Here is a 56,856-nt window from a genome sequence, read left to right as displayed (position 1 = left end):
CCCTCGCCACGAATTTTGTGTTTGGCAAAGCTCAGGATGTATCCCTTTCTTTCATGCGTGGAGTGCCCATGTCCTTCTCCGCCCCACCGATATTCGCCGCTTGGCGCCAAACCTGGCGCGCCGGTTACACCCTTGAGCGCCTGCGTGGCGATCTGGTGGCCGGGCTGACCGTCGGCATCATTGCCATCCCCTTGGCCATGGCCCTGGCAATCGCCGTGGGCGTGCCGCCGCAGCATGGCTTGTACACGGTGCTGGTAGCCGCCCCCCTGATCGCCCTCACCGGCGGCTCGCGCTTCAACGTGAGCGGGCCGACAGCGGCGTTCGTGGTGATCCTGCTGCCCATTACCCAGCAATACGGCCTGGGCGGCCTGCTGCTGTGCACGATGCTGGCGGGCATGATCCTGATAGCGCTGGGCCTGATGCGGGCCGGGCGGCTGATCCAGTACATTCCTTATCCGGTCGTTCTCGGTTTTACCGCCGGGATCGGCGTGGTCATTGCCACCCTGCAACTCAAAGACCTGTTGGGCCTGACCACTGTCGGCAACGCCGAGCATTACATCGAGCAATTGGGCGCCTTGATCACGGCGCTGCCCAGCGCCCGGCTCGGCGACGGCCTTATCGGCCTCATCTGCCTGGCGGTATTGATTGTCTGGCCGCGCTGGGTGCCGCGTGTTCCGGGACATCTGGTCGCCCTGTTGGTGGGTGCGCTGTTGGGGCTGGCGCTGGAAAGCGGCGGCTGGCAAATCGCGACATTGGGCGAACGTTTCAGCTACGTGGTCGACGGCATCAGTTACCCCGGCATCCCGCCATTTTTGCCAAGTTTCGACTGGCCTTGGAATCTCCCGGACAGTCAGGGCCGCTCCTTGGGACTGTCCTACGATCTGATCCGCCAATTGCTCGGGCCTGCCTTTGCCATCGCCATGCTCGGTGCCATTGAGTCGCTGTTGTGCGCGGTGGTGGCCGACGGCATGACCGGCAGTAAACACGACCCCAACGCCGAACTGATCGGCCAGGGCCTGGGCAATCTGGTGGCGCCACTGTTCGGCGGCATCACTGCCACGGCGGCGATTGCCCGCAGCGCCACCAATGTGCGCAGCGGCGCGTTTTCGCCATTGGCCGCGATCATTCACAGCCTCGTGGTATTGGGGGCGATTGTGCTGCTGGCGCCGTTGTTCAGCTATCTGCCCATGGCAGCGCTGGCGGCATTGCTGGTGATGGTGGCCTGGAACATGAGCGAAGCCGGACACGTGCTGCACACCTTGCGTATCGCCCCACGCAGTGACGTGCTGGTGCTACTGACCTGCCTGAGCCTGACCGTACTGTTCGACATGGTCCTGGCCGTCGCCGTCGGCCTGCTGCTGGCCGCCGGGCTGTTCATCAAACGCATGAGTGAGCTGACGGACACCGCCGAACTGCCGCGCCATTTCCATCAGGCCCTGCTGGAGATGCCCGAGCACGTCCGCTGCTACGCCATTCGCGGACCGCTGTTTTTCGGCGCGGCAGAAAAGGCCCTGGATGTGCTGCGCAAATTTGATCCGGGGATTCGGGTGATGGTGGTGGAAATGAGCGCCGTGCCGATGTTGGACATGACTGCGCTGGCGGCTTTTGAAAGTATCCTCAAGGACTACCGCAAGCAGGGCATCGGCCTGATTCTGGTGGCAACCGCGCCACGGGTACGCCTGAAGTTGCGCCGCGCCGGCATCCATCGCGAGCAGCGCCAACTGGCGTATGTGCAGACCCTGGAGCAGGCACGGGCCAAAAGCGAAAAATGGCTCGCCGGTAGCGCTGCACACTCGAGCCCGGCCTGATTGATCTGTTGCCACGCAGCTGTTTGTGGCGAGGGAGCTTGCTCCCGCTTGGGTGCGTAGCATCCACCTGCAATTGGGGCTGCTGCGCAGCCCAGCGGGAGCAAGCTCCCTCGCCACAGAAGCACCGCTCAGTCGAACTGAGCGCGCATCCAGGCCTGGTACTGCGCCACCCCCGCCTCGCCTTCGCGGGGCGCCCAGGGGGCCAGTTCGCCATCGCCCACCGGGCGGTAAGGCCCGGCCTTGCACTCGAACATCAGGCTGTCGGCTTCCAGCACCACTAAACCGTGGTACACGCCCGCCGGCAGGTCGACACCGAGGCAATCGCCACCGGCCTGCAGGATACGCTTGTCCACCACCGTCCCGGTTTCATCAAAGATCAACACACCGAGCCGGCCCTTGAGCACCAGCAAGGTTTCAGCCTTGTCGGCGCTCAGGTGGCGATGCGGCGGGATGTAAGTGGACGGCTGCAAGCCAACCGCCATGCGATGGCAAGGCTCGTCCATCTGATGAAAATTGTGGTGTTGGCGCCCGCGAGGACTGGCCGTGGCTTTCTCGGCCAGTTCGTTGAACAGCGCTTGATCCAGAAAGCCCGGCCGGTTCATCGATTACATTCCTTTGACGGCGAAAATACCGTTGGCATTGCGCCAGTAACCTTTGTAGTCCATGCCGTAGCCGAAGATGTAGCGGTCAATGCACGGCAGGCCGACGAAATCGGCTTTCAGGTCCGGACGGGCCTTGCGGTCGTGGTCCTTGTCGATCAGCACGGCAGTGTGCACAGCGCGGGCACCGGCGTGTTTGCAGAAGTCGATGATGGCGCCCAGGGTGTGACCTTCGTCGAGGATGTCGTCGATGATCAGCACGTCACGGTCGATGAACGAAACTTCCGGCTTGGCTTTCCAGAACAGGTCGCCACCGCTGGTTTCGTTGCGGTAACGGGTGGCGTGCAGATAGGACGCTTCCAGCGGGAAGTTCAGGTAGGTCAGCAGTTTGCCGGAGAAAATCAGCCCACCGTTCATGACGCAGAACACCACCGGGTTGGAATCGGCCAACTGGTCGTTGATTTGCGCGCCGACACGGGCGATGGCCGCTTCGACTTCGGCTTCGGTGTACAGGCAGTCAGCCTCTCGCATGATTTGACGGATATGCTCGAGATCAGCGGACATGGCGCTCTCCAGGGGAGGTTGGGGGAGGGACGGGTTCGGAAAAGCGGGCAAAGGTACGCATCCCGCCCGGCCAGATCAAGCGTTTGTGGACTAACGTTCTGTATTGTCTATAGGACAACACCCTCGGATAGATTAATCTAGGCCGGTTTTTTTGCCCGCCGCCGGAGCTTTCCCCATGCCCATCCTCGAGATCCGCCACCCGCTGATCAGACATAAACTCGGCCTGATGCGCCGCGCCGACATTAGCACGAAGAACTTCCGCGAACTTGCCCAGGAAGTCGGTGCACTGCTCACCTACGAAGCCACCAAGGACCTGCCGCTGGAGTCCTATGAAATCGACGGTTGGGCCGGCACGGTCCAGGTGGAAAAAATCGCCGGCAAGAAAATCACCGTGGTGCCGATCCTGCGTGCCGGCATCGGCATGCTCGAAGGCGTGCTGAGCCTGATCCCGGGCGCCAAAGTCAGCGCCGTGGGCGTGGCCCGCAACGAGCAGACCCTGCAGGCGCACACCTACCTGGAAAAACTGGTGCCGGAAATCGACGAGCGCCTGGCAATGATCATCGATCCGATGCTCGCCACCGGCAGCTCCATGGTCGCCACCATCGACCTGCTGAAAAAAGCCGGTTGCCGTGACATCCGCGCCATGGTGCTGGTGGCGGCCCCCGAAGGCATCAAGGCCGTGGAAGACGCTCACCCCGACGTCACCATCTACACCGCTTCCATCGACCAGAAACTCAACGAACATGGCTACATCATCCCGGGCCTGGGCGATGCCGGCGACAAGATCTTCGGTACCAAGCAGAAGGACGCTTGAGCATGCAGGATGAGTTCAACGATCCGCTCTGGCGCCAGGTATTGTCTGGCGCGCAGATGCTGTTCGTCGCCTTCGGCGCGCTGGTACTGATGCCGCTGATCACCGGGCTGGACCCCAACGTAGCGCTGTTCACCGCAGGCCTGGGAACAATCCTGTTCCAGATCGTCACCGGGCGCCAGGTGCCGGTGTTTCTGGCATCGAGCTTTGCCTTCATCACCCCGATCATTCTCGCCAAGGGCCAGTTCGGCCTGGCCGCGACCATGGGCGGGGTGATGGCGGCCGGTTTCGTCTACACCTTCCTGGGCCTGGCGGTGAAGGTCAAGGGCACCGGTTTTATCGACCGCTTGCTGCCGCCGGTGGTGATTGGGCCGGTGATCATTTCCATCGGCCTGGCCATGGCACCGATTGCCGCCAACATGGCCATGGGCAAGGCCGGCGACGGCACCGAGCTGATTGCCTACCAGACGGCGATGCTGATCTCGATGCCGGCGCTGCTCACCACCCTGATCGTCGCGGTGTTCGGCAAAGGTATTTTCCGCCTGGTGCCGATCATTTCCGGCGTGCTGGTGGGCTTTGCCATGGCGTTTTATTTTGGTGTAGTGGACACCGCCAAAATCGCCGCCGCGCCATGGTTCGCCCTGCCGAACTTCACCGCGCCGGAGTTCAACTGGCAAGCGATCCTGTTCATCGTACCGGTGGCTTTGGCGCCAGCCATCGAGCACATCGGTGGGGTCATCGCCGTGGGCAGCGTGACCGGTCGCGACTACCTGAAAAAACCCGGCCTGCACCGCACCCTGCTCGGCGATGGCATCGCCACCACGGCAGCCGGCCTGTTCGGCGGCCCGCCCAACACCACCTACGCCGAAGTCACTGGCGCGGTGATGCTGACCAAAAACTACAATCCGAAAATCATGACCTGGGCGGCGATCTTCGCCATCAGCCTGGCGTTCATCGGCAAGTTCGGCGCGCTGCTGCAAAGCATCCCAGTGCCGGTAATGGGCGGGATCCTGTGCCTGTTGTTCGGTTCGATCGCGGCGGTGGGCATGAACACGCTGATCCGCCACAAGATCGACCTGAGCGAAGCGCGCAACCTGGTGATCGTTTCGGTGACGCTGGTGTTTGGTATCGGCGGTGTGCTGGTAGGCACCGGCACCGGCCCGGACGACTTCGGCCTCAAAGGCATCGCGCTGTGCGCGGTGGTGGCGATCGCCCTGAACCTGATCCTGCCGGGCAATGACGGCTGGAAGCAGAAGAAGGCGGATGAGCCGCTGATCTGACTCAAGCTTGAAGTTTTGTGCTGCCAGTCAAATAGCTATCGCGAGCAGGCTCGCTCCCACATCAGCGGATCTTTGAACACTCGAGATCCATTGTGGGAGCGAGCCTGCTCACGATTGGGCCCTTGAATTTTACAAAGCGATCGGTGCCCGCTCGCACAGGGTGCTCAACGCCTGCGCCCATTGCACATCATCATTGAGACACGGCACCAGCACCAACTCCTCCCCGCCCGCCTCACGAAATTGCTCGCGCCCGCGATCACCGATTTCTTCCAGGGTTTCGATGCAGTCGGCCACGAACGCCGGGCACATCACCAGCACTTTCTTCACGCCACTTTTAGCCAGTTCATCCAGGCGCGCTTCGGTGTAGGGTTCGATCCACTTGGCGCGCCCCAGCCGCGACTGGAACGACACCGACCATTGGCCATCCTTGAGCCCCATGCGCTGGGCGAACAGGTCGGCGGTGCGAATGCATTGCGCGCGGTAACACGTAGCCATGACCTCAGGCGGCGCATTTTTGCAGCAGTCGGCGTCCTTGAAGCAATGAAAACCCGTGGGGTCGAGCTTGGTCAGGTGCCGCTCGGGCAAACCATGGAAGCTCAACAGCAGGTGGTCGTAATCCTGCATCAGATACGGCTTGGCGCTGGCAACCAGGGCGTCGAGGTATTCCGGCTGATCGTAGAACGGCTGGAGAATCGAGAACTGCACATTGAGCTTCTTTTCGCGCACTACCCGCTTGGCTTCTTCGATCACCGTGGTGACTGTGCTGTCGGCAAATTGCGGATACAACGGCGCCAGCGTGATCTTCTTGTGGCCCTGACTTGCCAGGCGCACCAGGGTCGACTCAATGGACGGCTCGCCATAACGCATCGCCAACTCAACCGGCCCCTGGGTCCATTGCGCAGTCATGGCTTGTTGCAAGCGACGGCTGAGCACCACCAGCGGCGAGCCCTCGTCCCACCAGATCGACGCATAGGCATGGGCCGATTGCTCGGGGCGCCTGATCAGGATCAGCGACACCAGCAAGCGCCGCACCGGCCACGGCAGGTCGATGACGTAGGGGTCCATCAGAAACTGATTGAGGTAGCGGCGCACATCGGCCACCGAAGTAGAAGCAGGCGAACCCAGATTCACCAGAAGCAACGCGTGATCGGTCATGCAACGTCCTATTTCAAAGGCGGTTCGACAAATCGTCGAGAGCCGCATGCAAATCAGTGAACCGGAAAGTGAAACCCGCCGCCTGCAATCGGGCCGGCGTTGCGCGCTGGCCGCCCAGCAGCAGCAATGACAATTCTCCCAATGCGACCTTCAGCGCCAGCTCCGGCATCGGCACCACGGCCGGCCGATGCAACACGCCCCCCAGGGCCTTGGCAAAATCGCGGTTACGCACCGGGTTCGGCGCGCAGGCATTATAAGGACCGCTGGCCTCATCGCGGTGCAGAAGAAAATCAATCAGAGCGATTTGATCGGCAATGTGAATCCACGGCATCCACTGCCGGCCATTGCCAATACGCCCGCCCAACCCCAGTTTGAACGGCAGCAGCAGCCGCGACAAAAAGCCGCCCTCGGCCGACAGGACCAGACCGGTGCGAACCAGTACCACCCGTATGCCCATGGCCTCGGCGCGCTGCGCGGTTTCCTCCCAGGCGATGCACAACTGGCTGGCGAAGTCCTCGCTCACCGGTCCCGAGTCCTCGGTCAGCTCACGCTCGCCGCCGTCGCCGTACCACCCCACCGCGGAACCGGAAATCAATACCCCGGGTTTGTGTTCGCTACGCTCCAGCCAAGCCAACAACGCTTCTGTCAGGGTGATGCGACTGCTCCACAACAACTTCTTGCGTTTATGGCTCCAGGGGCGATCCGCAATCGGTGCACCCGCGAGGTTGACCACCGCATCCACCGGCTCGGCAATCTCCTCGAGCCTGGCGACACCCCGCACTTGCGCGCCGCAGATCTTCGCCACGTCTTCGGGGCGACGACTCCACACCGTCAAGCGATGGCCCTGCGCCAACCAGTGGCGGCAGAGCTGACGTCCGATCAAACCAGTACCGCCGGTCAGCAATATGTGCATGAAGTGTTCCTCGCATCGCGTTTTACCCAGCCCATTAGTCTATTTTTATAAGCAGGGATTTTTCGTATCAGGCAGGGTCTGTGTTTAACAATAGGTCACCCTGTCAAAACGCGAACGGTAAAACTTATACCAAAAACCCTAATTGCACAGGTTTAAACGACGGCGTAGTCTGTACAGAAAGGTAAACGAGGCCCTCATGACTGTACCTATCGCAATCATCGGCACCGGCATCGCCGGACTTTCAGCCGCCCAGGCCCTGACGGAGGCCGGGCATGTCGTTCAACTCTTCGATAAAAGCCATGGCAGTGGCGGACGCATGTCCAGCAAGCGCAGTGATGCCGGCGCACTGGACATGGGCGCACAGTATTTCACCGCCCGCGATCGCCGCTTCGTGATGGAAGTCCAGCGTTGGCAAGCCCAGGGTTGGGCGGCGGAATGGACACCTCAGCTTTATCATTTCAAGGATGGGCAACTGAGCCCGTCGCCGGATGAGCAGACCCGCTGGGTCGGCACCCCGCGCATGAGCGCCATCACCCGCGCCTTGCTTGGCGAGTTGCAGGTGCAGTTCTCCTGTCGCATTACCGAGGTGTACCGCGGTCAGGAGCATTGGCACTTGCAGGACGCGGAAGGCTTCACCCACGGCCCCTTCGGCCAGGTGGTGATCGCCACGCCCGCGCCCCAGGCCACGGCATTGCTGGCGGCCGTGCCAAAGCTGGCCGCAGTGGCGGCGGGCGTGAAGATGGACCCCACCTGGGCCGTGGCCCTGGCCTTCGAAACACCGCTGGATACCTCAATGGAAGGCTGCTTCGTCCAGGACAGCCCCCTCGACTGGCTGGCTCGCAACCGCAGCAAACCGGGGCGCGACAGCACGCTCGACACCTGGGTGCTGCACGCCACCAGCGACTGGAGTCGCCAACATATCGACATGGCCAAGGAGGCGGTGATCGAACACCTGCACGGCGCGTTCGCCGAGCTGCTGCACAGTGCTATGCCTGCGCCCAGCTTCAGCGTGGCCCATCGCTGGCTTTACGCGCGCCCCGCCGGCAACCATGAATGGGGCGCCTTGGCCGATGCCGACCTGGGTATGTATGTTTGTGGCGACTGGTGCCTGTCCGGTCGTGTCGAAGGTGCTTGGCTAAGCGGTCAGGAAGCCGCACGCCGTCTGCACGCCAGCCTGCAATAGAACGCGCCAGCCTACGTCACCCGCTGCTGTCGAAACAGGCAGCAGCCTGTCTGCGCAAAAACCACATCGCCCCACACGCAAAAGCGGTTGACTTGTGCGCGTTCGGATCTATGATGAAAATATTGTACACAAATGTTATTTTGTACAAGATTTGAAATCAGAGGTCGCCCATGCCCCATGATGCCGTCGTCAAACCGAAAATCGCTATCAGCGCCTGCCTGATGGGCGCTGAAGTTCGCTTCAACGGCGGACACAAGCAATCGCAGCTATGCAGCCGTACCTTGGTCGACTACTTCGACTTCGTCCCGGTCTGCCCTGAAGTCGCCATTGGCCTGGGCATTCCCCGCGAGCCGATCCGGCTGGTGGGCAATCCCGAACGACCCGACGCGGTCGGCACGGTCAGGCACGACCTCAATGTAACCCGGCCATTGGCCGCTTACGGAGAGCAGATGGCCGAGGAACTGGATGACATCTGCGGCTACATCTTCATGCAGAAGTCGCCGTCCTGCGGACTGGAGCGGGTCAAGGTCTACGATCACAACAGCGTGCCACAGGACGGCGGCGGACGCGGCATCTATGCCCAGGCGTTTTGCGAGCGCCACCCCGACTTGCCGGTGGAGGAAGACGGTCGCCTGAACGACCCGGTGCTGCGGGAAAATTTCCTGACCCGGGTATTTGCCTACGCGGCCTGGCAACCGCTGCGCCGCAAAAGCCTGACACGCCGCGACCTGATCCACTTTCACTCGCGCTACAAATATCTGTTGATGGCCCATAACCCTGTGCAATACAAGGCCTTGGGCAATCTGTTGGGCAACATGGGCAAGGCCGATCCTGACGAGCTGGGCGCACGCTACTTCAGCGCCTTGATGGCTGCTTTGAAGAAATGCGCCACCCGCCGCACTCACACCAATGTGCTGCAACACCTGAGCGGTTACCTCAAACGCGCCATCAACGCCGAAGACAAGCAGGAAGTACAACACCTCATCGGGCAATACCGCCTCGGCATCGTACCCTTGGTGGTTCCGCTGACCTTGCTCAAGCATCACTTGCGCCTGCATCCCGATCCCTATCTGGCGCAGCAGGTCTACCTGCAACCGCACCCGGAAAACCTCAGTCTGCGAAATGCCATTTGATGAAAAGCGAACCTGATTCCAGCGCCAGCGAAGACCTGGGGGCCGACTTCGCCAAAGCCCTGGCGCAGGGCTGGCTGCCCATACGCGAAGTCGCCCGCCAAACCGGGGTCAATGCCGTCACCCTGAGAGCCTGGGAGCGCCGTTATGGCCTGATCGTGCCGCACCGCACCCCCAAGGGTCACCGACTGTTCAATGCCGATCATGTGCAACGTATCTTGAGCATCCTCACCTGGATCGATCGGGGGGTGGCGGTGAGCAAGATAAAACCGCTGCTCGACACACCGCAGCCGCCCAGTGAACCGTTGGAAAACGACTGGCAGCGTCAGCGCCACGCCCTGATGCTGGCGGTCACGCAACTGGCCGAGCGTCAGGTCGATGATCTGGTCAACCAGGCTATGGCGCTTTATCCGCCCTGGACGGTGTGCGAGCAGTTGTTGCTGCCTTTGCTGGCCGAACTGCAATTGCGCTGGCAAGGCCAGTTCGGTGCGCAGTTGGAGCGGGTGTTTCTGTACTCCTGGCTGCGCAGCAAATTCGGCAGTCGGATCTACCACAACAATCGTCAGTTGCGCGGTGCGCCAATGCTGCTGGTCAACCATTCGGACCTGCCCCTGGAGCCCCAATTGTGGCTTAGCGCCTGGCTGGCCAGCAGCGCCGATTGCCCCGTGGAAGTGTTCGATGGGCCGATACCCGCAGGCGAACTGGCCTTGGCCGTCGAACGCCTCAAAGCCCGTGGAGTGCTGCTGTACTCCAGCAACGCGCTGAACCTGTCCCAACTGCCCAAGCTGATCAGTGGGGTGGATTGCCCGATCATCATCGCCGGCCCGGCCGCATCGATCCATCACGCCCGGTTATCCACAGGCATTTCGACCGACAACCTTACGTGGGCCGAAGATCCGTTATCGGCTTACCGCGAACTGAGTCGCAGAGCACTTATTTGAATGAAAAACCCCACGCAACTGATCTGGCTGCGCAGCGACCTGCGCCTGCACGACAACACCGCCCTCGCCACCGCAGCAGCCCGGGGACCTTGTGTGGCGGTGTACCTGCCGAGCCCGGAACAATGGCGCGCGCATGACGATGCACCGTGCAAGATCGACTTTTGGCTGCGTAACCTCGCCTCGTTGAGCACTGCCCTGGAGGCGTTGAACATCCCGCTGCTGATCCGCCACGCTGCACGCTGGGATCAGGCACCGCAGATTCTGCTCTCGCTGTGCCACGAACTGGCAATCGACGCCGTCCATGTCAATGAAGAATACGGCTTGAACGAAACCCATCGAGATGCCGAAGTTGCCCGAACGTTGCAGGGCCAGGGCATCGAATTTCACAGCCACCTCGACCAACTGCTGTTCAAGCCCGGCAGTGTGCTGACCAAAACCGGCACCTATTTCCAGGTGTTCAGCCAGTTCCGCAAGGTCTGTTACAGCCGCCTGCACTTTTCGCTGCCAGGCCTGGTCGCCAAACCGGCCCGGCAGGCACCCACCGGCATTGTCAGCGACCCGGTGCCCACGCAAGTCGAAGGCTTCTCGCCTGCGAGTGAAACGCTGCGCGCCCTCTGGCCAGCGGGTGAAAACGAAGCCCAGCGGCGTTTGGACACCTTCGCTGAGCAACACCTCGATTATTACCAGAGCGAACGGGACTTCCCCGCCAGACCAGGCACCAGCCAGCTCTCGGCGTACCTGGTGGCGGGTGTGATCTCGCCGCGCCAATGCCTGCATGCGGCGCTGCAGGCCAACCAGGGTGAATTCGAGAGCGGAAATGTCGGTGTTGTGACATGGATCAATGAATTGCTCTGGCGTGAGTTCTATAAACACATTCTAGTGGGCTATCCACGTGTGTCTCGCCATCGCGCGTTCCGTACGGAAACCGAAACGCTGGCCTGGCGCAACGCCCCCGAAGAGCTGGAGGCCTGGAAACAGGCACGCACTGGCTTGCCGATCATCGACGCGGCCATGCGCCAGTTGCTGGAAACCGGGTGGATGCACAACCGTTTGCGGATGGTGGTGGCGATGTTTCTGACCAAGAACCTGCTGATCGACTGGCGCGAGGGTGAGCGCTTTTTCATGCAACACCTGATCGACGGCGACTTGGCCGCCAACAACGGCGGCTGGCAGTGGAGCGCCTCAACCGGGACGGATGCGGCGCCCTGGTTCCGGATCTTCAACCCCTTGAGTCAATCGGAGAAATTCGACCGTGAAGGATTGTTCATCAAACGCTGGTTACCTGAACTGAACGATCTCGATAAGCAACAGGTCCATAATCCAAACATGCAGGGCCGATTGTTTGGCGTGACGGATTATCCTCCGGCGATTGTCGACCTGGGTCAGTCCCGGGCTCGTGCATTGCAGGCGTTCAGAAACCTGCCAACTCGATAAGTGTAAAACCAAGAAATCGGGCGATCAGCGAACAGAAAAACACGGACCGTAAGATGCAATTTCAACCCTGCGGCCATACAGTCTTATACCAAACTCGTGCACTCTGCTCGGCGAAGGAAGTATGGAATGGGTCTAGAAACTCGTAAGCGATATTGGCTGACCGGTGCGGGCAACGGAATCGGCGTTTCGTTGGCCGAAGCGATACTCAAAACCGGCGCACACCTGGCCGTTAGCTCGCGCTCGTCGCGCTCGAGTGAAGACCTTTCGGCACGTTATCCGGGACAAGTACTGGCGGTGCCCGGCAACTTGACCGACAGCCAGACCGTACGCGAGATCGGCGAACAGATTGCCCGGCAGTGGGGCTCGCTGGACACCGTGATTCTCAATGCAGGAACCGCCGAATACATCGATGGCCAACCCGCCGACCCTTTGATCATCGAACACATTGTGCGCAGCAATCTGATAGCGGCCAGCTTCTGCATTCACACTGCCCTGCCATTGCTGCGTGCAGGCAACCGGTCCCATCTGGTGGGCATCGCCAGCCCGGCGACTTACCTGCCACCGTCATATAGCGAGGCCGACGGCAAAGGCATGCGTTTTCTGTTTGAGTCGGCTCGCGTCGACCTGATGGCCGAGGGCATCGACGTGACGCTGGTTCACCCAGGCTTCGATAGCCCTTCGCTCAGCCTCGACGACTGTTTTCCGGCCCCAGTCCAGTGGACGGCCGAAACGGCGGCACATCACGTGCTGACACAACTGGCCGAGCGCCCCCATGAAGTGGCGCTCCCCGTTTCGTCCATGACCGTACTCTGGCCGCTACCTTCATCGACCGAATCGATGCTCACTGACGTCGACTCAGATAAAGCGGGGAATGGGTGCCCGATCAAGGGCCAACCCTGAGGGGCGCGGTTGCCTTACACTGCGCGCCATGAAAACCATCCCTGTCCATCAGATCCCCCAGCCTGCCGTCACTTGTTCGACGTGCGCGGCGTGCTGTTGCCAACTGGAAGTGATGCTGATCACTGACACTGGCGTGCCCGAACGCTTTATCGACACGGACGAATGGGGTGGAGAAGTGATGTTGCGGCTCGATGACGGTTGGTGCGCGGCGCTGGATCGCGACAGCATGATGTGCACGATCTACGAAAAACGCCCGCTGATCTGCCGCGAGTTCGAGATGGGCGCGCCGGAATGTATTGAAGAACGCAAAGGGATTGCGACTGCATATCGGTAGCCCGTGGGAGCGAGCCTGCTCGCGATAGCGGTAGACCAGTCAATATGAGGTTGTCTGATACTTCGCTATCGCGAGCAGGCTCGCTCCCACGGGTTTGGGTTACAGCGGCATCGTGTAATGCAGCGCGTAACTTTCGACACCGTCGTTGGTCGACTTGATGCCGGCGTTGGAGTAATGAGTGGCGCGAATACCCACTTCATGTCCACCGTTGAAGCGCAGGCCGAAACCAATGCGGTCCTCGAACTGAAAAGCCGTACCGAGCTGGTTGTTTTCCACTTGGGTATTTTCAAACAACGCAACACCGATACCCGCCTCGATGTAGGGTTTTACGTTTTGACCGGCAAACTCATACACAAAGACAGGCGAGAACGACAGGCTATGGTTGCTGGAGGCCTCATCCCCCTCCCAATACGTGTATGCGCCGCTCCAATAGCCGGTCAGGCGACCGACATCACTCTGCAACCAGCTCTTGTCCCAATCGAACTGCATACCCAAGCGGTAAGTCATGGTCGACTCGCCGGTCTGGCCCACCCCAAACTCCACACCTGCCGCTTGTGCGGAGTAAGTGTGCCCCAACAATGCAGCCGCAAGTGCAGCCAAGCAGAATAAACGCTTCATTAGAAACATCCTTTTCCGAACAGACTTAGTTAGTTTTGTTACAAACAGACAAAGCTATAGAAATCCGCGTTAAAACAGAAGTTCAGCCTGATTTAGGTATTTTTCAGGTTTTTTTTACAGACTGAAGCTTCGCACAACGCCGGACGAATTCCATAGCGTTGGTAGGATTTTTCTTAAATGTATCGGATCCGCGCTACTCCAGAATCGCGTTTCGCTGGCGGGACCGGCGGCCAGGAGGCCGCGTTCAGCGAGCAGGCGTTGAAGTTGCCGGGCAACGGCGGCCCCCGTGTCGATCAGGCTGATGTGCGCGGGGACCATGTGCTTGAGCAATGGCTTGAGGAAGGGATAGTGCGTGCAACCCAGGATCAACGTGTCGCAGCCGGCGGCCAGCAAAGGTTCGACATAGCCCTGCAGCAATTGACGCAAAGCCGGGCTCTGGAGATCGCCTGCTTCAATCAGCTCTACCAGCCCGGGGCATGGCTGGGTGATCACCTGCACATCGGTGGCGAACCGATCAAGTAACGCGGCGAATTTGGCGCTTTGTAATGTGCCAGTGGTTGCCAGCACACCGACAATGCCACTTCGAGTGGCAGCCGCCGCCGGTTTGACCGCCGGCTCCATGCCGACAATGGGCCAGTGGGGATAATCACGACGCAAATCGGCGACCCCGGCGACCGTCGCGGTATTGCAAGCCACCACCAGCGCCTTGGCGCCCTGCTGATGGAGAAAGTTGGCGATGATTGCGCAGCGCTGCCGGATGAAATCCGGGGTTTTCTCGCCGTAGGGAATATGCCCACAGTCTGCAACGTAGAGCAGTGACTCATTGGGCAACAGCCGACGGATCTCCCCCAGCACCGACAGCCCGCCGACACCCGAGTCGAACACACCGACCGGCGCTTCACTCATGCTGGCTGCCACCGCAGACGCTGCACCCCGGATCACGCTTGACCCTCAGCTCACGAAAACGGCTGCCCAAGGCGTCGATCAACAGCAGGCGCCCCACCAGTGGCTCGCCGAAGCCGGCCAACAGTTTCAAGGCTTCAAGGGCTTGCAGACTGCCCACCAACCCCACCAGCGGCCCGAGCACACCGGCTTCGCTGCAGGTCAATTCGGCTTCACTGCCGTGGCCATAGAGGCAGTGATAGCAGGGGCTTTCCGGGCGGCGCGGATCAAACACGGATAACTGCCCTTCCAGGCGAATCGCCGCACCGCTGACCAGCGGTTTGCCTGCAGCGACACACGCCGCATTCACCGCTTCGCGGGTGGAGAAATTGTCGGAACAGTCCAGCACCACATCCACTGCCGCAACGCCAGCAGACAGACTGTCTTCGTCCATGGCCTGTGGGTGAGGCACCAGGCTGATGTCGGGGTTGAGCGCCGTCAGGCGACGCATCGCCGAATCGACCTTGCTCAGGCCCACACTGTCGGTGTCGTGGATGATCTGGCGTTGCAGGTTGGTCAGGTCGACCGTGTCAAAATCCGCCAGGTGCAACTCACCGACGCCAGCAGCGGCCAGGTACAACGCCACCGGAGCGCCAAGTCCGCCGAGGCCGACAATCAATACGCGGCTGTGCTTGAGTCGCAGTTGCCCGTCGATGTCGACGTGCTGCAACAGAATCTGCCGGCTATAGCGCAACAGCTCCTGATCGTTCAGCACGGAAGGCGCCCCAGGCTGATGCGCTCATGCCCACCCAGGTCCTGGCGGCTGTGGACTTCAGTAAACCCTTGGGTTTGCAGCAGATCACGCACCGCGTCGGCCTGATCGTAACCGTGCTCGAGCATCAACCAGCCACCCATTTCAAGATGATCGGGGGCCTGGGCGATGATTGTGCGCAAATCATCAAGTCCGTCGTGCCCTGCCACCAGGGCACTGGCCGGCTCGAACCGCACGTCGCCCTCCGCCAGATGAGGATCGGTGGCGGCTATATAGGGTGGGTTGCTGATGATCAGCTCAAAACGCTCACCGTCCAAAGCGCTGAACCAGTGGCTGCTCAGCACCGTGACGTTGCGCAGGTCCAGGCGCTGGCGATTGCGTTCGGCCAGGGCCACCGCCTCCAGCACACGGTCGACCGCGGTGATTGTCCAGGCCGGGCGCTCGCTGGCCAATGCCAGAGCAATCGCGCCGCTGCCGGTGCCCAGATCCAGAACCCTCGCCGGTGCGGCCGGCAGCAAGGCCAGCGCGGTTTCCACCAGCAGTTCGGTGTCGGGACGCGGAATCAAGGTGTGGGGCGCCACTTCCAGGTCCAGGTTCCAGAAGCCTTGCTGCCCGAGGATATAAGCCACTGGCTCGCCAGAACGACGGCGGCGCAGGTATTCAGAGAACAACAGCGCCGCTTCGCTTGGCACGATTCGCTCGGGCCAGGTGTGCAGGAAGCTGCGGGACTTGCCCAGTGCCGCGGCCAGCAGCAATTCGGCATCCAGTCGGGACGTGGGCGAATCCGGCAGCTCGGCGGCGCGTAACAAACTGGCGATGATGGTCATATGTTCACCTGTGCTTACTCGCCAATCGCGGCCAACTGGTCGGCCTGGTATTCGGCCAGCAACGGTTCGATTACTGCGTCGACGCCGCCGGCGAGAATTTCGTCGAGCGAATACAGCGTCAGGTTGACTCGATGGTCGGTGACCCGGCCCTGGGCAAAGTTGTAGGTACGAATCCGCTCCGAGCGATCTCCCGAGCCCACCAACAGCTTGCGTTCGCTGGCGATGGCGTTGGCCGCAGCGCTGGTCTGTTGATCGTTGAGCTTGGCCGACAACCACGACATGGCGCGCGCACGGTTCTTGTGCTGGGAACGTTCTTCCTGACACTCGACCACAATGCCCGAAGGCAGGTGAGTGATACGGATCGCCGAATCGGTCTTGTTGACGTGCTGACCGCCCGCACCCGAGGAGCGGTAGGTGTCGACCCGCAGGTCCGCCGGGTTGATCTCGATGGCTTCCTGCTCGTCCGGCTCGGGCAAAACCGCCACGGTACAGGCCGAAGTGTGGATACGCCCCTGGGATTCGGTGGCCGGGACACGCTGCACGCGGTGGGCGCCGGATTCGAATTTCAGCTTGCCGTAGACGTTGTCACCTTCGACCCGGGCGATGACTTCTTTATAGCCGCCGTGTTCGCCTTCGTTCTCCGAGAGGATCTCCACCCGCCAGCCGCGACGCTCGGCGTAACGCGAATACATGCGGAACAGGTCCCCGGAGAATATCGCCGCTTCGTCGCCGCCGGTGCCGGCACGGATCTCGAGAAACACATTGCGACCGTCATTCGGATCCTTGGGCAACAACATGCGTTGCAGGTTGCTTTCAAGCTCGAGCAACTGCTCCTTGGCTTCACGGACTTCCTCGACCGCCATTTCGCGCATGTCCGGATCGCTGTCCTTGAGCAACGCCTGGGCGCCTTCAAGGTCGCCCTGCACTTTGAGCAACTGTTTATAGGTGGCGACGATCGGCTCGACTTCGGCGTATTCCTTGGAATACGTGCGGAACTTGTTCTGGTCGGAAATGACTTCACCATCGCCCAGCAGGGCGGTCAGTTCCTCGAAACGGTCCTGGAGAATGTCCAGCTTATTGAGCAGTGACGCTTTCATTGCGATTTTTTATCCGAAAAACTATCCGGTGAACCCTCACCGAGGGCAAAGAGTTCCTGGGCCATGGCCAACGCATCGAGGCGGCCTTCGGCGGTCAGCTTCTTGAGCTGGACACTGGGCGCGTGAAGCAATTTATTGGTCAGGCCGCGAGCCAGTTGCACCAGCACCTCTTCGGCGCTGCCACCGTTGGCCAGCAGGCGCTGGGCCTTTTGCAGCTCTTCGTCGCGCAGGCGTTCGCTCTGCTGACGATAAGCCTTGAGCACATCCACCGCCGCCAGCTCGCGCAGGCGGACCATGAAATCCTCCGCGCCGATGGTGATCATTTCTTCGGCCGCCTGGGCCGCCCCTTGCCGGCTCTTGAGGTTCTCGGCGACCACTTCGTGCAGGTCGTCGACGCTGTACAGATAAACGTCGTCGAGCTCGCCCACTTCCGGCTCGATGTCCCGGGGAACGGCAATGTCCACCATGAAAATCGGCTTGTGCTTGCGCAGTTTCAGGGCGCTTTCCACCGCGCCTTTGCCCAGGATCGGCAACTGGCTGGCGGTGGAGCTGATGACGATGTCACTGTGCACCAGCTCGGCCGGGATGTCCGAGAGCAGCACAGCATGGGCGCCGAACTGCTCGGCCAGGGTACTGGCGCGCTCCAGGGTACGGTTGGCAACCACGATACGCTTGACCCCCAGGTCGTGCAGATGGCGCGCGACCAGGGTGATGGTCTCCCCCGCGCCGATCAGCAGCGCCTGGCTGCGTTGCAGATCGCTGAAAATCTGTTTCGCCAGGCTGACCGCGGCAAATGCCACGGACACCGGGTTTTCGCCGATGGCCGTGTCGGTGCGCACCTGTTTGGCGGCATTGAACGTAGCCTGGAACAAGCGCCCCAGCAGAGGCCCGACCGTGCCGGCCTCACGGGCCACGGCATAAGCCGACTTCATCTGGCCGAGAATCTGCGGTTCGCCCAGCACCAGCGAATCGAGCCCGGAGGCAACGCGCATCATGTGACGAACGGCCGCATCGTCTTCATGCACATAGGCACTGGCGCGCAGCTCTTCAAGACTCAGATCGTGATATTCGGCCAGCCAGCGCAGCACGGTATCGGCCGAAATGTGATCCTGCTCTATATAAAGCTCGCTGCGATTGCAGGTGGAGAGGATGGCAGCCTCGCGGCTCTCGGTGAGTCGGCAAAGCTGCTGCAGGGCCTCAACCAGTTGCTCAGGCGTAAAGGCCACGCGCTCGCGGACGTCTACGGAAGCAGTCTTGTGGTTAATACCAAGTGCAAGGAAGGCCATTCAAGGTCGCTGATAGTGACGTGAAGCCGGCAATTGTCCTACTTCGCCAGATTCAGAACAACCACTCGATATCTATCGCCCTGCCCCGTGCCGTAAATCGACGGGCCGGTTATGTTTGACCGAAGGCTGTGTCATGATGATCCGACCGCAGGTTAGTCGTCCTTTTCCTATATGAATAGATCTTCCGCGTTGCTCCTCGCTTTTGCCTTGCTCGGCGGCTGTCAGTCCATGGCCCCCGTGTCGACAGACGGTACGCCGCCGGTCGAAGACAGCACCCAGGCCCCTGAAAAGCCCAAGGTCTATAGCTCATTCAGCGAAGAAACCATTTTCAGCCTGTTGAGCGCCGAACTGGCAGGCCAGCGCAATCGCTTCGACATTGCGCTGGACAACTACGTCACCCAGGCCATCAACACACAGGACCCGGGCATCTCCGAGCGGGCGTTTCGCATTGCCGAATACCTGGGTGCCGACCAGCCCGCCCTGGATACCGCACTGATCTGGGCCAAAAACGCCCCGCAAGACCTCGAAGCGCAACGCGCCGCCGCCGTGCAACTGGCCCGGGCCGGACGCTACGACGACTCCATGGTGTATATGGAGAAAGTCCTGCTGGGCAAGGGCGACACCCATTTCGACTTCCTTGCGCTATCAGCGGCCGATACCGACCAGGAAACCCGCGACGGCCTGACTAAGAGTTTCGACCGACTGCTGCAGCGCCATCCCGATAACGGTCAGCTGATTTTCGGCAAGGCCCTGCTGCTGCAACAGGATGGTGACATCCAGGGCGCCCTTTCCCTGCTGGAAGACAACCCGCCGCAAGCGGGCGAAGTGGCGCCGATTCTGCTGCGCGCTCGCTTGCTGCAAGGCGCGAACCGCGGCGACGAAGCCCTGCCGCTGCTGAAAAAAAGCATCAAGCAATACCCGGACGACAAGCGCCTGCGTCTCACCTACGCGCGCATGCTGGTGGAAAACGACCGCATGGACGACGCCAAGGTGGAGTTTTCCAGCCTGGTCCAGCAGTACCCTGAAGACGATGAATTGCGCTATTCCCTGGCGTTGGTCTGCCTGGAAGCCAAAGCGTGGGAAGAAGCCAAGGGTCACCTGGAAGACCTGATTGCGCGGGGAACGCATGTCGACTCCGCCCACTTGAACCTGGGCCGCATCGCGGAAGAGCGCAACGATCCCGAGAGTGCACTGCTCGAGTACGCCCAGGTCGGCCCAGGCAACGATTATCTGCCGGCCCAGTTGCGCCAGGCCGATATCCTGATGAGCAACGGCAAAACGGCCGAGGCCCAGAGTCGCCTCGCCGTGCAGCGGGACACCCAGCCGGACTACGGCATCCAGTTGTATCTGATCGAGGCTGAAACCCTGTCGGCCAATAATCAGGGCGACAAAGCCTGGACTGTGCTCGATCGGGCGTTGAAGCAGTACCCGGACGACCTGAACCTGTTGTATACCCGCGCCATGCTGGCGGAGAAACGCAATGACCTGGCGCAGATGGAGAAAGACCTGCGCCTGATCATCCAGCGCGACCCCGACAATGCAATGGCCCTCAATGCCCTGGGCTACACCTTGTCCGATCGCACCACCCGATACGCCGAAGCCAAGGTGCTGATCGAACAGGCCCACCAGCTCAACCCGGAAGACCCGGCGGTGCTCGACAGTCTTGGCTGGGTGCATTTCCGCCTGGGTAACCTCGACGAGGCCGAACGCCTGCTGCGCCAGGCCCTGGAGCGCTTTCCTGACCAGGAAGTCGCCGCGCACCTGGGCGAAGTCCTGTGGGCCAACGGCAAACAGCGCGAAGCCCGGCAGATCTGGAGCAAGTTCCTCAAGGAACAGCCCGACAGCCCCATCCTGCGCAGCACCATCAAACGCCTGACCGGATCAGAGACCCTTTAAAATTATGCTTTTGCGCCACTTCATCGTTTTCAGCTTTATCGCCCTGCTCGCCGGTTGCGCCGGCTTCGGCGCCCGAGAATCCGTCCAGGGCCACGGCAACACGGCTCAATGGCGAGAGCACAAGGAACAACTGAGCGGTCTCGACGGCTGGCAGATCGACGGCAAGATCGGCATACGCGCACCGAAAGACTCGGGCAGCGGCACACTGTTCTGGCTGCAACGCCAGGACTACTACGACATTCGCCTGTCCGGCCCGCTGGGTCGTGGCGCGGCGCGCCTGACCGGCCGACCAGGCCAGGTTTCGCTGGAAGTGGCCAATCAGGGTCGCTACGAATCTCCCTCGCCGGAAGCCTTGCTGGAAGAACAACTGGGCTGGAAGCTGCCCGTATCCCACCTGACCTGGTGGGTTCGCGGCCTGCCGGCACCGGACAGCAAAAGCCGCCTGACCCTCGATGCCGACAGTCGCCTGTCCAACCTGGAGCAGGACGACTGGCAGATCGAATACTTAAGCTACGCCGAGCAAAACGGTTACTGGTTGCCCGAGCGCATCAAACTGCACGGCAGCAACCTGGACGTCACGCTGGTGATCAAGCAATGGCAGCCGCGCAAGCTGGGGCAATGACATGACCGCTGCGCGCCTGACCCTGCCCTCCCCGGCCAAGCTCAACCTGATGTTGCACATCCTGGGCCGTCGCCCGGACGGCTATCACGAGTTGCAGACGATTTTTCAGTTTCTCGACTACGGCGATGAAATCACCTTTGCCGTGCGGGACGACGGCGTGATTCACCTGCACACCGAATTCGAAGGCGTTCCTCACGACAGCAACCTGATCGTCAAAGCCGCGAAAAAACTTCAGGAGCAATCCGGGTGTTCGCTGGGCATTGATATCTGGATCGAAAAAATCCTGCCCATGGGCGGCGGCATCGGCGGCGGCAGCTCAAACGCGGCAACGACTTTGCTGGGGCTCAACCACCTGTGGCAGCTGGGTTGGGACGCTGATCGCCTGGCTGCATTGGGCCTTACGCTGGGCGCCGATGTGCCGGTTTTCGTACGGGGCCACGCGGCTTTTGCCGAGGGCGTCGGGGAAAAACTCACACCGGTAGAGCCCGAGGAACCCTGGTACTTGGTGCTGGTGCCGCAAGTATCTGTAAGTACAGCAGAAATTTTTTCAGATCCACTGTTGACACGTAACTCTCCTCCCATTAAAGTGCGCCCCGTTCCCAAGGGAAACAGTCGAAATGACTGCTTACCGGTGGTAGCAAGGCGTTATCCAGATGTTCGTAACGCTTTGAATTTGTTAGGTAAATTTACCGAAGCAAAACTCACCGGAACTGGAAGTTGTGTGTTTGGGGGCTTCCCAAGCAAAGCTGAAGCTGATAAAGTCTCGGCCCTTCTGACAGAGACCCTTACAGGGTTTGTAGCAAAAGGAAGCAACGTTTCGATGTTGCATCGCAAGCTGCAAAGTCTGCTCTAACGGAATCGAGTGCTGGGCACTCGAAGCAACAGATACAGGGGCGTCGCCAAGCGGTAAGGCAGCAGGTTTTGATCCTGCCATGCGTTGGTTCGAATCCAGCCGCCCCTGCCATTTTCCTATACTCATCCAGGTATACCCTCAGCCTTCAGGTACTGCGCGTGTCCAAGATGATGGTCTTTACGGGGAACGCTAACCCCGATCTGGCTCGGCGTGTTGTACGTCAGCTGCATATCCCTCTCGGTGACATTTCTGTCGGTAAGTTCTCCGACGGCGAGATCACTGCCGAGATCAATGAAAACGTTCGCGGTAAAGACGTCTTCATTATTCAGCCGACTTGCGCTCCGACCAACGATAACCTGATGGAACTCGTCGTGATGGCTGATGCCTTCCGCCGCTCCTCGGCTACTCGTATTACTGCTGTTATTCCTTACTTTGGTTATGCCCGTCAGGATCGCCGTCCGCGTTCCGCACGTGTGGCAATCAGCGCGAAAGTCGTGGCTGACATGCTTACCGTAGTCGGCATCGATCGTGTGCTCACGGTCGATCTGCATGCTGACCAGATTCAGGGCTTCTTCGATATTCCCGTGGATAACATCTACGGCTCCCCGGTTCTGGTGGATGACATTGAAGATCAGCGCTTCGAAAACCTGATGATCGTGTCCCCGGACATTGGCGGCGTCGTGCGTGCACGGGCCGTTGCCAAATCCCTGGGCGTTGATCTGGGTATCATCGACAAACGCCGTGAGAAAGCCAATCACTCCGAAGTGATGCATATTATCGGCGACGTCGAAGGGCGTACCTGTATTCTGGTCGACGACATGGTCGATACCGCCGGCACCCTGTGCCACGCGGCCAAGGCCCTGAAAGAGCATGGCGCTGCCAAGGTCTTTGCCTACTGCACACACCCTGTGCTGTCGGGCCGAGCGATCGAAAACATTGAAAATTCCGTGCTGGACGAGCTGGTGGTCACTAACACCATCCCGCTGTCCGCTGCAGCACAAGCCTGTGCGCGTATCCGCCAACTGGATATCGCACCGGTTGTTGCCGAGGCGGTTCGCCGCATCAGCAATGAAGAATCGATCAGTGCGATGTTCCGTTAAGGGCCCTGCCCTTTCCATTACATCTCGTTGACGAAAAGCGCCCCGCCCCGACATTACCTGCCGGGGCGGGGCTTTTTTGCCCATATCGCCTTTAGCGCTGGTCGCAAGCGCTGGGGTGAATGTGGTTACTTTGGAGATACAACATGAACGAATTTACCCTGAATGCTGAAGTGCGTTCCGACCTGGGGAAAGGTGCGAGCCGCCGCCTGCGTCGTCTCGCAAGCCTGGTTCCAGCTGTAGTCTACGGTGGCGACAAAGCCCCTGAGTCCATCAGCATGCTGGCCAAAGAAGTTGCCAAACTGCTCGAAAACGAAGCGGCCTACAGCCACATCATCGAGCTGAACGTTGGCGGCACCAAGCAAAACGTCGTGATCAAAGCCCTGCAGCGTCACCCGGCCAAAGGCCACGTGATGCACGCTGACTTCGTACGCGTTGTTGCCGGTCAGAAGCTGACTGCTGTTGTTCCAGTGCACTTCATCAACGAAGCTGCTCCGGTCAAGAAAGGCGGCGAAATCTCGCACGTAACTTCCGAGCTGGAAGTTTCCTGCCTGCCGAAAGACCTGCCTGAATTCATCGAAGTCGACCTGGCTGACGCCGAAATCGGCACGATCATTCACCTGTCCGACCTCAAGGCTCCTAAAGGCGTTGAGTTTGTTGCCCTGGCGCACGGCGATGACAAGGCTGTTGCCAACGTCCACGCTCCACGTGTTGCTCCAGAAGCGACTGAAGAAGAAGCTGCAGAGTAATTTCACTCTGTCGCCGGAGTGACCGGAAACATCGCGGACTGGAACGTAGCGAGACAGCGGGCGAGAACGCGAAGTTTACTTAACGGTAGATCCGCCATTTTCGTCTCACTGTCGCAACACCGTTTGAGCGCGACGTTGTTATCCACACTCCAGGAAGGGCCCCTATCGTGACTGCCATTAAACTGATCGTTGGCCTGGGAAATCCAGGCGCTGAATACGAACAGACCCGGCATAACGCAGGGGCCCTTTTTGTTGAGCGCATCGCGCACGCACAAGGCGTCAGCCTGGCGGCCGATCGCAAATATTTCGGCCTGACCGGGCGTTTCTCACACCAGGGTCAGGATGTTCGTCTGTTGATTCCCACCACCTACATGAACCGCAGCGGCCAGGCCGTGGCGGCATTGGCCGGTTTCTTTCGCATCAAACCTGAAGAAATCCTGGTGGCCCACGACGAACTCGACCTGCCTCCGGGCGTCGCCAAGCTCAAGCAGGGCGGCGGCCATGGCGGTCACAACGGGTTGCGCGACATCATCGCGCAACTGGGTAATCAGAATACCTTTCACCGCCTGCGGCTCGGCATCGGCCACCCGGGCGTTGCCAGCATGGTTTCAAATTTTGTCCTGGGTCGTGCGCCTCGCGCCGAACAGGAAAAACTCGATGCCAGCATCGACTTTGCCCTCGGCGTGCTGCCGGATATCCTCGCCGGTGAATGGAACCGCGCGATGAAAAACCTGCACAGCCAGAAGGCCTGACTCTACTCCGAGGGGAAACACCATGGGATTCAATTGCGGCATCGTCGGCCTGCCTAACGTCGGCAAGTCCACCCTGTTCAACGCCCTGACCAAGTCCGGTATCGCGGCCGAAAACTTCCCCTTCTGCACCATCGAGCCTAACAGCGGCATCGTGCCGATGCCCGATCCACGCCTGGAAGCGCTGGCGGCCATCGTCAATCCCAAACGCATCCTGCCGACCACCATGGAATTCGTCGACATCGCCGGTCTCGTCGCCGGCGCCTCGAAAGGTGAAGGCCTGGGTAACAAGTTCCTGGCCAACATCCGTGAAACCGATGCAATCGCCCACGTGGTGCGCTGCTTTGAAGATGAGAACGTCATTCACGTCTCCAACAGCGTCGACCCCAAGCGTGACATCGAGATCATTGACCTTGAGCTGATCTTCGCCGACCTCGACAGCTGCGAGAAGCAACTGCAGAAAGTCGCTCGCAACGCCAAGGGTGGCGACAAGGACGCAGTGGTCCAGAAGGGCCTGCTGGAGCAGTTGATCGCCCACTTCACCGAAGGCAAGCCCGCGCGCAGCCTGATGAAGAACATGAGCACCGATGAGAAGCTGGTGATCAAGGGCTTCCACCTGCTGACGACCAAGCCGGTCATGTACATCGCCAACGTCGCTGAAGACGGTTTCGAGAACAACCCGCACCTGGACGTGGTCCGGGCCATTGCCGAAGAAGAAGGCGCCATGGTCGTTCCGGTCTGCAACAAGATCGAAGCGGAAATCGCCGAGCTGGACGATGGTGAAGAGAAAGACATGTTCCTCGAAGCCCTGGGCCTGGAAGAGCCCGGCCTGAACCGCGTGATCCGCGCCGGTTACGAAATGCTCCACCTGCAGACTTACTTCACTGCCGGTGTCGAAGAGGTCCGCGCCTGGACCGTACGCGTCGGCGCCACTGCCCCGCAAGCCGCTGGCGTGATCCACACCGACTTCGAAAAAGGCTTCATCCGCGCCGAAGTCATCGCCTACGCAGACTTCATCCAGTACAAGGGTGAAGCTGGCGCCAAGGAAGCCGGTAAATGGCGCCTGGAAGGCAAGGAATACATCGTCAAGGATGGCGACGTGATGCACTTCCGCTTCAACGTTTAAGAGAGCCCGTGGAATCACACGGACTTCCCTGGACGAAAAAATCCCCGTAATCATGACTGATACGGGGATTTTTTTCGTCTCGGGATTTTCACCGGTGACAGAGACTCGCCATACGCTTCAAACAAACGAGGCCGCGGATGCGGCCCCAATTATTCCACGTTAGCTTTTACGCAACAGCACCCTCGTCACCCGACGCTCTTCAACCTCGACAACGGTCATGCTCCACTCTTGCCAATCGAGTTTGTCTCCGATGATCGGCAAGCGGTCCAGCAAGCTCATGACCAACCCGGCGAGCGTCTGATAGTCATCCGTCGCTTTTGCCTGGAAGCCGATGTGTTCGCGCACCTGGCTGAGATTCAGCGCGCCGCTGACCAGAAATCCGTCATCCTGGGCCACGATGTTCGGACCTTCTATTTCACTGGCATCGGGCAGTTCACCCGCGATGGATTCGAGAATATCGGTCATGGTGAGAAGACCAATGAAATCACCGAACTCGTTCACCACGAAGGCGATGTGGGTCGACTCTTTGCGCATCTGTTCCAGCGCGTTGAGAATCGTGAAGTTGTCTAGCAGGTTGATGGCCTTGCGAGCCATGGCTTCCAGATTCGGCTCGTTGCCCGCCAACAGTTCCTTGAGCAACTCCTTCTTGTGGATGAACCCCAGAGGCTCATCCACACGGCCGTCGCGGATCAACGGCAACCTGGAATACGACGAGTGCATCAGCCTGGTGCGGATCTCGTCTGGGGAATCGGCCAGGTCGAGGTGGTCGATTTCCGCCCGATGCGTCATGACACTGCGTATAGGGCGCTCCGCCAACTGCAGCACACCACTGATCATGACCCGCTCACGTCGGTGGAAGACCTGTTCGGCTTCGTCGCCTGACAGCATGTCAGCGATCTCTTCACCGACTTCATCAGCACCCAACTTGTGCCCACCCAGCAAACGCATGACCGCATGGGCAGTGCGTTCGCGCATAGGGCGATGCCCTTGCATGCTCTTCTTGCGACGAGAGCGAGCCAACTGGTTGAACAATTCGATCAGGATCGAAAAACCGATCGCGGCATAGAGGTAGCCTTTCGGAATGTGGAAGCCCAGGCCCTCAGCCGTGAGGCTGAAGCCGATCATCATCAGAAAGCCCAGACAGAGCATGATGACGGTTGGGTGGCTGTTGACGAACTGGGTCAGGGGCTTACTTGCGATGATCATCAGGCCGATGGAGAAAATCACCGCGATCATCATGACCGACAGGTGTTCCACCATGCCCACGGCCGTGATCACGGCGTCCAGGGAGAAGACCGCGTCCAGCACCACAATCTGCGCAACGATAGGCCAGAACATCGCATAGGCGGCGTTACCTGTACGCTCGGTGACATGCCCCTCAAGTCGTTCATGCAACTCCATGGTGGCCTTGAACAACAGGAATACACCACCGAACAGCATGATCAGGTCCCGGCCCGAGAACATCTTGTCGAAGACCTCGAACAACGGCTCGGTCAGGGTCACCATCCAGGAGATGCTGGCCAGCAGGCCAAGGCGCATCAACAATGCCAGCGACAGGCCAATGATACGGGCACGATCGCGCTGCTCCGGCGGCAGCTTGTCAGCCAGGATGGCAATAAACACAAGGTTATCAATGCCGAGCACCAGCTCCAGCACGATCAGGGTCAGCAGGCCAAGCCATGCCGTCGGATCAGCAATCCATTCCATAAGGGTTATTCAACCTCTCGTAGAGTCGGGGCGAAAGGTGCCAGGGAAAGAAGCTTTATCGAGCGGATAGAGCAAGGCATGACTTGGGAGGCGACACCGTTGGTCTCACTGGGAGAAATCGATGAGAAGCCTATGGATGGGATTTGGATGTCCAGCGATCCAGAAAAACCGGATATACGTTCGGTAACGCAGAGCGGACTTGTAGAGGGCGCGGATTGAAAAAAACGACTGGGAGGCTCCAGAAGGGTGTTCATATAGACCTGAAAATAATTGGGGAAGTGATCCTATAATGTTTCCGAACGCGTCATACGCATCGAATTATTACAGAATCTGACATCCCCGCACGCGGCGGCAGATGGGACGACTGCGCAGCTTCATGGATTTGCCAACGGCAACCTCACCACGAACTCGCTCCCCTTGCCATCCCCCTCACTCTTGCCGACCACTGTGCCACCGTGGCTTTCGACCAACTCGCGCACCACCGTCAAACCAATGCCCAGGCCAACGCCGTTGAAGCCGATGGCGTGAACATCCTGCACAAAGGGTTCAAAAATAAACGGCAGCGCCTTGGCCGAAATACCTATGCCGGTATCACGGATGCTGACCTGCAAGACACTCCCTTCGACGGTAACCGACAATTCGACGGTGCCGCCCACAGGGGTGTATTTGACCGCATTACCCAGCAGGTTTCCGAGAATCTGAGCAAGCCGTACCGGATCGCCGTACACCAGCTGGGCACACTCGGGCAGTGTGGCGCTGAACATCAACTTGCCGCTGACCATGGCCGGTTTACAGATATCGATGGCCTCGCGAACGATCTGCACCATATCGACAATCTGACAATCGAGGCGAAACTTGCCGGTGCTGACGCGGGAGACATCGAGCAAGTCCTCCACTAATCGAGACATGTGCCGGACCTGACCTTCGATCAGCTTCTGCATGCGCGGCAACTCCTCACTGGGCACCCGCACCAGTCGGCCGGCAATCATGCTGATGGGCGTCAGCGGATGACGCAGTTCGTGGGCAACCAAAGCGAGAACGCTACGCTGGCGCTCCAGCGCCCGTTCGGCCGCGTCTTGCAGATGCTGCGCGCTAAGGGCGGCAATGACCAATTGCTCATTGGCCTCGCGCATCTGCCGATACAGTTGTTGTTCTGCCTGCGTGGAAGGTGGCTTTTCAGCCTCGGACTGGGCCGACAGGATCGCCAGGACCAGTTGCTGATTGGCCTCGATCAGTTGCTCGACATGTTGCTTGTCGGCAAGTTGGGTGTTGGCGTCGTTCAGCTCCTTGCGCAGCGCGGCCAGCACCGCACGCGCCTCGACAGTTTTCTGGCCGAGCAGGAACAGCTCGCGAGCGGCCATCGCCTTCGCCTGCTCATTCCCGCCATTGGCCTCATTCATGATGATGCCTCATCCAGTACCTTTGCCAGACAGCTGCCGGGTAGGCCGGCCTCCGAGCAAACCTTCCTGATCCGGCAACATGTCACCGATCTGCAAACCGCTATCGTCAATGCTGTAAAGGCGTAACTCATCGGAGTGAGCGCTGGCCCGCACCTTGACCACGGCCATGATGCGCAATAAACGGCTTTGCACTTCAATGTAGCGCTGAACGATGATTGCATCGGTGAGAAAAGCCGTGCCGTAAGGACTGAAACGCAGATCCGTGTAGCGATCCTCCAACTCCGAGGTCAGCAATACACTGACACCGGCGCTGGTCAACGCGGTGACCATGCGCGACAGCGACTCGCGAAAGTCTTCGCGAAAGGTCGGCGCCAGGGCCAGTTCGAACCCCGACAGCGAGTCAATCACCACCCGTGTGGCGTTCAGGCGAGCAATCTCGCTCAACAGCAACTGCACGATCTCGTCGATGGACAGATCTGGAGCACGGCTATCCACCAGCCCGACTTTGCCGCTTTTAATCAAGTTTGAGAGGGTGGCGTTCTGGGAGTGATTCGGGCGCTGCTCGAACACGGCGATCACGCCGTTTTCACCGTTTCGCGCGCCTTCAGCGAGAAACGATGCCGCGAGAATGCTTTTTCCAGAACCCGACGGGCCAGCAACCAACAGGGAGTAACCGCGCGGCAGGCCACCGCCGAGCATTTCGTCGAGCTGTGGCACACCCATTCCCAAGCGTTTGATGGGGAACTCCAGCGGGGCTTCGACCGGATTGTAGGGCGCAGGGGCAAATACCTTGATTCCCGATGGGGCGATACGGAAAGTGTGCAGACCCGGCAGCGTTGGCTGGCCACGCATCTTCATGATTTCCATCTTGCGCACCATGGAATTGCGCTGAACGCTCTGGCGCAGCCAGATCAGTCCGTCGGCCACGGTGAAAATCGGGTTGGTATCGGTTTCGGTAAAGTACTCACCAATCAGGAAAGTCGTGGCCTGCCAAGTGGTCATCAACATGCCCAGTTGCTGGACGAACTGCGGCAAGTTGTTATTCGGGTTGTCCTGGGTCTGGCTGGCCAGCACCACCGAGCGGAACGAGTCAACGAACACCAGCGCCGGGGAGTGCGCCTCCACCTCGCTGACAATGCGCCGCAGCACTTCGTCCAGATCCCCAGCCAGGGTGTCGTCAGCCAGGTTGACGTAGCGGATCGAATGATTGATCGCGTCGCTGTCGAAGAAATCGAACTGCTGCTGATAGCGCAGCATCTTCAGTGGCGGCTCACCCAGCACGGTAAAAAACAGCGCCGGACGTGAGGGGGTCGCCAGGGCAAACATCATCTGGTGCGCGAGGGTGGTCTTGCCGCAACCGGGTGGGCCGGCGATCAGATTGAACGAAAACTCCGGCAATCCTCCGCCCAAGACCTCGTCCAGTCCTGGCACGCCGGTGGCCAAGCGGTTGATAGTCACTTTGCTGCTCATGGCGAATTTTCCTGCGAAGGGGTGTCGCTCAAAGAAGAATCCCACACGTCACGAAGCAAACGTGCGGTAAGCGAGGGTCCGATCAGCGTGGTCAGCAACTCATAGAAAGTGGTCAGCAACATTTCACCGAAAAACCGCGCATCGGCTTCGCTTTGCTCAACAAGCACTGAATTCAGGGCGGTCAGAACCATGCCGGACGGCACCTTGTTGCAGGTGCTGGTCAGGCGCGGATGAGCGGAGCCACACAGATGCAGGCTACGGCGATACAACGCGACAACCCCTTGCTGACCAATGACGGGCGTCAGGGTCGCCTCTATATCCTGCAAGATGGAAACGATCGCGTGGGCGGTCTTTGCAATGTCAGCGTTGGGGCCAACGCGGTGCGCCAGAGAAGCTACGATCTGACGGCTCTCTTCGCTTAGCGTGGACATGGCTAACTGGTATCCGATGGGCGAGTATCGATAGTACACCCTCAAGGGCGTTACCGAGACCCTATTGGATAACGCAATGCAATTGCGCTCATTCAAGAACTGGATTGAACTGTGGCGAGGGAGTTTGGTCCCTCGCACAATAAATCTTGAGTCACGCGTGGCCAGAAAACCCACTACCCCCTTTTGACTTTGAAGCGCCCCAGCACGCGCTGCATCAAAGATGCTCGCTCCGAAAGATCCTTGGCCGCCACCGCGCACTCTTGTGAGTTGGACTGGTTTTTCTGCGTCACTTCATCGATCTGCTCCAACCCGATGCTGGCCTGTTGCAGGCCTGAGGCTTGCTCGCTGGAAGCTTGATAGATCAATGAAACCAGGTTGGAAACAGCACTGGTTCCGCTGACGATGTTTTTCAGCGATTCGGCGGTCCGGCCTGCGATGATCATGCCGCGTTGCGTTTTGCTCGAGGAGTCAGCAATCAATGCAGCCGTCTGCTGGGCGGCCTCGGCGCTGCGGGCGGCCAGGCTACGCACCTCATCCGCCACCACAGCAAAACCACGCCCCAACTCACCTGCCCTGGCGGCTTCGATAGCCGCGTTCAACGCCAACAGGTTGGTTTGCGCGGCGATGTTGTCGATGGTGGTGATGATCGCGGTAATGTCTTTGCCCGAATTGTCGATTTCGGCCATGGCGGCAATCAGCTCACTCATCAATTTGTCGCTTTCCCCGGCATCGGCCCGTGATGCCTGGGACTGCTCATCGGCCTTTTTGGCATTGGCGGCGTTGTCCCGGGTCTGTGCGGCCATTTGTGTCATCACCGCGCTGATTTCAGTGATGGACGACGCGGAATTGGACGCCCCATCGGACAATGACTGGCTCAGGTCGGTAACCTGCGCCGAGCTGCCGGTGATCTGGGTGGCGCTGGCCTGAACTTCGCCAATCAGTTGGTTCAGATTACCCACCATCTTCTCCAGTGACCTGCCAAGGGTATCGTGGGGCGAAGACAACCGGACCTCCAGGTCCAGATCACCTTCGCTAATGCGCTCGGCCACCCTGACCTGCCGTTGCAGGCTTTCAGACATATCGTTGAGCGCGACAGACAACTGGCCCACTTCGTCCTCGGTTTTTTGCACCAGGCGACGCGAGAAATCCCCCAGGCTGATGTTGGCTGCCAAGGCGGCGGCTTCGCGAATCGGCCCAACGATTTTTGCGGCGGCAAACCACAGGGCGACCAGCGCCAACAGCGAAACGCCCAGGCCAACCGACACCTGCCAGATGCTGTTGCTGATACTGCGCGCCTGTAGCTCCTGCTCCAGGGCAATGGCCTGAGTCATGACCACTGCCTTTGGCAGGCGAATCAGCACCGCCCAGGGTTTACCTGTGCGCCCCAGCTCAATGGGCATCAGCACTTCGATATGCTGGGTGTGCGGATTGAGCAGACCGTCACCACGACCACTCTGGATATCGCGCAGCACTTTCTCCCAAGAGTCAGGCAACAAGGCCTTGATGGGCTGGCCAATCAGGTCGGTACGCTGACTGTCCGCGACTACCAGCCCCTGGTTACTCAGAATCGACACCGTGCCCTTGCCACCGTAGAGATCGGCCGACATCTGCTCGCTGAGTTTCTGGATAAAGTCGATATCGAAGTCAGCGCCGACCACGCCGTAGAACTTGCCATCGGATACGATCGGCACCGACAAAGTGGTCAGCCATACGTTTTTGCCCTGAACCACATAAGGAATGGGGTCCAGCACGCTTTCCTTCAGAGTGTCGCGTGGGCCGCTGTACCAACCCCCTTTGGGTACACCGTTCGGGTGGCGATCCGGGGAGTCATACTCGACCAATGGCTGTACTGCCACATGTCCGCCAGCGCTGCGCGTCCAGTAAGGCGTGAAGCGCCCGGTCAACGGATTACTGCCGTCCTGTGCGTTGCGCAACACAAGATCCTGACCATCCAACGCGTCCGGTTCCCAGCAGGAGTAAGTGCCATTGAAGTCCGGGTTATCTTTTAGAACACTGAGCAATACCGTGTTGATCTGCTCACGTCCCAACGCCAAAGGGCTCTGCGAAGCCTTGCTGGAGGCAAAGGTATTGGCCATGGTGCGGGCCGCATCCAGAGCATTTTGCAACTTGGCCTGAATGGCATTGGCACGGGACTCGGCCAGGTTCTGAATTTCCCGGATCGTTGATTTTTCAACCAGCGCCGAGACTTCGGTCGCCACGTATTGTTCATTAGCCCTGGCGGTAAAGAGCCCGTAAATAACCAGGCTAATTGATGAAACAAACAGACATACGCCTGCCGTGACACAAATGCGTGCCTGCAACGACTTGAACTTCATATCATCCCCTGCCTGATTATTTTTATTGCCAACGTTTAAGACGACAGCCTCAAACTTGTGCACAACACGGCAAATAACAATCGCTCACGGCTGTTTACGCTGTCCACGAGGCAATCGCCTTGAACGGACGCGGCGATACAGCTGCTTTATAAGTATTTGTGGCAGGTAGGGGCGTGAGTCACCTCACCCGAGAGGTGAAGGTATTCAGATCAAGAGCCGAAGGCCTTATGTCCGAAGACAATAAGAGCGGCGGGTGGAAAGAATGTGGAAAGCTGCTTTCCGGTCACCCCAGCGGACTCCCTTGAAGATTGCCGCTGCGTCCATTCAATCCATCAACCACAGCAGCAAATTAACATGGCCGACCTTTATACAAAATCAAACTTAAGACTTATACAAAACGGTACTTTAGTAGCGACTCCAAGCAACTAATCAAATCGCTCTGGTTGGCGGGTATTTTTTCAACGCTTTGCAATTCAGTTGTTTGCAAGGCCCGGCGGGGCCCACTCGCCTCCGCCGGTTGAGTACACGTCAGTTTTTTCTGCTTCTGGGCAGAAAAATCGCCAGGGCTCCAAACAACGGCAAAAACGAGCACAACCAATACACATACTCGATGCCGCGGATGTCGGCCAGATGCCCCAGCAGCGCGGCGCCAATCCCGCCGAAGCCAAACATCAAGCCAAAGAACACGCCGGCAATCATGCCGACGTTACCCGGCACCAGTTCCTGGGCATACACCACGATGGCCGAGAATGCCGAAGCCAGGATGAAGCCGATGACCACGCTGAGAATGCTGGTCCACAGCAGATCAACGTAAGGCAGGATCAGCGTGAACGGTGCCACGCCAAGGATCGAGAACCAGATCACCGCCTTACGTCCGATCCTGTCGCCTATCGGACCGCCAAAGAAGGTCCCCGCCGCCACAGCGCCGAGGAACAGGAACAGATACAACTGCGACGACGCCACCGACAGGTCGAACTTCTCGATCAGGTAGAAGGTGAAGTAGCTGGTGAAACTGGCCATGTAGAAATACTTGGAGAACACCAGCAAACCCAGCACCGCCAATGCACTCAAGACCCGGCCCCTGGACAGACCGTGAGTAGCCGCCTGGCCTTGCTTGAGCTTGAACAGGTTCAGGTGATTGGCGTACCAGCGGCTGATGCGGTACAGCACGAACAGCGCAAACAGTGCGAACAGGCCGAACCAGGCCACATTACCTTGCCCGTAAGGAACGATGATCGCCGCCGCCAGCAACGGGCCGAAAGCAGAGCCGGCGTTACCGCCGACCTGGAACGTCGACTGCGCCAACCCATAACGCCCGCCCGACGCCAGGCGTGCGACTCGCGATGCTTCAGGGTGAAAGGTCGAGGAGCCAATACCGATCAGACCGGCGGCCAGCAGGATCATGGCAAAACTGCCAACCATGGACATCATCACGATCCCGATCAGCGTGCAGACCGTACCGGCCGGCAGCAGCCAGGGCTTGGGGTGCCGGTCCGTGTGATAACCCACCCAGGGCTGCAGCAGCGATGCCGTCAACTGGAAGGTCAGCGTAATCAAGCCAACCTGGGTGAAGGTCAGCCCATAACTGGCCTTGAGCATCGGGTAAATAGACGGTAGTACCGCCTGGATCAGGTCGTTGATCAAATGCGCCAACGCCACGGCACCGATGATGCGCATGACCAAAGGGCTGCTTTGAGGTGTGGCAGGGATAGACGCGGTATCGACCTGGGTATCGCTGATAGCCATGGGAGTTTCCATACGGGGTTTGCACAGGAAGCGGATTCATCAATGTGCCATTTTTCGGTGCAGCAAGGCTATCCCCTTAGCTTGCTATCGACTTGAAATATTGTCAGCGAGCTCGGTAATAGCGCAAAGCCATGGTCTGAATCTTGCCTTGTTAACGGTCTACAACGCGGCCCCTTACAAAGGGGACCGAGAATGGGAAGTTTCGCTACAGAGCCAGCCTACAGAGCGGGCCTGGACAAACTTTCGAGGCCTTTTAAAAGGGCACCTGTTTCGGCACTGTGTCGAAACGCACAAAAATAGTGCAAAGGTGTTCAGGGGAGTATGGGCATGCAGGCTTTTCTATCACCGGGAATCAGGTTGCTGGGGCGTTTCGGCTTTGCCCGCAAATTTCAGTTGCTGTTCCTGCTTTTCATCCTGCCACTCATGGGCAGCCTGTGGATCATCGGCCAGGACTATCGCGACAAACTCAGCCTGATTTCCGAAGAACGCGCCGGGGTTCGCCAGTTGCTGGCCCTGGATAACCTGGACAACCTGCTCGCCGCCCAGCGCAACCGCGCGGCCCGTTGGCGAGCCACGGAAACCAATCGCCAGGCAACACCCGCAACGCTTGCCGCGATGGCGGCTTTCGATGCCGTGCAGCCGGCCCTCAACCAGGCCGCCAATGATCTGGGCAGCACCTTGCAAACCGAAGGTGCCGAAGCCGACACCCTGGCTCGCTTCCAAACGTTGCAAACCAGTCTCAATGGTCTTGATTCGAAAAGCCTGGGCACCGTCGGTTGGTGGCCGGACGGTTATGACCGCTTCACTGCGGCCTTGAGTGCCCTGCAAGCCTTGCGCGAGCAGATCGTCATGGACAATCGCCTGACCCTCGCCTCCTGGCTGGAAACCTACCTGCTGATCCAGATCTCGACCCAGCAGACACCGGACCTGATCGAGCGGGTCGGTCGCCTGGCCAGCGTTGGCCAGGCCTCCGTTGTGTCGGGTCAGTTCACCCTGCAAAGCCGCCTGCAATTGCGCGACCTGCGCAGCCGGATCGGCGATGCCCGGGATCAACTGGTCAAAACCGGTGGAGTACTGCAAGCGCGCCTGCCGAACGAACTGCAAGCCTGGGCCGGACAATTCCAAGACAGCCTCAAGCATCTGGATTCCGGCCTGAAAGTCCTGGATGAAGGGGTCTTCGCCGGCTCCATCAGCCTCAAGCCGGAAGAATTCGAGAAACACATGGATGCGCTCCTGGCGGACTTGGCGACCTTGCGCCAGCAGTCTCTGATGGCTCTGGATGCGCGACTGGACCACTACCACTCCTCGGCCATCCGCCAATTCACCCTGGTGGCCACGGTGCTGGGTTGTCTGCTGTTGGCCGCGCTTTACCTCTTCATCTGCCTGCAAGCGTCCATCCGCCGCAGCGCCAGTGGCATCACATTACTGGCCGAAGCCCTGCGTGACGGCAACCTCAGTCTGCAAGTGCCGGTACAAGGACGCGACGAACTGGCGGCCATCAGTACCGCTCTCAACGTTGCAGTGGTGCAGTTGCGCAACAGCCTGTTGGGCGTGGACCACGAAACATTGCAGTTGAGTAATGCCGTTCGCACCCTCAACACGCACTCCAGCGGCGCCCTGGGCGAAGTCGAAGCCCAACAGATGCAGATCAGCCAGATCGCCGCGGCCGCCACGCAACTGGCCGCCACCTCTCAAGGGGTCGCCAGAAGCTGTGAGCAGGCCTCCGACAGCGCCCAGCAGACCCGGCGTATCGCCGCCGACAGCAGCCGCGACAGTCAACGCACTACGGCGAGCATCCAGCAACTCAACCAGCGCCTCAACGAAACCGCCGCCGCATTGGGCCGGGTCAGCGAACAGGGGCAACAGATCCAGATGGTGGTCGACACCATCCGCGGCGTGGCCGAGCAGACCAACCTGCTGGCCCTCAATGCCGCCATCGAAGCCGCTCGCGCTGGGGAACAGGGCCGTGGTTTCGCGGTGGTGGCCGATGAGGTACGCAGCCTGTCGCAACGCACCCAGTCCTCCACCCAACAGATTGCTGGCACCGTCGACAGCCTGCGCGCTACGGTCAACGAAGCGGTCAGCCTGATGGAAGCCGCATGCGGCCAGGCCCAGACCGACGCGCAAGCCGTTACCGGCCTTGGCGAGCGGCTGGGAGAAATTGCCAGCGCCGTGCAGAGCGTCACCGATACCCTGGCGCAAATCGCCACCGCGGTGGACGAACAAGCCAGCACCGCCGACGAGGTCAGCGGCAATATCCAGCAGGTCGACCAGGCGGCCATGCGATTGCTTGAAGGGGCACGCGCCGTGAACCTCGCGGCGGATACTTTGAGCCAGGGCAGCCAGGCCCTGAGCGCCAACACAGGGAGATTTCAACTCGGTTGACGGGTATTTGCGGCGAGGATTGATAAGCGGTTGAAAGCGCTGAGAAATATTTCAGATTTACGCTTGACACATCTTCGTTACCGGCGAATAATGCGCGCCACTTGGCTACATAGCTCAGTTGGTTAGAGCATAGCATTCATAATGCTGGGGTCCGGGGTTCAAGTCCCTGTGTAGCCACCAAGTACTAAAAACGGCTTATCGAAAGATAAGCCGTTTTTTTATGCCTCGATAAAAGCCGTCCCCCAAGTCCGCGCTGATTTGCGCCCGACGCCTCGCATCGCTACAGTCGATCCCTATCCCCTGGCCCACGGATGGAGCGACACATGCTTGCAGATCTGAAACCGAATCTTCATCGCCTGTCAGCCGTTTCGCTGCTGGCTGTAGCCCTGGCACTCGTTGCCTGTAAGGCCCCGTCCTCCTCCACAACCCCAGCATTGCCCGTCGCACCGGAGATCGCCTCCGGCTATCGCACCGACCTGCAGACCCGCCACGCCGACAAGCACATGGCCGCGGCGGCCAACCCGCTGGCGGCCGAAGCCGGGCGGCAGATGTTGCGGCGCGGCGGCTCGGCCATCGACGCGGCGATTGCCATGCAGGCGGTGCTGACCCTCGTGGAGCCGCAGTCCTCCGGGATCGGTGGCGGTGCATTCATCGTGTTGTGGGACGGCAAGGCAGTACGTACTTACGACGGTCGCGAAACGGCACCGGCCGGCGCCACCGAGAGACTTTTCCTGCAAGCAGATGGCAAACCCATGCCGTTTACCGCCGCACAGATAGGCGGCCGTTCCGTGGGCACACCGGGCGTGTTGCGGGCACTGGAACTGGCCCATCGCAAACATGGCCGACTTGAATGGGCCACGCTGTTCGAGCCGGCCATCGCATTGGCCGAACAGGGTTTTGCGATCTCGCCCAGGTTGCACTCGATGATTGCGGCCGATGCGTCCCTGCCGGGGTCGCCGGACATGGCCGCCTATTTCCTGAACGCCGACGGCAGCCCGAAGGCGGTCGGCACCCTGCTGAAAAACCCCGCTTTGGCCGACGTGCTCAAGCGCATTGCCCGCGAAGGTCCCGACGCCTTGTACAAAGGGCCGATTGCCGAAGAAATCGTCGCCAAGGTGCAGAAGCATGCCAACCCCGGCAGCCTGTCATTGAATGACCTCCAGGGCTACGCCGCCCGGGAACGTGCGCCGCTTTGCACTGACTACAAGCGCTGGCAAGTCTGTGGCATGGCGCCCCCGTCTTCGGGCGGGATCGCCGTGGCACAGATTCTCGGAACCTTGCAGGCATTGGAACAGCGCGACCGCCGCACGGCCCTGGCCCCCATGAAACCCGTCAAGACCGATAAACCCGCCGGCATTGAGCCGACGCCCGAAGCAGTGCACCTGATCGCCGAAGCCGAACGCCTGACCTACGCCGACCGCGCCCTGTATGTCGCTGACTCGGACTTCGTCCCCGTGCCGGTCAAAGGCCTGGTCGATCCCGGTTATCTGGCCAGCCGCGCGAGCCTGATCGGTCCACGCAGCATGGGCATCGCCAAACCCGGCACACCACCGGGCGTCCAGGTGGCCTACGCCCCGGACCGTTCGCCCCTGCGCATCTCCACCTCGCAAGTGGTGGCAGTGGATGATCAGGGTGGCGCCGTGTCGATGACCACCACGGTGGAGTCGGCGTTCGGCTCACACCTGATGGTCCGGGGTTTCATGCTCAACAACCAGATGACCGACTTCTCGTTCATACCCGAAGAAAATGGGCAAAAGGTCGCCAACCGCGTCGAACCCGGCAAACGCCCCCGCTCGTCCATGGCGCCGACCCTGATCTTCGATCGCCAGAGCGGTGAACTGCTGGCCGCTGTTGGCTCACCGGGAGGCTCCCAAATCATCGAATACGTCGCCAAGTCAGTGATCGGCCTGCTGGACTGGGACCTCGACGCGCAAGCCGCCATCAATCTTCCCAACTTCGGCAGCCGCAACGGCCCCACCGAACTGGAACAAGGTCAGTTCAGCCCGACGCTGATCCAGGCGTTGAAAAACAAAGGCCATGCCGTGAGTGAAATCGACATGACCAGCGGGACCCAGGCAATCGTCCGAGTCCGTGATGCCCAAGGCAAAACCTCACTGGCCGGTGGAGCGGACCCGCGGCGTGAGGGGCAGGCGCTGGGGGATTGAGCGTCGCGGCCATCCGACCGGTCTGCGAAGTCGCGTCGCCGCCCATCGCAGGCAGGCTCGCTCCCCCAAGGGGTCAAGCCTTGGGGGGATCGCTCTGCGGTTGGTAAATCAGCAGATCGGCGGGCTGACATTGCAGATGGCTGCAAATGGCTTCGAGGGTAGCCAGGCGAATACCCTTGACCTTTCCTTGCTTCAACAAGGAAAGGTTGGCTTCCGTAATGCCTATCGCGGCGGCAAGGTCCTTGGATTTAACCTTGCGCGTCGCCAGCATCACATCAAGTTGAATAACGATAGGCATAGGGCTCTCAAACAAAAGTCCGGTTTTCTGAATCGACTTCACTGGCCCGGGACAATATCCGGGCAATGATTGCAATGCAGGCTGCAAGAAACAACGCGACAAACGACGGGGCGGTAACGCTGAGGGTAAGCAGACGCTGACCGACCGGTGCATTGATCGTCACCAGCAGGCTGAGAAACGGCTCACACAGGAAATCCAGCAGCACCCACAGCGCCACAGCGCGACCTACCTTCCCCAGGCAAACGGCTGCTTCGCTGGAAAAATACTCGCCTTGGGCATATCGCTGGAACAACTGCCGTAAATGGCCCAGCCCGAACGCCAGGGCCAGCAGCGGTATGCTCGACAACAGCATTGCGCCAAGGCATTGCCAACCAGTCAAGCGCATAGCCTCTGCTGACAAGCTCGACAGCTGTCGCTCGGTCAGGGCAAAGCCCAGACCGTATTCTGAAGCAACGTCAGGAAACAGCCAGACCCCGGCGTTGAGGACCATCATCGTGATAATGAAGACAAGTGTGATGACAGCCATGCGCTGGCTGTACAGGGCGAGACGATTCGAGGACATGGAAGGCTCCACAGAACAAAGGAAGCGCAAACCATAGCGGCGAAATTATCGCATAACAATAATTAATATGTAAAAAACGATAACATCAAACTCAAGTCGACAACTGATTGGCAAACTGGCTCACGGCATCGACCACCTTCTTCGCGCCATCCTGAATCTCGACGATCACCGTCCCCGCCTCCGCTGCCAGGGCCAGGCCCTGTTCGGCCTGGTGCTGGCCGTCGGTCATCAGTGCCACGGCGTTGCGGGCCATGTCCTGGTTCTGGCGAACCACGCCGACGATCTCATCAGTGGCCTGACTGGTACGCGACGCCAGTTGCCGCACTTCATCGGCCACCACCGCAAAGCCCCGGCCCTGCTCACCCGCCCGGGCGGCTTCGATGGCCGCGTTGAGCGCCAGCAGGTTGGTCTGTTCGGCAATGCCGCTGATGGTCTTGACGATGGTGCCGATCACCAGGGATTGCTCATTCAGGGCCTCGATGCCTTCGCCGGCGGTTTGCATGTGCCGGGCCAGGTCACGCATCACGCCCACGGCCTGGGTCACCACGGTGGTGCCGCGCTGGGCGCTGTTGTCGGTTTGCAACGAGGTGCTGTAGGCAATGCCGGCCGCCTCGGAGACGGCTTTTTCCTGGTTGACCTGATCAGTGATGTTCGTGGCGAACTTGACCACTTTGTACAGTCGCTCGTTGGCATCAAGCACCGGGTTGTAAGAGGCTTCCAGCCAGACTTCACGGCCGTTGCTGTCCAAGCGTTTGAAGCGACCGGCGACGAACTCGCCGCTGTTGAGACGCTGCCAGAACTGCTGGTAGGTGGCGCTGTTGTACTCCTCCGGTTCGCAAAACATGCGGTGATGCTTGCCCTTGATCTGCGCCAGGCTGTAACCCATGGCATTGAGGAAGCGATCATTGGCTGTCAGTACGTGACCGCCCAGGTCGAATTCGATCACCGCCGTTGAGCGCACCAGCGCACCAATGAGGTTTTCATGCTCGCGCGACGCCTCGATGGTACGGGTCAGGTCGCTGGAGTACATCGAGAAATAGCGGATTCGGCCATCAGTCGCCCGAACCGGTTGGAGAATCGAACGCAACCAGGCTTCCTTACCGTTGCCCCGGAGCAGCCGTACGGCGCCGGAGAAATGCTCGCCTCTAGTCAGCGCCGTCTTGAAACGCAACTGGAACTCATTGGATTTCAGGTAAGCCGGCACCAGCTCTTCGACAGACCGGCCGATGAGGTCCTGGGTCTTGTAGTGCATTTCGTCGAGAAAATTCTGATTGACCGTCTGCACCCGCCCTTCGGCATCCAGAGTGAGGGCCAGCATCTCGCGGTCCAAACTCTCCTTCACCTGCACAAGGCTGGACAGTTCCTGGCGAAGAGCCGAAAGCTCCTGCTTCAAGCGTTTATTGAACATGGCATGCTCCGAGAGCAGGAGAGTTAGGTGGCCTGTTCTCTTGCCATCGGCTCGCCGATTTTTTTCTAAAGAGCGCCCCGGGCCGCTTCTGAAAATAATCCTGCGCGCTCGCGAACCCCGATTAGCCTCCCATGGTCACTGGAATGTTCCAGTGTTGGCGCCTGACGCCAAGACCCTGCCGCACCCAATACCCATAACCATAAAAATCGAGGTAATTGCCGTGACCACCGACATACAAGACAGCCGTTCCGCCCGCTTCGCCTTGCGCTGTTCCAGTTTTGCCGAGCGCTGGTTCCCTGACTCCTGGGTATTTGCCGCCCTGGCAGTATTGGTAGTCGCGGTGGCGACACTGTTCATCGGCGCCAAGCCCACGGCCGCCGCCATGGCGTTCGGCGATGGCTTCTGGAGCCTGATACCGTTCACCATGCAGATGGCCTTCGTGGTGATCGGCGGTTACGTGGTCGCCAGCTCGCCACCCGCCGTCAAACTGATCGATCGCCTGGCACGCATCCCGAAAAACGGTCGCTCCGCGGTGGCCTGGGTCGCATTGATCTCCATGGTCGCGTCGCTGCTCAACTGGGGGCTTTCCCTGGTATTTGGCGGTTTATTGGTACGTGCCCTGGCCCGTCGCACCGATCTGAAAATGGACTACCGCGCCGCGGGCGCCGCCGCTTACCTGGGCCTGGGCGCGGTTTGGGCACTGGGTTTGTCTTCCTCGGCGGCGCAATTGCAGGCCAACCCGGCCAGCCTGCCACCGTCGATCCTGTCGATCACCGGGGTCATTCCGTTCACCCAGACCATTTTTCTCTGGCAATCGGGAGTGATGTTGCTGGCGTTGATCGTGATCTCGCTGATCGTGGCCTATGCCACCGCTCCCGGCCCGAACAGTGCCCGTGACGCCGCCGCCTGCGGGATTGATCCCAGCTTCAGCATGCCGGCATTGCAGCCTCGCACCCGCCCGGGAGAATGGCTGGAACATAGCCCGCTGCTGACCATTGCCCTGGCGCTGCTGGCCGCCGGCTGGCTGTTCCACGAGTTCTCGACCAAACCTGCGATAAGCGCCATCTCCGGGCTCAACACCTATAACTTCCTGTTCCTGATGCTTGGCGCGTTGCTGCACTGGCGGCCGCGCAGCTTTCTCGATGCCGTGGCGCGCGCGGTGCCGACCACCACCGGCGTGCTGATCCAGTTTCCGCTGTACGGCTCGATTGCCGCGCTGCTGACCACGGTCAAGGGTAGCGACGCCCAGACGCTCGCCCATCACATATCCACCTTTTTCGTACAGATCGCATCCCACGATACCTACGCCGTGTTGATGGGCGCCTACTCGGCGGTGCTGGGCTTTTTCATTCCTTCGGGAGGCGGCAAATGGATCATCGAAGCCCCCTATGTCATGCAGGTGGCCAATGATCTGAACTATCACCTGGGGTGGGCGGTGCAGATCTATAACGCCGCCGAAGCGCTGCCAAACCTGATCAATCCGTTCTACATGCTGCCGCTGCTGGGAGTGTTGGGGCTCAAGGCCCGGGACCTGATCGGTTTCTCCTTCGTGCAATTACTGGTTCACACGCCATTGGTGCTGGTGCTGCTGTGGGCGCTGGGGACGACATTGTCTTATCTGCCGCCCGTGATGCCATAAAGCCATAAAAAAGGGCCGATATTTTCGTCGGCCCACTTTTTCTTCGCTCCGGTCTGTTTCAGTATGGCTACACCCTGTTCGAGGGGTCCACACGCTGAAAAGGATCTGAGCATGTCCAAACTCGCCGTACTTTCTCTTGCCACCCTGGCCTTCAGTGCCGCCGCCCATGCCGACATCGATGTTCAGTTGGGCAGTACCGAACGCGTCACCCGTCTCTTCGCCTATCCCAACAACTGCAATGTCATTTGTTTTCGCAACTGGACGCTGGAGCAGACCGTTGAGCATTACCTGACCCAAAGCGTGCAGCGTGACGGCTACAGCGCGGCCAAGGTCAGCGTCAAAAGCGACAACGATAAGGTCTACGCCAGTATTAGCGGCGTGCCGCAAGACTACGGCAAACCGTTGACTGCGCTGCTGGATGCCGGTGACCTGGCATACAAGGGCGCCACCAAACTCAACAGCGATAACAAATGGGCCTACGACTGGTACCTGTTCCTGCCGCTGGGCATGGCCCTGGAGAACCGCAAGAGCATTGAGTTGCTGCACTTCCCGCCGGATTACTCCCTGACCCAGGCGCAGGACTACCTGGAATCGGCCACCACCGATCGCTGGGCCACGCTGCTGACCGCCAACGGCATCGCCGCCGAACAGACCCCGGCCTTCCAGACCATTGTCGACATCGCACCGATTGCGGCGCCATCCAATGCCGGCCAGGCGCTGGGCGGGGTCTACGACTATTTCAATGACTACCAGACCACCATGGTCAAGCAAGTCAGCCAGAACGCCAGCGGCGACGCCCTGCCGATGGTGGCCTTCGGTGCTCCCGTGCGGAACTGGATCAAGACACAGTACGGCCAGACCGTGGACGTGCTGGGTCTGGCGACCATTACGCCGACTGCGGGTGTCAAGGTTCCGGTCCTGGGCTCCAACCACCCGAGCTACATCTGGTATGCCGCCGACCCTGACAGCTACAACGGTGATCAGGCCAAGGCGGATGCGGCAGGTTTGAAAGTCATGGGGCAGGACCTCAGCGCTGCATGCTGGCAAGCCGGCATGGGCAGCAAACCGGGCACCGATCCGAGTGCGCAATTGAATCAATGCACACAGACCTGGCAGGTCACGCAAAAGGAAGAAACCTGTGAGCTGTTCTATACCTCGATCCGCAAGCTGTCTGCGGACGAAGCGGCGAAAAAATGCGCGGAGCCGGCAATCAAATCACAACTTCCACAATTGAAAGTCCCCATGCCAGCGCTGCCTGACGCGGTGTAAACCCCAAGGACTTTCCTGCGTAAGCCTGGGCTCACGCGGGAAAGCGCCTTTGGCTCCTGTCAGAGTCGACAGTAGATGTCGTTTCAAGGTTGCGCGAAGCTAGGCAGGTTTCAATGATCGCTGGCAGGATCGCCAGCGCCAGAAGGCCGAGCGTCCTACGCGACAGGGACCGTCATGACCACCTTCCTTGCAGACAGCGCATCCTCACCGAACGGGGACGGCATCTACCCCGAGAAACAACTCAGCACGCGCATGGGTTATCCATCCAGGCGCGATTTCGAAGTGCGCCAGACGACTAACGGCCGCGGCAATGGCATCGTCGCCCGCAAGCGGTTTGCGCCGTTGGAAAGGATGTGCAGGGTATCGGGACTGATCGTCAGCCGACGACGCCTGCATACACTGCAGATCCTGCCGGACATCCACATGTATGACCCGCGCTTCGCCGGATTGCTGCAGCACTCCTGCAGCCCGAACGTTTTCCTGGACATGAGCGAACTGTGGTTATGGGCGTTGACCATCATCGAGGAAGGTGACTGCTTGACGATGGATTACGCCAGTACCGAACAGAAATTGTATCGACAGTTCGCCTGCCGGTGCGGTTCGTCCAACTGTCATGGCTGGATCACAGGCTATGACGAACCGCCCAACGAGCGAGGGATGAAATTTCTACGGCACTGGCGTCGCCGCTGTCATCGCGACTGAATGAGCCGAATCAGGGCGCGCCGACCGGACGTAGCCGATACTGCGGCGGCAACTGCTCGAAACCGCTGATCGTCGTGTCCAGGCTTTTCCAGCGGCCGTCCTTGATCCCGTAGATACAGCCGTGAATCGACAGTTTCTGCCCGCGATGCCAAGCGTTCTGCACAATGCTGGTGTGGCCGACATTGGCCACCTGCTGGATCACATTGAGCTCGCACAAGCGATCCACGCGCTCTTCTTCGGTCGGCAATTGGGCCAACGTTTCGCGATGCTCGTAGTACAGGTCGCGAATCGAACGCAGCCAGCCGTCGATCAGACCCAGTTGACGATCCTGCATCGAGGCACGCACGCCGCCACAGCCGTAATGCCCGGTGACCAGGATATGTTTGACCTTGAGCACGTCCACCGCGTACTGGATCACCGACAGGCAGTTGAGGTCGGTGTGCAGCACCACGTTGGCCACGTTACGGTGCACAAACAGATCGCCGGGCAGCATGCCGACGATCTCGTTGGCCGGCACCCGCGCATCGGAACAGCCGATCCACAGATACTCAGGGGTTTGCTGACGGGCCAGCTTGGAAAAGAAATCAGGATCTTCCTGCTTGATCGCATCGGCCCAGCGCGCGTTGTTATCAATCAGATCTTGTAATTCGTTCATGCTATCTAGCCCTCGAGAATAGTGCGCAACTTTGACAGACGACCGCCCGTCGAGGTCACGTCCAGAATGCCGTTGGAATTCTCGCCACGGCTGTGGGTCCACCCCCAGTAAGCCCCACAGTATGAGGAATTGCCATGAATGATTCACGACGTCCTTTCGACGCGGTCCAGCCGGAACCCATCGACGATAACGAAGACCGCATGGGCTCGATGCATGAACTGGAATTCGACGAACAAGAGCCCAGTGCGAAAATCGGCGACGAACTGCCGGAAAATGAACGCGAACAGTTGATGCCGCGTGAACGCGTGCGTGAAGCCGGGCTGACAGGGGCTTCAACGGATGATCACGACCCCACCGACGACGACATGAGCCCGGAAACACTGATCCGCGAAGACGGTGCCCGGGACGCCCATGAAGCCGGTGACGACAAACGGGCGGACTGGGACCTGAGCGTGGTGGATGAAAATGACATAGGCGGGGGTGACGGGCTCGACGAAGCGGAAATGGCCGATATCGATCCGTTGGATGGCAAGCGGTAAGTGTCGATAGAGCTGACGCCATCGCGAGCAGGCTCGCTCCCACAGGTTCTGCGTCATAACCCAATGTCTTGAGCGATGCAGATCCAATGTGGGAGCGAGCCTGCTCGCGATAGCGGTGGATCAGTTTGCACTGGGGTTGAATGTGCCGCCGTCATCGCGAGCACGCTCGCTCCCACATTGGATCTGCATCGCTCGAGACATTGGGTTATGACGCAGAACCTGTGGGAGCCAGCCTGCTCGCGATAGCGGAGGATCAGGTTGCACTGGGGTTGAATGTGCCGCCGTCATCGCGAGCAAGCTCGCTCCCACAGGGTTTTGTGTTCGAGCGCAAATTTGATGCACATCGCCAAGCTCTCTGTGGGAGCGAGCTTGCTCGCGATGACGGCGTTGCGGTTAACCTCGATGTGGCAAGTTCAGTCCACCAAGGTACACGCCATGACCACCGCATCTTCGCGTCCGCCCACCGCAGGGTAGTAATCGCGGCGACGGCCGACTTCATTGAAGCCATAGCGCTCATACAGCCGGAACGCTGTGCGGTTGCTGTCACGCACTTCCAGGAAGCACTCCCGAGCCTCGGCCTTGTAGGCAATGGACATAAGATGCTCCAGCAGCCGCAAACCCAAGCCGCGCCCCTGGTTTTCCGGTTTGACGGTGATGTTGAGCAAGTGCGCTTCATCCAGGATGATCTGCACCACGCCGTGGCCCACTTGCTGCTGGCCTTCGAACATCAGCCAGATCTGGTACTTGCCCAGCCCGTCGAGAAAGATCCCTCGGGTCCAGGGGTGGCTGTAGGCCGCATATTCGATTTTCAGCACAGCGTCGAGGTCCGCCTCGGTCATCGGGCGGAACGATACAGCGTCACTCATTCGATTCTTTCCAACGCGCCATCAGCCGGCGCATGGCTTGCCAGACATCAGCCTTGCGCTGTGGCGTCTCCATTAACAATTCCAGGCCGGGCAACGCCCAGGCCGAGCCCAGGCCTTCGACCTGCAGTTCGCGATTGAACGCTTGAGCATCCACCTCACCAGCAAATTTCACCGCCGGCAGGCCGATCAGCCAAAGGCACACGCAGGGCTCATCCTCAAGCCGCGCCGAGACAAAACCCTGGACAAAATCCCGCGCCGCTTCTGGTCCCTGGTCCATGGTCCCGCGTGACAGCAACGGCCAGCGCACTGGCTCGCCAACGATCTGTGGGCTGTCCGGCAGACCGGCGGCGCGCAGCATGTCCTTGAGCAACAGATACGCCGGATCGCGGCTTTGAAACGGTTCGCCCGTGGGCAGTTCCACCAGTAGCAGGCAACGTCCTGCCCGTAGCAGTTGCAGCGCGAAACGCGGCGGTGCGACGTAAGGGGCCTTGACCGGGGGCGGGGTCTCATCGGCGGCCTCTACCGGTTTGGCGTTGGTGCGGGTCGAAGCCAGGCTCGGGCGCGGAACCTCGATCTTCGGCCGTTCGACCACGGGCGCCACCGGCTCGGCAACCGTCTTGGCCACGGGCGCGCTCACGACCGGCTCGATATCCAGCGGCTCGGGCGTTTCCAGCAGCTCGGGCCGCGACGGGGCGGCAAACGGCAATTCGGTACGCGGCAGCCAGTTGACCACCTGCATGGCGGTCAGATAGGCGCGGCGGCGGGACTCGATAAGCAAGGGTCGGCCACTTGTGGATAACTGAAAGTGGAAGGGATTCTACCGCCCTTCGAGACAGATCGCTTCCCTGTTGAATCAATAGTTGAGCGATTCAACCGACAGTCCGTCTCAGGGGTGAATCGCAACCGGCCTGATGCAGTACAATCGCCCCTTTTAATTGCCAACCCGACGGCCATTGCGATGATCGAACCCAAGCGCGTCTTGCGCGCCCTCGCTGAACACTGGGCATTGCTGGAACCTTTGTGCGAGCACTTCGACCAGGGCACCCTGAGCCTCAACGAATTGCGTTCACAATTGGCCGCCCAACAACTGGACAGCACGCCCCAGGACATCACCAACCTGCTGGACGTGTGGATCCGCCTGGACATCCTCGTACCGGTGGCGAAAAGCCCGAACCGTTTCGAGCTCAACGCCCAGATCCATGACTTCCTCGCCTACCTGCGCCGCGAACACCGCCTCGGCCTGTGCCTGGAAATCGAAGCCTACCTGCGCCACCTCGAGCGCCTGGCCGGTTATATCCAGGACGCGTTCGACATTCGCGACGGCAACGATCTGGCCCGCCAGTTGCGTCTGCTGGACATGCGCGTGCGCGACGTACTCAAGAAACTCGCCAACGACGAACAGGCCCTGGTAGCGGTGGCCGAACGGGCCAAGACCAGCGACCGGCAGATTCCGTTGCGCCAGCGCTACGCCGAAGTACTGGCGACCTGGGATGAATACGTCGAACCGATGATCCAGTTGGTGAACGCCGACGGCGCGTTCGAGCAAGGCGTGCGCAAGGTCGAGAATGTGCTGTTGCGCATGCTCACCGAACAGCAGCGCCTCGGCCACCTGGTGGACGATGACATGCTGCTGCGCACCCACGCGCGCATCCTCGAGATGCAGACCAGCGCCCAGTTAACCCTGCGCCATGCCCGCGAATTGCTCCTGCCGCTACGCGAAGAGGCCCGCCGTCACAACGCGGTGACCCGTGGCGCCGCCCTGGCCCTGGCCGCCATTCGGCGCAAAGGCCTCGATGCCGTGCCCCAAGCCGCCATGCCGCTGTTCACCCGCCCGCAAAGCACCTTCTTGGGCAGCGCCAGTCAGGTCGAAGCCTACGTATACGCCCTGGCCCGTTTCGAACCGAAACCGGCGCGCTTCCCCAAGTCCCACAAGACCCACAAGGGCGGCGAGGCTCCTCGCGCGCCGCGCACCGTACGCGAGATGGTCGAGCGTTGCGAAGACGCGCTGCCAATGCCGGACCTGATGACCTGGTTGCTGGAGCAGGAGCCGGACGGCGCCACCGACGAATTGCTGTACTGGTTCTCGCGCCTGTCGCGGGAAAAACGTTTCAAGCGCGAGCGTCTGGAACGCCGCGACTACCACACTCACGAGCATCAGGTCAGCCTGCGCTCCTTCGCCCTGCTCTCGGCCCGCGACACCGCCGCCGAGGATTCTGCGAGCATCCCCCATGCATCTTGATCTATCCGAACTGTCCCAACTGGCGCCGATTTTTCGCGAGCTGTTCAAGGGTTACCACGTCAGCCGCCGCGACCCGGAGCTGTACGCGCAACTGTCGAACTTCCAGGACCAGTACCGCACGCTGTTCAAGGCCCTGGGTTTCGAACTGGTGTGCGATACCCGTGGTTTCTACTACTTCGTGCCGGACCTCGCCGCCGCTGCGGTGAACAAGACCGCCCAACGCCTGGCGCTGTTCACCTTCATCCTCGTCGAGCACCTGGCCGACCAGGGCCGCGACCCGATTGCCGTGCTCGACGGTGGTAGCCTGGGCCGCGATGAGCTGCCCTCGCTTCTGGAAAAGTACCGCGACCTGTTCCTTCAGGCCGAAGTGCAGACCCAGGAAGAGCTGGAAGAAAAAATCATGCGCCGCATGACCCAACTGGGTTTTGCCGGCGAAGAGAACGGTGTCTACCGCTTCCTGCCACCGATGCACCGTTTCCTCGACGTCTGCCTGTCGGTCCAGCAGGACCGCGACCTGGCCGCCAGCCTGCACAGCGTGCTGCCGTTGCCTGCACCGGTACTGATCGACGAAGACAGCGACGAAAAGTTGCTGCAAACCGATGATCCGCTGGATCTGAGCGAATTCGAAGGTGAAAGCGAAGAAGACGCACTGGCCCGTGCCATTGCCGAAGAACAGGAGACCGACGCATGAGCAAGGAACGCTACGGCATCCGCCGCTTTGCCCTTTTGAACACCGCCGGCTACAGCCTGGGCCTGTTCCCGCTGGAAGAACCGCTGTCGGTGTACGGCGCAAACAACCTCGGTAAATCCGCGTCGATCAACGCCTTGCAGTTCCCGATCCTGGCGCGCATGTCGGACATGAGTTTCGGCAAGTACAGCCTGGAGCAATCCCGGCGTTTCTACTTTGCCTCGGACACCAGCTACATCCTGGTGGAAGTCGCCCTGCCCCATGGCCCGCACGTGATCGGCGTGGTCGGGCGCGGCCCCGGCGGCGGTTTCGGCCACCAGTTCTTTGCCTACGCCGGCAAGCTGGACCTGGCCCATTATCAGAAAGACGACACCTGCCTGCGTCAGAAAGAGCTGTTCACCAACCTGGAGCGCGAAGGCCTCAAAGCCTACGAACTCAAGCCTGATGAACTGCGGCGCCTGCTGGTGGGCGGTCATACCTCGATTCCGCTGGACCTGACGCTGATCCCGCTGCGCTCCACCAGCGAGCAAAGCCTCAAGACTTTCCGCGCGCTGTTCATCAACCTGTTGCACATGCGCGAAATTACTGCGGCCAAGCTCAAGCAACTGTTCCTCGACGCGTTCGAGCACAGCCTGCGTTCCGGTAGCGTGGATTACATCGCCGCGTGTGAAGAAGCCTTCCGTGATGTACGACGCATGGAGCAGGACTACAACTCCCTGGTGGCTGCCGGTCCGCTGGTGGAGGCCCTGGCCAATGGCGTGAAGCAGCGCGATGTACTGCGCGGCAAACTGCATCGTCTGTCACCGTTGCTCGACTCGCTGCTCGGCACTTGGTCGGACTACGCCAGTGCGCGCAAGGAAGAGCTGACCATCCAGGCCGAACACTACCGCAACGAGCAGGATTCGCTGCAGAACGACCAGCGCGGCGGCACTCAGGAGTTGATGCGCCTGGAACGGGAAATCAGCGGCATCCAGCGCTGGATTGGCGAACTGTCGGTGCTCAAGAACCGCTTTGCCCTGGTGGATGACGTCAAGGTCCTGGAGCAACAACTACTCGCGGCCAAGGATGCCCACGACGAACTGGCCGGTGCCCTGGCCCAGTCCCGGCAGTTCAGCGCCGAAGACCTGGATGAGCGCCTGCGGGATCTGGAAAAACGCCTGAAGTCGGTCAAGCAGCAACTCGATCATGCCGACAACAACAGCTACGCCCGCCTGCGGGAAGAATTCTCGCAACAGGACGTTGAACGCCTGATGCGCCTGTTCAACAGTGCGCTGTTCAGCCTGCCGCTGGGCGAGCACGGCATTGCACTGGACGAGAACGGCGAGTGGGTCAAATCCATGGAGCTGATCCTCGACGGCTTCAAAGGTGAGCGTTTCGAAGTACCGGGCCTGTCCATCGACCTGTCCCACATCGAACCGCCGGCCCTGCAAGCCCTGGCCGACCGCGCCGCACTGCGAGACCAGAAAGAACGCCTGGAAAAAGAACTCAAGCAGCTCAAGACCCAGCAAGCGGTGGCCGCCGACCGCGCCGCGAGCAAGACCCAGACCGAGGCGCTGTACCAGCAGGTTCTGGATGCGCAGAAAGCCCTGGAAGACTTCCGCCGCACCCAGACCCTGAGTGCCGAGGAAGGCGAAAAGCTTGAGCAACTGGCGCAGATGGAAGCCGCCCAGGACGAACTCAAGCGCTCCAGCGATGCCTTCACCGAACGTGTCCAGCAGTTGTCCGCCAAGTTGCAACTGGTGGGCCGGCAGATCGCCGACATGGAAGCCAAGCAACGTACCCTCGACGACGCCCTGCGCCGTCGTCAATTGTTGCCAGCGGACCTGCCGTTCGGCACACCGTTCATGGACCCGGTCGACGACTCCATGGATAACCTGCTGCCGCTGCTCAATGACTACCAGGACAGCTGGCAGGGGCTGTTGCGGGTCGATGGCCAGATCGAAGCGCTGTACGCCCAGGTGCGCCTCAAGGGCGTGGCCAAGTTCGACAGCGAAGACGACATGGAGCGCCGCCTGCAACTGTTGATCAACGCCTATGCCCACCGTACCGACGAAGCACTGACCCTGGGCAAGGCACGGCGTGCGGCGGTGACTGACATTGCCCGGACCCTGCGCAACATCCGTAGCGACTACGACAGCCTCGAGCATCAACTGGCGCTGTTCAACCGCGAGATCAACAAGCGTCAGGTGTCCAACCTGCAGAGCTTCCGGATCGTCCTGGCGCCGAACAAGGAAGCGCTCAAGCACATCGACCAGATCATCCACAGCGCCGGCCAGTACGAGGAAGGCGAGACCCTGTCGGTGTTCGACCTCAGCCAGAGCGCCGAGCAGGACAACAAGAACGAAGAGGCCAAGGAATACCTGGCCCGCCTGGTGGCGGCCAACCACAACCAACTCGGCCTCAAGGACCTGTTCGAACTCGCCTTCGAGATCACCAAGGTCAACGGCCAGCCCGTGATCCACACCGATATCGATGGCGCGGCGTCCAACGGCACAACGATGACTATCAAGGCGTTGACCAACATGTATTTGTTGCTGCACCTGATGGACCGCGAACAGGCCGGTCGCGTGCGTCTGCCGTACTACCTTGACGAAGCGGCAGACATCGACGAGAAAAACCAGGCCGCGCTGCTGGAAACCAGCTTGCAGCTGGGTTTTGTGCCGATCCTGGCCAGTGTGAAACCGCAAGTCTGCGCCAGCGTCGCCATCGACCTGGAAGGCGGCAGCGGCCCCAACGGCATCTACATCGACGAGGCGGACTGGAAGTACATCCGCCGTCACGATGCGGTGAAAGCTACGGTGAACGTGCAGGCCGACGAGCCGGAGCTGGATCCGGTTTGAGGTGAATAGCCGGACACAAAAAAGGCCGCGATCCAATGGATCGCGGCCTTTTTCATTGCGGCGGGCTTTTTAGGATTGTCGCGAGCTGGCTCGCTCCCACAGGTTTAGCGTCGCAATCAGGTACGACACTTAGTGGGAGCGAGCCTGCTCGCGATGGCGTCAGAACAGACTGATTGCCCCCTAATCACTTACCCAGCTTGATCTTCGGCGCCCAGGTCAGCCACTCCTCTTCAAACTGATCGAACAAGGGGAAGGTCTGCTCCGCTCGCGCCGGGTTGCCCATCCGCTCGCCATCCGGGGTGGCAAAAGCGATGCCGCCCTGAATCAGCGTCTCCAGCGACTCAGTCCGCACTGTCGCGCCTTTGAACAACCCGAAGTCCATGCCGAAGCCACTGGTATTCCAGAATCGCGTGCCGCTGCGCACCAATGGCGCGTACTTGGGCTCGATCAGGATATGAACCAGCACACGGTCCGCCGTCTGGCCCAATTCATAGCCAGTAACCTTGCCCACAGTAATCTCGCGATACGTCACCGGCACGCCGGTCTTCAACGAACCACGGCGAGCGGCGCTCAACACCAGGCTCAGACCGGCTTCAGGGACGGCGTTTTGCGGTGGGCTGGCGAGGGCCACGAAGTTTTTCTGCGGCCCCAGGTTTTTCACCGGTGGCTGTACTTCGATGTACTGCCCGGTCACCAGCGTCTCCAGGTTCGAGGTCTTCATCAGCCCCAGTTCGGGCTTGACCACCCAGAACTGAGAGCCGACCCGAGCAATACGCTCCGGCACTTCGGTGATACGTGCGGTAAGCAGGATCGATTGCATGTCGGCGCTGAGGTCCACGTCTTCGATCTTGCCCACATCCAGCCCTTTGAAACGAATCGGCGTGCCGCTGCGCAAACCGTCGGCGCGATCGACCTTGATCGTCACCATTGTGCCTTTCTGTTGCGCGGCTTCGCGGTCTGCATGCAGACGGAACCGTGGGATGCGCCTTTTCAACGGCACATTGGGTTCCGGCGTATCGAAAGAAATGCCGCCGGCCATCAGGCTTTGCAGGGATTCGCTCTTGACCTGGATCCCCCCCGTCAAACCACCCGTGAGCGTAATCCCACTGGCATTCCAGAACCGGGTCGATCCGTTGACCAGACCTTCGTATTCCTTCTCGATGTGCACACCAATGATCAACTGCTTTTTCTTGCGGGAGAACTGGTAGCTCTGCACCGATCCAACCTTGACCTGTTTGTAGAGAATCGGACTGCCGACCTCCAGCGAACCCAGGTTTTCAGTGAGCAGGACCAGGTGCAGCCCGGGCGAACGCAAGTCCAGCGGTGGCGCCTTCGGCCTGGCTTCAAATTCGCGCTGCGGCGCGCCTCCCTTGTCGCCGGGACGTATGGCGATGTAGTTACCTTTGACCAACGCCTCAAGGCCCGTAATCCCCGCCAGCGAGATCGACGGCTTGACCACCCAGAACTGGGTGCCGGTCACCAGGTAATCTTCGGCCAGTGGGTCTAGGGTCAATTCAGCGGTAGCACTGGACAGATCCGGATCGACCTTGAGGTTCTTCAGGCTGCCGACCTGAATGCCTTTGTACATCACCGGAGTACGACCGGACTGTAACCCTTCGAAGTCGCTGAGCTTGACCTTCACGCGGATGCCGGCAGCGGCAGCGTCGAAGTCTTCATAAAGACGAAACGGCAGGCTCGGGTCTGTGGGCGGACTGTCTTTGCGACTCTCCGGCGTGGCGAACGCGATACCACCGGCCACGATGCTCGCCAGGGATTCGCTGCGCACTTTGACGCCCGACAGATTGGCATCGATGCTGATGCCGCTGGCATTCCAGAAACGCGTATGTTTACGCACCAGGCCGGCATAAGTCGGTTCGATGTAGATTTTGATTTCGACCGTGCTCTGATCCTCCGATAGCAGGTAGCTTTTCACCTGTCCGACCTGAATCTGTTTATAGAACACCGGGCTGCCACGGTTCAGCGAGCCCAGCCGCTCGGCCTTGAGGGTCAGGTGCAAACCAGGCTTGGCGTCCGAGAGCGGCGGCTCTTCGGCCAGGGCCTTGAATTTACGGATCGGCTCCCCTTCCCCCGGGCTGATAGCCACGTAGTTACCGGAAACCAGGGTTTCCAGGCCGGTGATGCCGGCCAGGGTCACGCTCGGCTTGACCAACCAGAAGCGTGTCCCGGTCTTGAGGTATTGCTCGACGTCCTTGTTCATCTCAATGGTCGCGACCACGCCTTTCGAGCTGCCTTCGTCATCGAGCTTGAGGGACTTCACTTTGCCGACCGGCATACCCTTGTAGACGACTTCAGTCTTGTTGACCTGAATACCCTCGCCGCTTTCAAAGCGCACGTTGATCTCGATGCCGGTTTCGTTATAGGCCCGCCAGCCGAGCCAGCCGCCGATAATCAAGGCAATCAGCGGCAAGACCCAAATCGCGGACCAGTTCGAAGCCGGTCGGGTTTTAGCGGTAGGCAAATCAGTCATGGTCGTCATCCGACTCCGTGTTATCCCAAATCAGTCGGGGATCGAAGGTTACTGCGGCAATCATTGTCAAAATCACTACGCTGGCAAAAGCAATTGCACCAAGACCGGCTTCGACACTCGCGAGTCGACCGAAATTCACTACCGCCACCAATATGGCGATCACAAAAATATCCAGCATCGACCAGCGCCCAATGAACTCGATAAAACGGTACATAAGGATGCGTTGCCGCGCAGACATGGGCTGGTGCCGTTGCACGGAAAACAGCAGCAAGGCGATGCCTACCAACTTGAAAGTCGGAACGACGATACTGGCGATGAACACCACGGCGGCAATCGGAATCATCCCGTGCTGAACCAGCTCGATGACCCCGGCCATGATGGTGCTCGGTGCCCCTTGCCCCAACGAGTTGATGGTCATGATCGGTAGCATGTTGGCCGGAATGTAGAGAATCGCGGCAGTGACCAATAACGCCCAGGTCCGCATCAAGCTGTTCGGGCGACGAGGATGAACCAGGGCGCCGCAGCGGGTACAGGTTTGTGTATCGACGTCAGCTTCCTGCCGGTTTAGCTCGTGGCATTCTGTGCAGATCAAAATACCCGCATCAATCGCCCGCATGAGCGTCCTCTCCTGATAACGCTTGCCAGATCTGATGCGGCGACATCACCACCTCCAGCCAGACCTGGACGAGCAACAAACTGATAAAACACGCCAGACCAAGCCCCACGGTAATGGCCGCCATGTCTGCCAACTTGACAATGGCCACCAGCACACCCATGAGGTAAACCTCCAGCATGCCCCAGTCGCGTAAATGGTGATAAATGCGATAGAGCAATAAGCCGTAGCTACGGCCGATATTCCAGCGAATGGTCAGTAGCACGGCCAATTGGCAAAGCAGTTTAAGCAGCGGGATGCCCATGCTGCACAGGAAAACCACCACCGATACACCCTGCATGCCGGTATTGAACAGGCCGACCACACCACTCCAAACGGTGTCCTGGGAGGATTGGCCGAGCAAATTGAGCTGCATGATGGGTAAAAAGTTCGCCGGCACATACAACAGCAGAGCGGCAATGACCAATGCAAGGCTGCGTTCGACCACATTGTGTCGGTGAGCGTAGAGCTCATACCCACAGCGAGGGCATTCGGCTTTTTCGCCATGGGCCAGCTGGGGCTTGCGCATCAACAGGTCGCACTCATGGCACGCCACCAAGTCATCCAACGGCAGATCTGACAACCGAGGGGCGTCAAACGGATCGGGCATAAAGAGCTCTGGCTCAACTAAGGTGGAGGCTATTCTAGTGCGCTGGCTTGAAAATAACTGTGCAAATTTATTCCGAGCCTCGGCGCAATTTTATTGCGGGCAAAACAAAACCCCTACCTGCATCAGCAGATAGGG

The 56,856-nt window shown here is 60.0% G+C and carries 49 protein-coding genes, 2 tRNA genes and 2 pseudogenes; 27 read left to right on the top strand and 26 right to left on the bottom strand.

The window, feature by feature from the left end; all coding sequences use genetic code 11:
• The first annotated feature begins 68 nt into the window (after nt 1-68).
• Nucleotides 69-1,808, top strand: a complete 1,740-nt coding sequence (gene dauA, locus MKS85_RS24185) for a C4-dicarboxylic acid transporter DauA (protein ID WP_188252268.1) — start codon at nt 69-71, stop codon at nt 1,806-1,808.
• Nucleotides 1,809-1,936: 128 nt separating this feature from the next.
• On the opposite strand, the gene MKS85_RS24180 is transcribed toward dauA, so the two are convergent.
• A complete protein-coding gene (locus MKS85_RS24180; RefSeq protein ID WP_076386290.1) occupies nt 1,937-2,410 on the bottom strand; it encodes a WbuC family cupin fold metalloprotein in 474 nt (157 codons plus the stop codon).
• A 3-nt stretch (nt 2,411-2,413) separates the two neighbouring features.
• Nucleotides 2,414-2,971: a hypoxanthine-guanine phosphoribosyltransferase gene (locus tag MKS85_RS24175; RefSeq protein ID WP_047229412.1), complete on the bottom strand. Its 558-nt coding sequence runs from the start codon at nt 2,969-2,971 to the stop codon at nt 2,414-2,416.
• A 175-nt stretch (nt 2,972-3,146) separates the two neighbouring features.
• Between MKS85_RS24175 and upp the strand changes: the two genes are divergently transcribed.
• Both upp and MKS85_RS24165 read left to right on the top strand, forming a co-directional pair.
• On the top strand, nt 3,147-3,785 hold the full coding sequence (upp, locus tag MKS85_RS24170; RefSeq protein ID WP_030138594.1) for a uracil phosphoribosyltransferase: 639 nt from the start codon (nt 3,147-3,149) through the stop codon (nt 3,783-3,785).
• Nucleotides 3,786-3,787: 2 nt separating this feature from the next.
• Complete coding sequence (locus MKS85_RS24165; RefSeq protein WP_076386292.1) at nt 3,788-5,062, top strand: uracil-xanthine permease family protein; 1,275 nt, start codon at nt 3,788-3,790, stop codon at nt 5,060-5,062.
• A 129-nt stretch (nt 5,063-5,191) separates the two neighbouring features.
• On the opposite strand, the gene hemH is transcribed toward MKS85_RS24165, so the two are convergent.
• Both hemH and MKS85_RS24155 read right to left on the bottom strand, forming a co-directional pair.
• Nucleotides 5,192-6,217, bottom strand: coding sequence for a ferrochelatase (gene hemH / locus MKS85_RS24160; RefSeq protein ID WP_139051139.1), 1,026 nt, complete (start codon nt 6,215-6,217; stop codon nt 5,192-5,194).
• A gap of 13 nt (nt 6,218-6,230) precedes the next feature.
• A complete protein-coding gene (locus tag MKS85_RS24155) occupies nt 6,231-7,130 on the bottom strand; it encodes a TIGR01777 family oxidoreductase (protein ID WP_139051140.1) in 900 nt (299 codons plus the stop codon).
• Between the two features lie 196 nt (nt 7,131-7,326).
• Between MKS85_RS24155 and MKS85_RS24150 the strand changes: the two genes are divergently transcribed.
• From MKS85_RS24150 to MKS85_RS24125, 6 genes are all read left to right on the top strand, one after another.
• Nucleotides 7,327-8,313, top strand: a complete 987-nt coding sequence (locus tag MKS85_RS24150) for an NAD(P)/FAD-dependent oxidoreductase (RefSeq protein ID WP_047229408.1) — start codon at nt 7,327-7,329, stop codon at nt 8,311-8,313.
• Between the two features lie 170 nt (nt 8,314-8,483).
• Nucleotides 8,484-9,446, top strand: a complete 963-nt coding sequence (locus tag MKS85_RS24145) for a DUF523 and DUF1722 domain-containing protein (protein ID WP_188252269.1) — start codon at nt 8,484-8,486, stop codon at nt 9,444-9,446.
• A complete protein-coding gene (locus MKS85_RS24140; RefSeq protein ID WP_139051141.1) occupies nt 9,446-10,384 on the top strand; it encodes a MerR family transcriptional regulator in 939 nt (312 codons plus the stop codon). Before MKS85_RS24145 ends, MKS85_RS24140 begins: the two co-directional genes overlap by 1 nt.
• Nucleotides 10,385-11,818, top strand: a complete 1,434-nt coding sequence (gene phrB / locus MKS85_RS24135) for a deoxyribodipyrimidine photo-lyase (RefSeq protein ID WP_188252270.1) — start codon at nt 10,385-10,387, stop codon at nt 11,816-11,818.
• Between the two features lie 126 nt (nt 11,819-11,944).
• Nucleotides 11,945-12,718: an SDR family oxidoreductase gene (locus MKS85_RS24130; RefSeq protein ID WP_188252271.1), complete on the top strand. Its 774-nt coding sequence runs from the start codon at nt 11,945-11,947 to the stop codon at nt 12,716-12,718.
• A gap of 28 nt (nt 12,719-12,746) precedes the next feature.
• On the top strand, nt 12,747-13,052 hold the full coding sequence (locus MKS85_RS24125) for a YkgJ family cysteine cluster protein (RefSeq protein WP_047229403.1): 306 nt from the start codon (nt 12,747-12,749) through the stop codon (nt 13,050-13,052).
• 99 nt (nt 13,053-13,151) lie between these two features.
• On the opposite strand, the gene MKS85_RS24120 is transcribed toward MKS85_RS24125, so the two are convergent.
• The 6 genes from MKS85_RS24120 to hemA form a co-directional block, all read right to left on the bottom strand.
• A complete protein-coding gene (locus tag MKS85_RS24120; protein ID WP_047229402.1) occupies nt 13,152-13,670 on the bottom strand; it encodes an acyloxyacyl hydrolase in 519 nt (172 codons plus the stop codon).
• A 114-nt stretch (nt 13,671-13,784) separates the two neighbouring features.
• A complete protein-coding gene (murI, locus tag MKS85_RS24115) occupies nt 13,785-14,576 on the bottom strand; it encodes a glutamate racemase (protein ID WP_188252272.1) in 792 nt (263 codons plus the stop codon).
• Nucleotides 14,569-15,327, bottom strand: a complete 759-nt coding sequence (locus MKS85_RS24110; RefSeq protein WP_188252273.1) for a molybdopterin-synthase adenylyltransferase MoeB — start codon at nt 15,325-15,327, stop codon at nt 14,569-14,571. Before MKS85_RS24110 ends, murI begins: the two co-directional genes overlap by 8 nt.
• Nucleotides 15,321-16,151 carry a peptide chain release factor N(5)-glutamine methyltransferase gene (gene prmC / locus MKS85_RS24105; protein ID WP_188252274.1) on the bottom strand — a complete coding sequence of 277 codons (831 nt, stop codon included), beginning with the start codon at nt 16,149-16,151 and terminating at the stop codon, nt 15,321-15,323. The genes MKS85_RS24110 and prmC overlap by 7 nt, the downstream gene beginning before the upstream one ends.
• Before the next feature lie 14 nt (nt 16,152-16,165).
• Nucleotides 16,166-17,248, bottom strand: coding sequence for a peptide chain release factor 1 (gene prfA / locus MKS85_RS24100; RefSeq protein ID WP_047229398.1), 1,083 nt, complete (start codon nt 17,246-17,248; stop codon nt 16,166-16,168).
• Nucleotides 17,245-18,534: a glutamyl-tRNA reductase gene (gene hemA, locus MKS85_RS24095; protein WP_047229397.1), complete on the bottom strand. Its 1,290-nt coding sequence runs from the start codon at nt 18,532-18,534 to the stop codon at nt 17,245-17,247. Before hemA ends, prfA begins: the two co-directional genes overlap by 4 nt.
• Before the next feature lie 171 nt (nt 18,535-18,705).
• Here hemA and MKS85_RS24090 point away from each other — a divergent pair, with 171 nt between their 5' ends.
• From MKS85_RS24090 to ychF, 8 genes are all read left to right on the top strand, one after another.
• Nucleotides 18,706-20,430 carry a tetratricopeptide repeat protein gene (locus MKS85_RS24090; protein ID WP_076386308.1) on the top strand — a complete coding sequence of 575 codons (1,725 nt, stop codon included), beginning with the start codon at nt 18,706-18,708 and terminating at the stop codon, nt 20,428-20,430.
• Between the two features lie 4 nt (nt 20,431-20,434).
• Nucleotides 20,435-21,052: a lipoprotein insertase outer membrane protein LolB gene (gene lolB / locus MKS85_RS24085; RefSeq protein WP_047229395.1), complete on the top strand. Its 618-nt coding sequence runs from the start codon at nt 20,435-20,437 to the stop codon at nt 21,050-21,052.
• A 1-nt stretch (nt 21,053) separates the two neighbouring features.
• Nucleotides 21,054-21,905: a 4-(cytidine 5'-diphospho)-2-C-methyl-D-erythritol kinase gene (ispE, locus tag MKS85_RS24080; protein ID WP_047229394.1), complete on the top strand. Its 852-nt coding sequence runs from the start codon at nt 21,054-21,056 to the stop codon at nt 21,903-21,905.
• Nucleotides 21,906-21,941: 36 nt separating this feature from the next.
• A tRNA-Gln gene (locus MKS85_RS24075) sits at nt 21,942-22,016 on the top strand.
• A gap of 47 nt (nt 22,017-22,063) precedes the next feature.
• Nucleotides 22,064-23,005, top strand: a complete 942-nt coding sequence (locus MKS85_RS24070; RefSeq protein ID WP_003171603.1) for a ribose-phosphate pyrophosphokinase — start codon at nt 22,064-22,066, stop codon at nt 23,003-23,005.
• Nucleotides 23,006-23,148: 143 nt separating this feature from the next.
• On the top strand, nt 23,149-23,751 hold the full coding sequence (locus tag MKS85_RS24065) for a 50S ribosomal protein L25/general stress protein Ctc (RefSeq protein ID WP_076386312.1): 603 nt from the start codon (nt 23,149-23,151) through the stop codon (nt 23,749-23,751).
• 167 nt (nt 23,752-23,918) lie between these two features.
• Nucleotides 23,919-24,503: an aminoacyl-tRNA hydrolase gene (gene pth / locus MKS85_RS24060; RefSeq protein ID WP_003185374.1), complete on the top strand. Its 585-nt coding sequence runs from the start codon at nt 23,919-23,921 to the stop codon at nt 24,501-24,503.
• A 22-nt stretch (nt 24,504-24,525) separates the two neighbouring features.
• Nucleotides 24,526-25,626, top strand: a complete 1,101-nt coding sequence (gene ychF / locus MKS85_RS24055) for a redox-regulated ATPase YchF (RefSeq protein ID WP_047229391.1) — start codon at nt 24,526-24,528, stop codon at nt 25,624-25,626.
• A gap of 159 nt (nt 25,627-25,785) precedes the next feature.
• Here ychF and MKS85_RS24050 read toward each other — a convergent pair whose 3' ends face one another.
• The 6 genes from MKS85_RS24050 to MKS85_RS24025 form a co-directional block, all read right to left on the bottom strand.
• A complete protein-coding gene (locus MKS85_RS24050) occupies nt 25,786-27,333 on the bottom strand; it encodes a TerC family protein (protein ID WP_188252276.1) in 1,548 nt (515 codons plus the stop codon).
• 374 nt (nt 27,334-27,707) lie between these two features.
• On the bottom strand, nt 27,708-28,733 hold the full coding sequence (locus tag MKS85_RS24045; RefSeq protein WP_274091315.1) for a HAMP domain-containing sensor histidine kinase: 1,026 nt from the start codon (nt 28,731-28,733) through the stop codon (nt 27,708-27,710).
• Between the two features lie 9 nt (nt 28,734-28,742).
• Nucleotides 28,743-30,203 carry an ATPase domain-containing protein gene (locus MKS85_RS24040; protein ID WP_107322929.1) on the bottom strand — a complete coding sequence of 487 codons (1,461 nt, stop codon included), beginning with the start codon at nt 30,201-30,203 and terminating at the stop codon, nt 28,743-28,745.
• Nucleotides 30,200-30,634 (bottom strand): hypothetical protein, encoded by a 435-nt coding sequence (locus MKS85_RS24035; protein WP_047229387.1) that lies wholly within the window; start codon nt 30,632-30,634, stop codon nt 30,200-30,202. Before MKS85_RS24035 ends, MKS85_RS24040 begins: the two co-directional genes overlap by 4 nt.
• 173 nt (nt 30,635-30,807) lie before the next feature.
• Nucleotides 30,808-32,970, bottom strand: coding sequence for a methyl-accepting chemotaxis protein (locus MKS85_RS24030; RefSeq protein WP_047229386.1), 2,163 nt, complete (start codon nt 32,968-32,970; stop codon nt 30,808-30,810).
• Nucleotides 32,971-33,498: 528 nt separating this feature from the next.
• Nucleotides 33,499-34,716: an MFS transporter gene (locus MKS85_RS24025; RefSeq protein WP_107322930.1), complete on the bottom strand. Its 1,218-nt coding sequence runs from the start codon at nt 34,714-34,716 to the stop codon at nt 33,499-33,501.
• A 327-nt stretch (nt 34,717-35,043) separates the two neighbouring features.
• Here MKS85_RS24025 and MKS85_RS24020 point away from each other — a divergent pair, with 327 nt between their 5' ends.
• From MKS85_RS24020 to ggt, 3 genes are all read left to right on the top strand, one after another.
• Nucleotides 35,044-37,101, top strand: coding sequence for a methyl-accepting chemotaxis protein (locus tag MKS85_RS24020; RefSeq protein WP_274091314.1), 2,058 nt, complete (start codon nt 35,044-35,046; stop codon nt 37,099-37,101).
• Between the two features lie 103 nt (nt 37,102-37,204).
• Nucleotides 37,205-37,281, top strand: a tRNA-Met gene (locus MKS85_RS24015).
• A 143-nt stretch (nt 37,282-37,424) separates the two neighbouring features.
• Nucleotides 37,425-39,266: a gamma-glutamyltransferase gene (gene ggt / locus MKS85_RS24010; protein ID WP_188252279.1), complete on the top strand. Its 1,842-nt coding sequence runs from the start codon at nt 37,425-37,427 to the stop codon at nt 39,264-39,266.
• 73 nt (nt 39,267-39,339) lie between these two features.
• On the opposite strand, the gene MKS85_RS24005 is transcribed toward ggt, so the two are convergent.
• From MKS85_RS24005 to MKS85_RS29055, 4 genes and pseudogenes are all read right to left on the bottom strand, one after another.
• The gene (locus MKS85_RS24005) at nt 39,340-39,564 is read right to left on the bottom strand and encodes a helix-turn-helix transcriptional regulator (RefSeq protein WP_047229383.1); all 225 of its coding nucleotides are present in this window, start codon (nt 39,562-39,564) and stop codon (nt 39,340-39,342) included.
• Nucleotides 39,565-39,571: 7 nt separating this feature from the next.
• The gene (locus tag MKS85_RS24000) at nt 39,572-40,126 is read right to left on the bottom strand and encodes a DUF2975 domain-containing protein (protein WP_107322932.1); all 555 of its coding nucleotides are present in this window, start codon (nt 40,124-40,126) and stop codon (nt 39,572-39,574) included.
• A 91-nt stretch (nt 40,127-40,217) separates the two neighbouring features.
• A pseudogene (locus tag MKS85_RS29060) lies at nt 40,218-40,649 on the bottom strand (methyl-accepting chemotaxis protein); the annotation flags it as partial.
• A gap of 108 nt (nt 40,650-40,757) precedes the next feature.
• Nucleotides 40,758-41,444: pseudogene (locus MKS85_RS29055) on the bottom strand (PAS domain-containing protein); the annotation flags it as partial.
• Between the two features lie 310 nt (nt 41,445-41,754).
• Here MKS85_RS29055 and MKS85_RS23990 point away from each other — a divergent pair.
• From MKS85_RS23990 to MKS85_RS23980, 3 genes are all read left to right on the top strand, one after another.
• Entirely contained in the window at nt 41,755-43,173 is a 1,419-nt protein-coding gene (locus tag MKS85_RS23990; protein WP_076386741.1) for a short-chain fatty acid transporter, read from the top strand.
• Nucleotides 43,174-43,284: 111 nt separating this feature from the next.
• Entirely contained in the window at nt 43,285-44,442 is a 1,158-nt protein-coding gene (locus MKS85_RS23985; protein WP_047229380.1) for a hypothetical protein, read from the top strand.
• 174 nt (nt 44,443-44,616) lie between these two features.
• Complete coding sequence (locus MKS85_RS23980) at nt 44,617-45,144, top strand: lysine methyltransferase (RefSeq protein ID WP_160893574.1); 528 nt, start codon at nt 44,617-44,619, stop codon at nt 45,142-45,144.
• A 10-nt stretch (nt 45,145-45,154) separates the two neighbouring features.
• On the opposite strand, the gene can is transcribed toward MKS85_RS23980, so the two are convergent.
• On the bottom strand, nt 45,155-45,799 hold the full coding sequence (gene can / locus MKS85_RS23975) for a carbonate dehydratase (protein WP_047229378.1): 645 nt from the start codon (nt 45,797-45,799) through the stop codon (nt 45,155-45,157).
• A gap of 134 nt (nt 45,800-45,933) precedes the next feature.
• Between can and MKS85_RS23970 the strand changes: the two genes are divergently transcribed.
• The gene (locus MKS85_RS23970; protein WP_047229377.1) at nt 45,934-46,338 is read left to right on the top strand and encodes a hypothetical protein; all 405 of its coding nucleotides are present in this window, start codon (nt 45,934-45,936) and stop codon (nt 46,336-46,338) included.
• 413 nt (nt 46,339-46,751) lie between these two features.
• Here the strand turns inward: MKS85_RS23970 and rimI are convergent, their stop codons facing one another.
• Nucleotides 46,752-47,204 carry a ribosomal protein S18-alanine N-acetyltransferase gene (gene rimI, locus MKS85_RS23965; RefSeq protein WP_047229376.1) on the bottom strand — a complete coding sequence of 151 codons (453 nt, stop codon included), beginning with the start codon at nt 47,202-47,204 and terminating at the stop codon, nt 46,752-46,754.
• On the bottom strand, nt 47,197-47,982 hold the full coding sequence (locus tag MKS85_RS23960) for an energy transducer TonB (RefSeq protein WP_188252281.1): 786 nt from the start codon (nt 47,980-47,982) through the stop codon (nt 47,197-47,199). Before MKS85_RS23960 ends, rimI begins: the two co-directional genes overlap by 8 nt.
• A 180-nt stretch (nt 47,983-48,162) precedes the next feature.
• On the opposite strand from MKS85_RS23960, the gene mksB reads away from it, so the two are divergent.
• The 3 genes from mksB to mksF are packed head-to-tail and all read left to right on the top strand — an operon-like array spanning nt 48,163 to nt 52,971.
• Nucleotides 48,163-49,443, top strand: a complete 1,281-nt coding sequence (gene mksB / locus MKS85_RS23955; RefSeq protein WP_047229374.1) for an Mks condensin complex protein MksB — start codon at nt 48,163-48,165, stop codon at nt 49,441-49,443.
• Nucleotides 49,433-50,134 carry an Mks condensin complex protein MksE gene (gene mksE / locus MKS85_RS23950; protein WP_047229373.1) on the top strand — a complete coding sequence of 234 codons (702 nt, stop codon included), beginning with the start codon at nt 49,433-49,435 and terminating at the stop codon, nt 50,132-50,134. The genes mksB and mksE overlap by 11 nt, the downstream gene beginning before the upstream one ends.
• On the top strand, nt 50,131-52,971 hold the full coding sequence (gene mksF / locus MKS85_RS23945) for an Mks condensin complex protein MksF (protein WP_047229372.1): 2,841 nt from the start codon (nt 50,131-50,133) through the stop codon (nt 52,969-52,971). Before mksE ends, mksF begins: the two co-directional genes overlap by 4 nt.
• Before the next feature lie 184 nt (nt 52,972-53,155).
• On the opposite strand, the gene MKS85_RS23940 is transcribed toward mksF, so the two are convergent.
• Genes MKS85_RS23940 through MKS85_RS23930 form a run of 3 tightly spaced genes read right to left on the bottom strand, consistent with a single transcriptional unit; the run spans nt 53,156 to nt 56,721 of the window.
• Nucleotides 53,156-55,459: a PqiB family protein gene (locus MKS85_RS23940; protein ID WP_188252282.1), complete on the bottom strand. Its 2,304-nt coding sequence runs from the start codon at nt 55,457-55,459 to the stop codon at nt 53,156-53,158.
• The gene (locus MKS85_RS23935) at nt 55,452-56,075 is read right to left on the bottom strand and encodes a paraquat-inducible protein A (protein WP_047229371.1); all 624 of its coding nucleotides are present in this window, start codon (nt 56,073-56,075) and stop codon (nt 55,452-55,454) included. The genes MKS85_RS23940 and MKS85_RS23935 overlap by 8 nt, the downstream gene beginning before the upstream one ends.
• Nucleotides 56,062-56,721, bottom strand: a complete 660-nt coding sequence (locus tag MKS85_RS23930) for a paraquat-inducible protein A (RefSeq protein ID WP_047229370.1) — start codon at nt 56,719-56,721, stop codon at nt 56,062-56,064. Before MKS85_RS23930 ends, MKS85_RS23935 begins: the two co-directional genes overlap by 14 nt.
• Nucleotides 56,722-56,856: the final 135 nt, after the last annotated feature.

Source organism: Pseudomonas sp. JL2 (assembly GCF_031570495.1).
GTDB lineage: Bacteria > Pseudomonadota > Gammaproteobacteria > Pseudomonadales > Pseudomonadaceae > Aquipseudomonas > Aquipseudomonas rhizophila.
Note: the sequence above shows the minus strand (reverse complement) of the source record. Positions and strands in the feature narration are given on the sequence as shown.

Excerpts from the sequence above, each read along its gene's own strand:
- MKS85_RS24045 (WP_274091315.1), bottom strand. The coding sequence starts at position 28,733 with ATGAATGAGGCCAATGGCGGGAATGAGCAGGCGAAGGCGATGGCCGCT.
- MKS85_RS23940 (WP_188252282.1), bottom strand. The coding sequence starts at position 55,459 with ATGACTGATTTGCCTACCGCTAAAACCCGACCGGCTTCGAACTGGTCC.
- MKS85_RS24005 (WP_047229383.1), bottom strand. The coding sequence starts at position 39,564 with ATGCCTATCGTTATTCAACTTGATGTGATGCTGGCGACGCGCAAGGTT.
- MKS85_RS24040 (WP_107322929.1), bottom strand. The coding sequence starts at position 30,203 with ATGAGCAGCAAAGTGACTATCAACCGCTTGGCCACCGGCGTGCCAGGA.
- MKS85_RS24065 (WP_076386312.1), top strand. The coding sequence starts at position 23,149 with ATGAACGAATTTACCCTGAATGCTGAAGTGCGTTCCGACCTGGGGAAA.
- dauA (WP_188252268.1), top strand. The coding sequence starts at position 69 with ATGTCCTTCTCCGCCCCACCGATATTCGCCGCTTGGCGCCAAACCTGG.
- MKS85_RS23970 (WP_047229377.1), top strand. The coding sequence starts at position 45,934 with ATGAATGATTCACGACGTCCTTTCGACGCGGTCCAGCCGGAACCCATC.
- MKS85_RS24145 (WP_188252269.1), top strand. The coding sequence starts at position 8,484 with ATGCCCCATGATGCCGTCGTCAAACCGAAAATCGCTATCAGCGCCTGC.
- MKS85_RS24155 (WP_139051140.1), bottom strand. The coding sequence starts at position 7,130 with ATGCACATATTGCTGACCGGCGGTACTGGTTTGATCGGACGTCAGCTC.
- rimI (WP_047229376.1), bottom strand. The coding sequence starts at position 47,204 with ATGAGTGACGCTGTATCGTTCCGCCCGATGACCGAGGCGGACCTCGAC.
- lolB (WP_047229395.1), top strand. The coding sequence starts at position 20,435 with ATGCTTTTGCGCCACTTCATCGTTTTCAGCTTTATCGCCCTGCTCGCC.
- hemA (WP_047229397.1), bottom strand. The coding sequence starts at position 18,534 with ATGGCCTTCCTTGCACTTGGTATTAACCACAAGACTGCTTCCGTAGAC.
- can (WP_047229378.1), bottom strand. The coding sequence starts at position 45,799 with ATGAACGAATTACAAGATCTGATTGATAACAACGCGCGCTGGGCCGAT.
- ychF (WP_047229391.1), top strand. The coding sequence starts at position 24,526 with ATGGGATTCAATTGCGGCATCGTCGGCCTGCCTAACGTCGGCAAGTCC.
- MKS85_RS23935 (WP_047229371.1), bottom strand. The coding sequence starts at position 56,075 with ATGCGGGCGATTGATGCGGGTATTTTGATCTGCACAGAATGCCACGAG.
- MKS85_RS24090 (WP_076386308.1), top strand. The coding sequence starts at position 18,706 with ATGAATAGATCTTCCGCGTTGCTCCTCGCTTTTGCCTTGCTCGGCGGC.
- MKS85_RS24130 (WP_188252271.1), top strand. The coding sequence starts at position 11,945 with ATGGGTCTAGAAACTCGTAAGCGATATTGGCTGACCGGTGCGGGCAAC.
- hemH (WP_139051139.1), bottom strand. The coding sequence starts at position 6,217 with ATGACCGATCACGCGTTGCTTCTGGTGAATCTGGGTTCGCCTGCTTCT.
- mksF (WP_047229372.1), top strand. The coding sequence starts at position 50,131 with ATGAGCAAGGAACGCTACGGCATCCGCCGCTTTGCCCTTTTGAACACC.
- MKS85_RS24150 (WP_047229408.1), top strand. The coding sequence starts at position 7,327 with ATGACTGTACCTATCGCAATCATCGGCACCGGCATCGCCGGACTTTCA.
- MKS85_RS24025 (WP_107322930.1), bottom strand. The coding sequence starts at position 34,716 with ATGGCTATCAGCGATACCCAGGTCGATACCGCGTCTATCCCTGCCACA.
- MKS85_RS24175 (WP_047229412.1), bottom strand. The coding sequence starts at position 2,971 with ATGTCCGCTGATCTCGAGCATATCCGTCAAATCATGCGAGAGGCTGAC.
- MKS85_RS24050 (WP_188252276.1), bottom strand. The coding sequence starts at position 27,333 with ATGGAATGGATTGCTGATCCGACGGCATGGCTTGGCCTGCTGACCCTG.
- MKS85_RS23980 (WP_160893574.1), top strand. The coding sequence starts at position 44,617 with ATGACCACCTTCCTTGCAGACAGCGCATCCTCACCGAACGGGGACGGC.
- murI (WP_188252272.1), bottom strand. The coding sequence starts at position 14,576 with ATGAGTGAAGCGCCGGTCGGTGTGTTCGACTCGGGTGTCGGCGGGCTG.
- ggt (WP_188252279.1), top strand. The coding sequence starts at position 37,425 with ATGCTTGCAGATCTGAAACCGAATCTTCATCGCCTGTCAGCCGTTTCG.
- prfA (WP_047229398.1), bottom strand. The coding sequence starts at position 17,248 with ATGAAAGCGTCACTGCTCAATAAGCTGGACATTCTCCAGGACCGTTTC.
- MKS85_RS24140 (WP_139051141.1), top strand. The coding sequence starts at position 9,446 with ATGAAAAGCGAACCTGATTCCAGCGCCAGCGAAGACCTGGGGGCCGAC.
- mksE (WP_047229373.1), top strand. The coding sequence starts at position 49,433 with ATGCATCTTGATCTATCCGAACTGTCCCAACTGGCGCCGATTTTTCGC.
- MKS85_RS24000 (WP_107322932.1), bottom strand. The coding sequence starts at position 40,126 with ATGTCCTCGAATCGTCTCGCCCTGTACAGCCAGCGCATGGCTGTCATC.
- prmC (WP_188252274.1), bottom strand. The coding sequence starts at position 16,151 with ATGACCATCATCGCCAGTTTGTTACGCGCCGCCGAGCTGCCGGATTCG.
- phrB (WP_188252270.1), top strand. The coding sequence starts at position 10,385 with ATGAAAAACCCCACGCAACTGATCTGGCTGCGCAGCGACCTGCGCCTG.
- upp (WP_030138594.1), top strand. The coding sequence starts at position 3,147 with ATGCCCATCCTCGAGATCCGCCACCCGCTGATCAGACATAAACTCGGC.
- MKS85_RS24035 (WP_047229387.1), bottom strand. The coding sequence starts at position 30,634 with ATGTCCACGCTAAGCGAAGAGAGCCGTCAGATCGTAGCTTCTCTGGCG.
- MKS85_RS24165 (WP_076386292.1), top strand. The coding sequence starts at position 3,788 with ATGCAGGATGAGTTCAACGATCCGCTCTGGCGCCAGGTATTGTCTGGC.
- MKS85_RS24120 (WP_047229402.1), bottom strand. The coding sequence starts at position 13,670 with ATGAAGCGTTTATTCTGCTTGGCTGCACTTGCGGCTGCATTGTTGGGG.
- mksB (WP_047229374.1), top strand. The coding sequence starts at position 48,163 with ATGATCGAACCCAAGCGCGTCTTGCGCGCCCTCGCTGAACACTGGGCA.
- MKS85_RS23930 (WP_047229370.1), bottom strand. The coding sequence starts at position 56,721 with ATGCCCGATCCGTTTGACGCCCCTCGGTTGTCAGATCTGCCGTTGGAT.
- MKS85_RS23985 (WP_047229380.1), top strand. The coding sequence starts at position 43,285 with ATGTCCAAACTCGCCGTACTTTCTCTTGCCACCCTGGCCTTCAGTGCC.
- MKS85_RS24030 (WP_047229386.1), bottom strand. The coding sequence starts at position 32,970 with ATGAAGTTCAAGTCGTTGCAGGCACGCATTTGTGTCACGGCAGGCGTA.
- ispE (WP_047229394.1), top strand. The coding sequence starts at position 21,054 with ATGACCGCTGCGCGCCTGACCCTGCCCTCCCCGGCCAAGCTCAACCTG.
- MKS85_RS24125 (WP_047229403.1), top strand. The coding sequence starts at position 12,747 with ATGAAAACCATCCCTGTCCATCAGATCCCCCAGCCTGCCGTCACTTGT.
- MKS85_RS24180 (WP_076386290.1), bottom strand. The coding sequence starts at position 2,410 with ATGAACCGGCCGGGCTTTCTGGATCAAGCGCTGTTCAACGAACTGGCC.
- MKS85_RS24020 (WP_274091314.1), top strand. The coding sequence starts at position 35,044 with ATGCAGGCTTTTCTATCACCGGGAATCAGGTTGCTGGGGCGTTTCGGC.